We start from the raw sequence: 52,266 nt of genomic DNA on the forward strand, positions 1-52,266 counted from the left end.
CTTCATCGGAATCTCCTCGTTCATCCTGCCGAGAAAATTCTACTTCCGCATCCCCTTAAGATCGGGGGGGATTACCCGCCATAGAGTGGCACCTCTCCGATCTGAATTCTGTGGGCGTCAATTTCGATTGCACAGACTAGGGCGCTGATTTGCTTGATCGTGCGGCGGTCGGGGTTCGCATCACCGTATTGTCCTGTGCCAAACTCCTGTTCACAGCCCCAGCACAGCGGTGGGCGGTCTTGGTGCTGTGGAGACTGCCAGCGCGCAGGTCGTGCCTTTCTGCAGATAGCGCACCTGAAGGGTTCGGGTTTGTCGGGGTAGATAGGTCCGCCGCCGGATAGGCTCTCGTTTCAGAAGCTGGAAGACGCTCTCGGCCGCGGCGTTCTCATGGCAATTGCCGCGTCGGCTCATGCTGGACTCCAGATTGTGCGGGCTGAGGAACCTCTGCCATTCCCGGCGGGAGAACAGGTCGATGACGACACAGAGGTCCGTCCATGTGGCCGCCATCGGTCCGATGCCCATGCCGGACGCGAGCCCTGATGGGGCTTGATGAAGGTGATAGCGGTGAGCCAAACCTGATCGGGGGCGGATGCCTCGAACCGCTGCTCCGGCCTGGTCTCGGCCTGGATGGTTGGCTTGCCACCGGACCGGCCCGGACGACGCTTGTCGCCAACCTGCGCGCAGATGCCAGCAAGGGATGCCAAGCGGGCCACTCGGTTCTCAGAGATGCTCTCGCCCTGATCGCGCAAATCGTCCGTCCGTTTGCGAGAACCGTAGACCTTGCCGCTGTCAGCCCAGGCCTGCCGGATCAACTCGGTTTGCCGTTCATCCTCCTGCGCAGGGTGGCTTCACGGCTCCTTAAGCCATGCATAGAAGCCCGAGAAATGGACCCGCAGCACCCAGCACATGGCCCGAACGCCGAACTCGCCCTGATGCGCGGGGATAAAGACGTACTCCATTGGGACCCTCGCGCGAAGTACACCGTTGCCTTTCTTAGTATATCGCGCTCCTCGGTCACTCTGGCCAGCTCGCGCTTGAGACGCTGGTTCTCATCCTCATGGTCAACGCCCCGATTAGGGACCGGCGCCCCGAACAGCTTCATCCACTTGTAAAGGGCATGCGTCCTGACACCCAACCGGCGGGAAACCTCCCGAACCGGATACCTCCGCACCTTGATCTGATGCACTGCATCGCGCTTGAACGCGTCGCTGTAATTGCTTGTCCCCATGTTGGCCTCCTTGCCTCAAAGTTACGGCATTATGGAGCAAGCTCACCAAGTATGGTTAGGTTGCTATTCCACCTTTATTTCAAGGTCCATCGCAGCAAGGCATTGAAGTAGAAAGGCCGAACTAAAGCCGCCACGGCTTATCTTGTTCGCCACGCCCCCCGAACTCATATCGACACCTATTGCAGACAGGCGGGCCGTAAGCTGGTCTACGGTCACGCCCTTGGACCGCATGGCCTCTCTGACCATTTCTCGCGCCTTGTCTTCATATTCGACATTCACCGGACTTGACTTACGTGCAACCGGTTTGGGCGGCGCAGGCCTCTGCGCTCTATCAATCGTGTTCATGGGTCACCTTTTTTGGAATAACCATATTCAGTGAATATATGTGTTGACGCGGTTCCTGTCTACTGTCATATATGGCTAACCAAATAAGGTTAGTCTCATGTCACAACACTTCCTCCTCTCCCCAGCCGCCAAAACGCTTTCACTTGTGAAGGTAATGCGTATGTCTGAGGATGAAGCCCGCACCGCGTTTCGTCAAATCCGCTGGACAGAAACCGAAGGGGAGCCGATCTGCCCAGAGTGTGGTTGTGTTGATCACTATGACCTCAAAACGCGTCAGGTGTTCAAGTGCAAGGGCTGCGCAAAGCAGTACAGCATCACGTCCGGCACGGTCTTTCATGGCCGCAAGCTGCAAGTGCGGGACATTCTGGCGGCAATCGCGATTTTCATAAATGGCGCGAAAGGCTACAGCGCGTTGCAGTTGTCTCGCGATCTGGGTGTTGACTACAAAACCGCCTTCGTTTTGCTACACAAGGTACGCGAAAGCATAGAGACCGCGCGTAACGCAGGCGCGTTGTCTGGCGATGTTGAGGTCGATGGTGCCTACTTCGGTGGGTATGTGAAGCCCGCCAACGAAAAGAAGGATCGCAAGGACCGCCGCAAGAAGGTCCACCAGTCAGGCAAGCGCCAGAGCGTTATCGTTATGCGTGAGCGTGGCGGTCGCACACTTACCTATGTGACCAGTACCGAAGCCGAAGGCGCGGCTCTGGTGGCCGCTAACGTAGAGCGCGGCTCCACAGTACATGCAGACGAAGCATCGCACTGGGACAAGTTGGCGGGATACTTCCCAATAAAACGCATCAACCACCAAGAGGCGTATTCAAAGGAAGGTGCCTGCACCAACCAAGCGGAAAGCTTCTTTAGCCGCCTGCGTCGTGCCGAAGTTGGCACCCACCACCACATCGCAGGCAAGTACCTGCACGCCTACGCCGCTGAAATGGCATGGCGTGAGGATACCAACCGTCATGCCAACGGCACTCAGTTCACAATGGCCATCGGTGCGGTTACTGCCGCTCCTGTGTCTCGCCAGTGGGCTGGATATTGGCAGCGCCACACTGCGTAAAGGCGAGAGAAAAGCGCAGTGATTGGAGCAAGCGCAACACGCCGCAAGAGACTGGCAAATCACAAGCGTGCAAAGTGCGAGTGGTGAAAATGATGTTTCTGCAGCGTCACGACTTGCCGCATGTGTCTACATAGGGTAGAAACGAAAAAACCCACCGCCAATTATGGGGTGGGTGATTCGGAACCTAGGCTGTGCAGGCCTATGATGGTTCATAGGTTGTGAGGAATAAATGTCAGAATTCGTAGAAAACGTCAAGACGGCTTTAGCTGATTTACGCGCTTGGGCGCAGAAAAATCGCGATGCGGGACGCAGTGAATCCGCTGACAAGGTAGAGTCCCTCGCTGATCTTCTGGAGGGGGTACCGCAGGAGCTGATCAGGCTCTACGGACTCACTTCATCCCTTCCGGCTGAGCTTGGGAACATCCACGATCTGCCGCCAGAATTACAGGCTGAACTGTCGGTAGCCAAGACTGATGAGCTTGAGGACCAGTTGGTAACTGTTATCAAGGCTTACGGCGATCAAGCTTCCCTAGACCAAATCCTGGTCGGGCTTTTCCGAAAATTTCAGGTCACACAAAAGCGCCGGTTTCTGCAAAACAAGCTTTATCGAATGGAAACCATTTGGGGCGTCCCGGGCAAAAAGGGCGTTTATACCTCCACAGAGCCAACAACTCTTGCGGAAGAATTTGGTAAAGTCAGGGAGACCTTTGCAAACCCAAAGGGCGTGAAGCCGCCCCCAGACGACGAAGATTCAGAGATTCCCTTCTAGGGAGTTGAGCGGTTTTGCCGCTTACAATCGATTGCAACAAAGGAGGTTCGAGCAGTGGAACCCATATGACGACCACCCTGATCTAATCAGAACTGGTACTTCTGATTAGGTGAGCAGCCGCCATGAGGGCGTGCAGGGGGCGGAGTTTGCGCTTCGCCTCCATCCCTGAAACTGACCGGATTAGGACAGCATACACATGACAGATGATTCATTTGGGTCATTTAGTCAAGTCTGACGTCCGGTCGCAGCATCTCGAAAGGCAAAAGATGCACGACTGCAAGGTGACGCCCGCTATGGCGTCCGTAATCAAACTGGCACGCTCCCAACGCATCCCGTACTCGTGGATCACCGGGTATTATGTCGGCCTGAATTTTGGCCGCATTGCTGACGTGATGAAGGGGCGCTTACACCCCAAAGTCCCGCCAGCAGCGACACTCCCGCCAGACTTCCCCAAGTCGGTCTGAATACGGCAGAGGGCGGCTCACAGGCCGCCCTCTTTCAGTTCCCACAGCTTACACACCCCATCCATCCCCGCCTCAACGACCAGCCCATCTTTCTTGATGGTATTTATGGAAATCCCGATACGCTTGCGCAGCACGCGCAAGGTATCCGCATCGCCCTCTATCATTTGATCTATGACCCAAGCGTCCGCGATCTGCCGGGCCGACAGAGGGTCAGAGGCTTCCCTAAGCTGTGTTACGATAAATCGCTTCAAGTGGCCCTTGGGCGCTGTGTGGCGAGGTATGAACCCGTCATGGTAAGTAGTCGGTGGTTTGGCGTTTGGATTGAAAAGCGCAACGCAGGCATCAATGTGCTTGATGTTGATGCGCACCCGCTCTGCCTCTGCCGTGATTTTACCAAGCAGCTTCACTAGTTCTTTTCTTTTGGCTTTCAGCCCTGACACAGTGTTCGGACGTTCATATTCTGAGTTTTCCATACGGGCAGTATGGCTAACCATTTATGATTATGCAATAACCATATTTGGTGAGTTTGCTCCATAATGCCGCAAAGTTAAGGCGCAAAGCGTCTACAAATCTAGGGGCACCTACGGGGGCGGCTGATCCAGCTACCTCGCCTGAGAACGCAAATTGCGCAACAGAGTCTCTCATCGTGTGGAGCGCAGGCTAACTTCAAGACGTGGATACTTCAGGTGAATACGTCAGCAGTGAAATTTTCTTCAAAATCCCTCTGGACACTTCGATTCACAGCGCATAGAAGGCCTTCACCCAAGGCGGCAAGCCTTCCCGTGCCCGGGTAGCTCAGGGGTAGAGCAGTGGATTGAAAATCCTCGTGTCGGTGGTTCGATTCCGCCCCCGGGCACCATTTAAATACCTGAAAAATAAGCTACTTTTTATCATGCGATTAGGTCCTCTCGTCAGGGTTTGCCAGTTTCTTCTGCGGGTTTGACACTTTCGCCTTCATGGCGCGTCGTTTGTACTCCTCTTCCCAGACCTGCATCGTCTTCCGGTTCTTGCGGGCCAACGCGGCATTCTTGGAATAATGCAGCCCCATGACCTTCGAGTCCTGAGCCAGCAGATCAGAAATTTCACGTTCGTCCTGCCCTGCCTCCCTAAGCCATGTCGCCATCGTGTGCCGCAACCCTTTCGGAGTTAGGCCTGGCGCGGCCCTTCCATCCTGTTCGAGCTTTGTACGAAGCCGCTGCCAGGCGCTGGCGAAACCATCGTAGGTCCAAGGCGTACCTTTCGAGCTGGCGAGAAGTGTGGGCGCATCATGCGCAGGCACCCTCGCCAGTTCTGATATGAGGACGTTGCTGATCGGGATTGCCGGGCCAGTGCAAGCCGCGCCTGGGTCCCCACCGGATGGACTTTCTCGAACCGGGCGATTTCGTCCAACGTCCAGGAATGGAATCCGTCCGGGTTGCCCTTGAGGTATTCGACCTTTTCCGCCGGGTTGTCTTCGTGCAGATCATAGCGCAGGGCAAAACGGTAAAGCTGGCGCACGGCCTTCACCATTCCGTTGGCGGCCTCGGGACGGTCTGACATTTCGTCCCGGCGAATGCGGACATGCCTAGGCAAAAGAAGCGCGAAAGGTTTGTCCCCGTCGCCCTTGTGCTGGCAAAACCGCTCGAGGATCGCGCGACGGACCTTCTGGGTCCTGGGGTCCAATTCCTTGAACATCGCGCTCTTGTAATACTGGACGCAAAGCCAGCGAATGCTGCGCGGGACAACCTGCCCCGCCCCTTGCTCTTTCTTGGGGGCCTCGAGAGTCCAGGCGGCGGCTTTCTTGTAGTCCGCCAGGAACTCGGGCGATCCGGCCGGGCCGCGTAGCCTGACCTTCCGGCCGTGTCGCCGATAATACAGGCGGACATTGCCGTGTCTGTCGGTGTCCTCCACCACATATTTCAATCTGAATTTCATGGACTCCTCGTTCATCTACTCATCCCAAGGATTGTAGTCCGAGTCGTCACCACCTGGTAAAGCATCAAATAAACGGTCCAGGGACCTAACGTCCCACACGCGCCGCCCATCAATCTTTTTGGGCTTGGGCATACGCCCATCCGCCACCATGGCGTCGAACTTAGAGGCACCCACTCCGATGTAACCGGCCGCTTCGACACGCGACAGACCGCGCCGGGTGGGGAACGGCAGGGCACTTGTGTCATGTTTTGCGGCGGTTTGAAGCATGGGACCTCAGACGCGAAAGGTTGGAGGGATAGCCCGCCCCGGATCAGGCGTTGAAGGGGCGGGCTGCGCCGCTGCGGCGTGGTGCAGTCTTATGGCGTCTTAGCTTTTAGGTGGTCTGGGCATCCTGGATCGCCGCGAAGGAATCCGCGTGGCGGGTGGCAATGTCCCATTCGGAATGGGCCACCAGGCGGACGTTGCCCTTTGCGGCTTCCGTCACATCGTCCACGATCAGGTCGATTCCGCCCCACTGGCCGATCAGAAGATCAGTCCAGGCCCCGAAGATCATAGCCGACAGGTCGGTCCCGGTCCCCTTGGTGAGGTTGGACGGCACATTCCCCGAGAACCGGGCCTTGTAGCCGGCCAGGCGCAGGTCCTCGGCCAGGGCGGCCGCGTCCGGGTCCAGCATCATGGTATCGGTCGCGGAAATGCGCGGCGTGGACATGAGGTGGCCCTTGACTTTGAGGTTGGACAGAAAGCCCAGGGACATGGGATCGACGTTGGCCGACTCCACGGTGCTGACCAGCTCCATGAGCTTGGCCCAGGTGACGAAATCTCCATTCGTTCCCATCGCTACGTCACCGATACCGGCGAGGTTCAGAATGCCGGTGGGCTGGGGACCAACGCCGGTCCCGGCAATCGCTGCCTTGTCCAAGGCAACCGCGATCTGGGCGCGCAGGTCATTGGTGAGGATCTGGTCCACGGCGGGCAGGCTTTGCTTGAGCTGGCGGCGCGAAATCCGCGTATGCGCCGAAAGCTGGTGCATGGTCAGCGTCACCGCGTCGAAACCTGGCGACGATTCCGCCGCTTCGCCGTTTTCCGCGATCCACTCGGCGGAACACCCGGCCGTCTGGCGCGGGATCGACACGTTTTCGACCAGGCCCGGCAGAACCGTTGCGCCCAGCTCCATCACGCTAACTTGGTGTTTCAGAACCTCCACAAAGGCGTCGTGCATTTGCTGGGTGCCGATCAGCGACGGCGCGGTCCCGGTCGTGACCAGGGCGCGCCCGGCCAGGGCGGCGGTGGGAACGTATCTCCCCGACGCGCTACGGCCAAGCTGGCCTTGCAGCTCCTGGGAAACTTCCCGCTCGAAACCGGCCTGGGACCAGTCATTTGTGACCTGGGCGTGGGCGACACGGGACAGCGAATAGGACCGCTCGGCCGCCGGGATTGCAGGCAAGCCCATGCGGCCGCGCGTGACAGGTTGCGGGCTGTTGCTCGAGGACATGCCGTCCAGAATCGACCGCTGGAATGCGTCCACGGACAGACCGTCCGCAATCGCACTTTCCACGTCCTCGGCGGGCATGTTGAAGCTGCGGCCAAGGGCGGAGATTTCGGACGCGCGGCGGCGTTCGGTATTGACGGAGCTGGCCGCCGGGGCGGGCTGGTGCTGCGGCGTGTTGGGGGTGGGAGTCGTCATGTTTGAACCTTTCGGAATGTGAGGAATGGATGCGGAAGAACCGCCCGACAGCGACCGACCGACCCCGACCGTGGGGTCCGCCGGGACCGCGACGAGTGACACCTCGACCGCTTCCCATTTTGTGGCGCGCAGGACGGGATAGCCGTTCTGTTCGCCCGCTGGTTTCAACTCATGGACGGCGTAACCCACCGATACCGACTGCACTTCACCCGCCTTCACGCGGGTTAGCATTGAGTTGCCTTCTTTCGTGTCCGCAAGCCGCACAACCGCGCGGCCCCGGCGTCCCTCGATCCGGGCGGAAACAACCGTCCCGACCATCGAGTCCACGTCGCGCCGGTGATCCTTGAGGACCGGGGCCGATCCGCTGTTGAGCCGTGACAGGTCAACCTCGCCTGGATCATGCCCCAGAACCTCAAAGGCCGGTCCCATAGGGGTATCCCGAAGGACCGGAATTTCGCTCGAGAAGGACAGAAGGACCGTCCGGTCCCCGTCCTCCACTTTCACCTCGGCCGCAACCTGGGGGCCAAAGGCGGGATTGTTCAAATCTGCAAACCGCTGGTGTTTCATGGATCAGGCGTCCTTTTTGAGGGACGCCGCGCCCGCTTCGATATGGGCGGCCAGCTCGGCAATCGCGCCCGGACAGAACCCGAACAACGGCGCGCCCTCTTGTTCGGCGGCGGCCGTAAAATGCCCCAGCCGGGATTCGCTGTCACTGACCACGCCCCGCGCCCCGCGACGGTCAAGGCGGTAAACCACCAGCGCCCCTGGGCCGCGCGTCAGAGCAGCGTCAACCTTGTCCGGCGCGTCCCGCAACAGGTCCAGGGCGGCGTGTTTCTCGAGGCCCGCGCCGTGGATTTCACGCGTCAGCACGGCAAGGCAGGCGGCCACGACATGCGCGCGGCCGAGCTGGGCGGTAGCGATCGGGTTTTCGGTGGCGGTTTTGGCGTTCATGGAAAGGGTTCCTTTGGGGTTCGGGATCGGCGGGGAAGGGAGACGGCGCAGCCGTCAATTCAATTCCAACAAACCTGTGAGGAAGGCTTGGGCGGCTGGTGTTTTGCTCCACCGAATGCCATGTTGCCGTTGGATTTGACTTTGCGGACACCACATGCCGCCAGTGCATTGGCCAAGTTTACCGCGTTGCTGTTTGCATCCCCTTGGTGGTGTGGGCGCGCCGCCGCCTGCCAATCGGAAAGCCAAGCGTGAAAGACGCGCTGAAACTCGAGGCTGGACATGCGCGCAGAAGGATCGCGGATTGTGAATTCGGCCAGAAACGCAGGAACGGGATCGGTTATCGCGGATGATGCGTCACCAGTCGCGGCGTAACCCGCGCCCGGGTGCTGGACGGCCGCAACCGGATCGGCCTCCAAGCCGTCCCGCATTTGCTGGATCAGCTCGGAGAGGTTCACCAGGCAGAGAGGCGCGCATCCACTTTCGTGAAAGTCCAGCCACTCCATGATCTGAAGCGCTGTCAGGTCGCACCCAGGAACGAACGCGATAGCGTCCTGTGCATCTACGAGGGCGGTAACGCGGCGCTTACTCCCGACGTACTAAACATATGAACGTCGGCTTTATCGGAGTTCGGGCCGTCGATCCGGGGCTGTATAAGCAGGCTCCTCGCAAAGGCAAGCGCGCAACCGCACTGTGCAAAGTTCGCGAGCACTGGGTCCTGCGCCTAGGTGGGGAAATCGTAGTCGATCACGATTTTCCATATAGCACGATTGACGTCCTGGAGCGCGTCTATGGCATTTTCGATGCTGGTGATGGCTTGCTCGTCGACCTCTTCGGTCTGGCCGATCTTGAGCTTGTCCTTGCGATCCGCGATCCGCATCAGGATTGTGCGGGCGGTTCCTGCATCCTTGTCGAAGGAATAGATGCAGTGGCTGTAGCGATTGCGCAGCGCCGATTGGCGCATCATGTCGCGCGTCGCTGTGAGGACCCGTTCCCGCAGGGCCGGGTCCACCCGCTCCAGCTTGACCAGACGCTCCACCAGTTCGACCCGCGCACGCGTGGTGTTGAGCGTCAGGAAAATTACCAGCGCGGCCTCTGTATCGGTGCCGCCGAGGCCTGCAATGAGATGGATAAGCAGGCTCTCGGTGTTGGTCCAAGTATAGTTCAGCCGCCCCACCAGCATCAAAAGCTGGGAAAAATGCGGGTCGCCCTCGCCGGGGGTCACGCCAGACTTTGTCCCCGGCCCAGAAATACCCCTGCGGCTTCGGTCCGGTTACGCACTCCGAGTTTCTTGATGATATGATGCATGTGCAGCTTCACCGTATGTTCCGAGAGCTGGAGATCCACCGCGATCAGCTTGTTCTGCTTGCCGCTGGCGACCAATTCCAGAACCTCGCGTTCGCGGGGGGTCAATTGCGTGGTGGTCATGTTTGCGTGACTTTTGCGTTGGGCCGCGACGACGCTGCCTTGCCGTGTGAGAAACACCTGAGGCACGCAACATTGCCCGAGAAACAGCAGCCGGAGCATGTAGGTCCAGCAGTCATATTGCAGGTTCATTGGCAGGATCCCAAAGCGGTCTGGATCATTGTGGGAGGTGATCTGCTCAAGAAAGCGCAGCGCCAGGGTGTCATCGAGATAGGCCAGGGCGATATGATCCGCCGGGCATTGTTTCAGACTCTCCAAGCCTTCGCTGTCGGCATCGCTGAAGGCTTCCTGTTCGATGAGGGCCAGTTTGATCGGCCTCGGCGCGCAGGAGGTCAACGCTTCGACCGTCTCGACCCGGATGATATCAGTTCCTGGAAATTCTAGTTTAATCAACTCTTCGCATTTTGTTGAAACGGTCAAACCGTTTCCGATAATCGCAATACTAACAGTGGTCATTTGGAAGCCCCCAACTCGCACAAAAATCCTGGTCAACCTTTGACCGGCGCCCGGATGACAATCTTCCGGGCGATCACAAATTAAGCTATTCAGGCTATTCCCCTCGCTGAAATATTAACACTTTATTAAGCATTTCAGCAAGTTTGGATGTTGGAATTATTAATTTCTAAAATTGAAATTAATGCTAAGAATTTGTTATTGTTTATAATATCCGGCGTGTGAGTGTTTTTCAGCTTTGACATCTGTTCAACTGTCTGCGTTGCTCCCGCTTGATTGACATCACCCCGTGGTTGTGACAGCGCGGATGTAGGAAGAGGTGTATAGAATCACCTTTCGAATCAGGAAAAGATTTAGTCCCTCTGACCGTACCAGCAGGAATTTGATGAAGAATCAGCCCCTTGCTGGAAACAGGATTGGTTGATCCATCTGCTAGCTGGCTCGGTTCCTGTCCCTGCTTCAGTCTGAGAGTGCGCCCCACAGGGTGCCCGGATCGAACCCCTCATTATTTTTCAGGTCGATCCGGCAAGATGACGAGACCGAGGGTCTCGCCAGAACCATCAAACGCCCGAATTTTAGTCGCTTTATAGATGACACGCGGCAGATCGGGCCTTCAGACAGAAGGAATTTGTATCATGTCAGGTGGAAGAAATCCTCTTAACTTCTTTGCGCAGCTTCAGGGGCAGGGTCAGGACCAGCTCCAGGGGCAAGCCGAAGCTCAGGGTCAGGGACAAGGCCAGGACCAAGGTCAGGGTCAGGGTCAGGAACAATCGCAATCCAGCGAGAACCTGAACATGAATGGCAACGGGAACCTGAACGGGAACCTGAGCATGAACGGCAACGGGAACGCCAACGGCAATTGGAACACCAATAGCGACAGCGACACCAACGCGAACAGCAATGCCAACAGCAACACGGATCGCAACTCCAACAGCAACAGCAATACTGACACCAACACCAATACCTCCAACAGCACGCATACCACCGATACGACGGTGGATGTGAAGGTGGACATCGGGCTTGAGGGCTATATGCCCGACGATGGTGATTTTGCCGATGTCGACATCTCTGGCGGTGCCAGCGTGGGCGATGTGCTGATGGCGCAGGGCGATCTGCACTATGATATCGGCGATGATCTCAACGTTGAGAATGTGCTCAACAATGCGCTCAACGGCGAGGGTAACGACGTGGCAACCATCAATGTGATGGGCAACCACCTCAATGACAATGACACCCTGCACGACCCGGATGTGACCAACTCCGGCGGCACGTTCCAGAACAGCGGGAATGCATCCGGCGGGTCGGCGACCTCCGATGATGGGATCAACTCCGATGGCGGTTCGGGTTCTGCCGGTGGCGGTGCGACCTCGGCCGGTGGCGAAGGTCTTGGCGCGGCCTTTGGTGGCTGGGCTGACGGCGGCGAAACCGATGGCGGCGCTGGTGGCAACAACAGCGGCACGACCACTGCAGGTGACGGCGGCGATGCCGGGTCTCTGGCGGCCAATATCGGTGCAGGTGTCGGCCTTGCGGGCAGCGGCGCTGCTGCGGGGGCTGCTGCTGCGGAAGGCGGGCTTGACCTCGGTCTGCTCGATTTCCTCGAAGGCGGTGATGCGGCCACTGCGATCGCGGCTGCCGGGTCTGCGGCCCAGGCTGGCGGCATTGGTATCGCGGGCGGCGCTTATTCCGGTGCGATGGCTGGCGATGGCGGTCACGCCGGGACCTCTGGCATGGGCGGCTTTGGTGGCAGTGCCTTTAACGGCGGCACATCCGTTGGCCCAGCCAGCGCCTTCTCCACGGGTGGTGCTTCGGGCGACGCCTATGGCGGTGACGGCGGCGAAGGCGGCAGCGGTGGCGTCTGGGGTTCGCACAATGGCGATGACGGTTTCGTCAATGGGGCTTCCTCTGCCTCGGCCGATGCGATCCTCGACACCACGGCGTTCAACCAGTCCATCACCATGGGCGCCAACGTGCTGGGCAACACGGTCGATATGACCACTGTCGGCAACGACCTGACCTCCTCCTACGCACTGATCGGCGAAGACGACGCCTAAACGATCAACACTGCGGTAATCCCACCGCAGAGAAACCTGACATGCGCGGCTCCCGCGCATGTCTCTTATCTCGCCAGATTTGGTGGCAGAGAGTGGTATTGTTCCAATGTTACTCGATAAAACAACAGAAACGATTTCATATTTTATCGGTCTTTTTCAGCTTGTTACGGAAACAGCGCGCGGACGACTGGAGTACGATAGTTTCAAATCCTTTCAGCAGGCGTCAAAGCTTGATCCCCTGCTGTTGCCGGGCTCCCACCGTACGGTCAGCTTTGGCCCGGAGGGGCATGATCCGGCGGTAAGCGACCCGCAATCCTTTGTGCAAAAGGCGGCGATGGCCCCGCTGGTGGCGCCCAATATGCCGCCGCATTTGGCGCAACAGATCCTGCCTCCTGCGGTTGCGGAGCCTGCGCCGCAGGCGGTGGTCTGGGCGGCCGCACAGGACGCGCCACCGGTGCATATTCGGGAGCTGCCGCCACCCGGTGGCACCATGCATGTCACCTGGCAGGAAAACCGGCTGTCAGATTGCGACACGCTGCATCTCGACCCGGAGATCAGCGCCGCCTGGGGGGCGATGCAGGCTGAGGGAATGCTGGCGCTCAAGGCGGCAGTTGCGGGGCTTCAGATCCTGGACCTACAGAATGGCGCCGCATTTCTGGACATGACCGCCGCCGAGACCAAGCTGCTGACACAGGATCTTGCCGAGCGCTTTGACGGAACGGCGGACGCGAGGCCGGGGGCCAGCGTCTATCTGGCGACAGGCACGGCGACGCAGCAGATCACGGTGAACGGGGTCGCGGTGGAGGAAATGCCCGATTGGACCGAGGTGCTGCCGGATGTGCCGCAGCTTTCTGATTGGCAGGTGCAAGGCGTCACCACGCAGGGTATCGCGCATCCCGGCACCTCTCATGCGGGAGGCGCTGTCGTGGGCGTGGCTGACCACGAGGGGGCGTCTCCCGACGAGGCGGGCACCGACGCAGAGGCCGCGGACATCGGGGCGGCGCATGTGCTGATCACCGGCGGCAATCTGGCGATCAATTCCATGGCGGAAGGCACAGGAGGTGTCGACGCGCCGGTGATCGGCGTGGCGGGCGACGTGGTCAGCCTTGATGTCATCAGTCAGATCAACGTGTTGGGTGGGACCGCTGCCGGCACAGCGGGCAGTAGCCTGCTCCAGAACAGCGCCGCCTTTTCGGGGCTGCCTTTGCTGGCGGGGCAGGAGGGCGCGGATCAGACCTCTGGCCCGAGCAGCGCTGGCGCGGGGCCGCTGCCCGGTCTCTTGGCGCTGTCCACCCTAGACGGGGATCTGGTCAACTTCAGCTGGACCCGGCAAATCAACGCCGGTGTCGATGACGACGCGGTGCAGATCACCACCTCCGCGACACAGAGCTGGATCGACCTTGGCGGCAATACGCTTCTGAATGTGGACTCCCTGTTTGGTCAGGCGATGGGCTTCGACCTCATCCTTGTCGGCGGCAATATGATCTCGCAATATATTGTCGAGCAGATCAATGTGCTGATGGACTGGGATAGTATCCTGGAGGGCAGCCCGGATGGGCTGAACGCAGATCTGTTCTCGGCACAGGACATGGTCAGCGGAGCGGGAGAGACCTCTGATAGCACCGCTGGCAATGCGCTGATCAACTCGGCCTCGATCACCCATACGGCGCTTGATCACTTCCACACGCTGACGGCGGAGTTCCAATCGGTGCTTGGCAGCTTTGCGGAGGGCGCCCCCGATGTGTTGCCCCTGATCGGCAGCGGCGCGCTGCAATCGCAGCCCGTGCTCAGCATTCTCTATATCACCGGCGATCTGATTGATGTGCATCTGTTGAGCCAGGTCAACAGCCTGTCCGACAGCGATCTTGTGCTCGGCGCGACGGAAGACGCGCCCGCGACAGAGATCCACAGCGGGCTGAACGCGTTGGTGAACGACGCGCAGATGATCGACATCGGCATGGCCTCGAATGTGTTTGCAGGCGGCGAGGTCTACTCCGACGCCGTGCTCCACCAGGCCAATCTGATCAGCGAGGACGCGCCGCCCTGGGATGTGTTTCTGGCACCCGGCGGGATCGACGGTTTGGCCAGCGAGGCGGTGGCCTTCCTGGCTGACGACATGATGTCACCCGCCAGCAGTGCAGCGGATCTGGCAACCGGGGACAACTCAATAGCACAGGACGGGCCCATCCACGTGGATGTGATGCAAACCATGCTCGCCTGAGAACAACAGGGGACGAACGGGGGGAAACGTGAAAGTATTCAGAAACAGCGGCGCAGCCGAAGCCAAGGTCTGCGCGTCATTGCCCGAAATGCAAGAGTGGCAGGCCAAGGCCATGTCCTCGTTGAGCAAGTCGAGGGAAACCGGGCCACTTCAGCCTGAGGAAGAGACCCCATCCCCGGATGATATTCCGATGCCGCTGAAACTGCGTGCGTCATGGAAGCTCAAGGAAGAGGCCAGGGCCAGGGCGCAGGATGCGGCCGCAAGGCAAGCCTCGGATGAAGGCGCCAACCTTGCCGGTACCAAACACGCCGCAGCGCGCGTGGACCCATCCGCCCCGTCACAGCAGGATACGCCCGAGACACCGCTGTCGCAGGAGCCGCCCAAGACCGAGCTGCCCAAGACTGAGCCGCCCAAGACTGAGGCCCGCAAGACAGAGGAGAGCCGCACATCAGAGGAGGCGCGGATGGACCCGATGGTCAAAGGGCTCGGCACCCCTCCCATCGAGGCGCGCAACACCGCGACCAGCCCCACCACCCGCAGCGGGGGACCGCAACCGCCAAGCGGCGGTGGCACCGGGAACGGCGGAGGCGGCAATGGCAATGGCAATACCCGTTTCCACCGGCGGCTCGGGCCGCAGAATTTCGAAAAAAGCCTGCGCGAGGGGGTGGCCGCGGTCCGTCGCAATATGGGTTTCGTGATGCTGATGACCTGCGCCACCAATATTCTGGTTTTGGCGATCCCGATCTACCTGTTTCAGATTTCCGACCGGGTGCTGACGAGCCGGTCCGTGGATACGCTGATCATGCTGACCATGGTGATCGCCGGCGCGGTGATCCTGCAATCGCTCTTTGACGCTGTGCGCCGCTTCATGTTGATGCGCACCGCAGTCGAGGTGGCCGCCCGCCTTGGCGCGCCGATCCTGAGCGCCGCGGCGCATGCTTCGCTGCATAGCAATGGGCGCGAATATCAGGCGTTGGGGGATCTGCAACAGGTGCGCAGTTTCCTGACCTCCGGCACGTTGATGGCCTTTCTCGACGTGCCCTTTGCGCCCATCTTCTTGCTGGCTATCTTTCTCGTACATCCCCACCTGGGGTTTATCGTCGTGACAACCGCAATTGTTCTGTTGGTGATTGCCCTGGTCAATCAACGGTTTACGGCGAAGCCCTTCGCGCAGGCCAATCAGGCCCAGTCCCGGGCCAACCTGCATCTCGACTCCATGACCCGCAACAGCCAGATCATCAACGCCTTGGCGATGATCCCCGAAGCGGTGACCATCTGGGGGCGGGATACCGCAGCCTCACTCACGGCTCAGGTCTGCGCGCAGGATCGCAATGTTATTTCCGCGACATTTTCGCGCGGCGTGCGGTTGCTGACCCAGGTGGGGATGCTCGGTTGGGGGGCCTATCTGGCCATCGAGGGCGAGATCACCGGCGGTATGGTGATTGCCGCCTCGATCATCGCAGGCCGGGCCCTGGCACCGGTCGAGGGGGCGATCGAGGGCTGGAATGCCTTTTTGCTGTCCCGCGCCGCCTACGGGCGGATCGCGCATCTCCTGACCCGATCCGGGTTTCAGTTCGAGCGGCTGTGGCTGCCGCAGCCCGAAGGCCGGCTGGATGTGGAGCGGCTGCTCTATGTGCCGGGCGGCACCAAGCAGGTTGTGCTCAATGCGCTCAGCTTCTCGCTGGATCCGGGCGACACGCTGGCGGTTATCGGCAATTCCGGTGCGGGGAAAACCACGCTGGGCAAGATGCTGGTGGGGTCGATCATGCCGACTTCGGGCAATGTGCGGCTGGATCTGATGGATCTGCGCAACTGGGATCCGCGCCAGCTGGGCGAGAACATCGGCTATCTGCCGCAGGACGTGCAGCTGTTTCCCGGCTCAATCAAGGACAACATCGCCCGGATGCGCATGGACGCCACCGACGAGCAAATCCACCGCGCCGCGATGCTGGCGGATGTGCACGATATGATCGCCTCGCTGCCGCAGGGCTATGAAACCATGGTTTCCGCCGATGGCTCGCCGTTGTCAGGCGGCCAGAAACAGCGTGTCGCCCTGGCGCGGGCCTTCTTTGGTGATCCGCGCCTCTTGGTGCTGGACGAGCCGAACTCCAACCTCGATGTGGCGGGCGACAAGGCGCTGGCGCGGGCGATCGACCACGCCCGGCGCAACAAAATCACGGTGGTGGTGATCACCCAGAAACCCACTCTGCTAAGCGCGGTGGACAAGATCATGCTGCTGGCCGGTGGTAATGTCGCAATGATCGGTGCACGCGATACCATATTGAAACAACTTGCAAATCATCAGCAAGGCCAGGCGCCGGGAGCCACTGGCGGCCCGACACCCAACGGGGGGACGCTGACATGACCGACGGTGTGAATATCCAGGACTGGCATCACGCGGTGCCGCGCTCGATCCGCAAACAGGCGATCTTTGGTATTTCGCTGATGATCATCGCCTTTGGCGGCTTCGGAGCCTGGGCGTTTCGCGCGCCCCTGGCCGCAGCGGTGATCTCGCAAGGCTCGTTTGTGGCCACCGGGCGCAACAAGATCGTGCAGCATCTGGAGGGCGGTATCATCGCCAAGATCCTGATTTCCGAAGGCGATCACGTCGAGGAGGGCGACGAGCTGCTGCTGTTGAATCACACGGCAGCGCAGGCCGATCTGCGAGAGCTGGAGCTGCGTCGCGCCCGCCTGGAGGCCGCCGAGGCGCGGGTGCGGGCCGAGTTCAACGCCGACAATGAGGTCCACTTCCTGCCAAGCCTGATACGGATGGCGCAGGAAAATGATGAAGTGGCCGACCTTCTTACGGATCAGCGATTGACCTTTGCCTCGGCGCGTCACTTGCAGGAGAGCGAGCTGGCGATCCTGATCAACGGCAAGGAGTCGCTTGAGATCCGCAGCGGCGGCTATGAGGCGCAGCTGGAGGCCTATCTGGAGCGGGCCGTCAGCCTCGACGAGGAGCTGGCCGACAAGCAAAAGCTGCTGGAGGATGGCCTGATCCGGCGGCCCGAGTATAACTCGGTGCACCGGGCGGTGTTGGAAACCAAAGGCCATGTCGCCCGGATCAAAGCGGAAATAGCCGAGATTGAGCGTGCCCGGCAGAAGTTCGAGCTGGAAATTGACAAGCTGCGTTCGGATCAGCGCCAGGACGCGCTGGACGAGTTGCAGGCGATCCAGGCCGAGCTTGACTCGATCCGGGAGCAATCCCGCAAGGCGCAGGACGTGTTGTCCCGCTCCAGCGTCGTGGCTCCGGTCAGCGGCACCGTGGTGCGGCTCCATTATCACAGCGCCGGTGGCGTGATCGAGAGCGGCAAACCCATCGCAGAGATCCTGCCCGCCGATGCGCCCCTGCTGGTCGAAACACTGGTGCCGCGCACCGATATCGACAGTATTTCCGTGGGTCAGGACACGATTATCCGGCTCTCGGCGCTCAACCAGCGGACCACCCCGGTGTTGATCGGACAGGTGCGCTATGTCTCGGCGGATGCGATCACCGACACGTCAAATGGCGTCCCGCGCGAGGTCTATGTGGCCCATATCGCGCTATCACCAGAAGAGTACCACCGCGCCACCGATTTTGTACCGGTGCCGGGCATGCCTGCCGAGGTGATGATCCAAACCCAGGAACGGACGTTCTTTCAATATCTGATCAAACCGGTGCGCGACAGCATGTCCCGGGCCTTCCGCGAGCAATAAAAAAAGGGGGGGAGGGGGCGCAACCCCTCTCCCCCCGGTGATCGCGGACCCGGGCGGCGGCGTCACTGGCGCAATGGCAGACCCATCCTGGAATACATCGCGCTATAGATCGGCGCGACGCTATTGCCGAGGGTCAAATTGTCGGTGGTGAAGGGAAACCACGGTCCGGTCTGGTTGCCGGTGGTCGACCACATTTCGCCACCTGGATCCATGCGAAAGCGGGTGCAGGTCTTTACCGCCTTTTGTTCGACGCCAAAATCCTGACGCCAGACCCAGTCGGCCTCGTAGCACATGCGCCCGCTGCTGGTGGCATACCACTTGCCATAGCCAAGGCTTTGCTCGGCGGTATTGACGGAATAGAACACGCCATCGGGCGCCCAGAATGCATAGGAGCCGCCGCCCCAATCGGCGCTATGGCCGGCAAACACTCTGTAGACAAATTCGGGCGAGAGCGGCTGAGACCCGCCCGTTACCAACATGCCTGCGCGGGCCTTGGTGACCATTGCGGACGGGTTGGCAATGCCGACAATCGCCACAAGCGAGACAGCCATAATCTGACTTGAAATACTCATTAACATTCCTCCAAACCTGCGCCTGTATAGGTGAGTGTTGGAACGCACTATTGATGGCTGCGCGGCGGCACCCCCATGCCATTGCCGCGGCAGAACCTGCTCCGTTCTGCATCAATTTTCCCTGGGCCCGCCCATGGGACATCCGGCCGGAAAAAGGGCCAGTTTGTCAGCCTGTGCTGTCTAGAAAGACTGCCATAAATACACAATCAAGGCAACTCTAACAGTTTGAAAACACTGTAATTGCCTCGATTAATATCGGGGTGATCAACGTAGGGCCGACAGCCGTGGTCCGCGTTCGGACAGCGCCTTGAGATAGGCCGCACCGATTGGCGTGGGGGTCAGGCGATCATCGACCAGATTGATCTGCGGCACCCGGCCCTGCCAGCTGTAGGGATTGGCGGCAAACCAGGCGTAGCGCTCCACGAAGGGCAGGCGGTCCAGCATGCGAATGGCGTCTTTCGCAAAGCGTGCATTGGCCGCATAGCGGGCCTGCTGCGGTCGGCGCCAGTCGATATAGGCGAATTCGGTGACCCAGATCGGACGGCGGTAGGTCTGATGGCCCTCGGTCAGCCAGCGGCGAAAGGCGTCGATGTCGCCATCGCTGGAGTAATAATGCACCGCCATAAAATCCACCCGCAGGCCGCGCGCCTCGGCCTGTGTCATGAAACGATGCTGCCAGGATTTTGGCCCCAGCGTTTGCGCCTGGGTGGTGGCCGGACTGCCAAGCCGCAACCCGCGCGCCTCCAGCCTGGGCCAGAGTTTTATGGCGCGTTCAACACTAAGGGCGGATTGATGGCTGCCGCTCTGGCCGTCCGGTTCGTTGAACCCCAGCAAGGCCCGCGCCCGACCGTCCATATTGATCGGGTCATTCACATTTTCTGCGCCATGGATCATCGGCACAAATTCAACGGCCCGTTTTTGCCGGGTCGGAGTCCAGAGCTGATCCATGCGCCAGTTATAGTACCAACCGAGCCCGGGCTGTGACTCTATCCAGCCGAGCATGGAATAATCCGCGTTTTCCCAGGCCCCGACGCCAGCGTGCTGCGCATGCAGCGGCCGGCTGCTTAGGAGGAGGGCGAGACCAAGACAGAGCAGCCAAAGCCCTTGGGTCAGGAGTTCCTTCCCCCAAGCCACAGACGCCACCCGGCATTCATCGACACTGCGCAAATTTCTCACGTCCCGTTCCGACGGCAACCGATCTGGGCTCAGTTGGCGTGACAGCGCGAGCGCTGTCCAAAACCAGCCGCCGAGCAAACATAGCTGCCGGATCCGATGCGGCGGGCGCTGCGGATGGTCTGGTTGGTCTTGACTGTCGGTTTGCGCAGCAGGTTCAGATCGCCCTTGGGCAGGCGAATTTGTTGCTGTGATCGGGTGGGTTGATCCCCAGATCCGGCCTGCGCCGGAACCGGCGCGGTTGCGACAAAAAGGGAAAGGAGAAGAGCCGCCAGCGGCAAAAAGGTCGCCGTCAGGCGCGGTCCGGCGAAGAACCTCGCGATAATCGTCATGTCACTGCCTCTTGCGCCCCGTTTGGGGGCTGTTTTACTGCGTTCAAGGATCGAGCCCTGCGCGGAAGCTAACAAAACAGGCAAGCCTCGACAAAACCATTGTCGAGGCGACCGCCTAATATCGGATTAATTGAATTTTCGAGCCAACCGGGCCCCGCCCGCCGTTGCCCCGCGCGCCTGGTCATACGTTCGCTAAAGATCTGAAACAAAACGACCCGCGAGGAGGCGGGCCGCTACAGGTTCAGGCGGGCGAGGGGATCTGCGGATTCTTGCCGATACCCCTCGGAAATAGGCCGGAATCAGTCCTGCAACAGGGCTTGGCGCGGCTCCAGCGTGTTCTGCGGGAACTGCCAATCCGGCAGACCAAAGCCGTCAGGCCAGGGGTAGACCTCTTTTTGGTTGAAGTAGACAACCGCCTGCAAGGCCTCATAGGCGTCGAGGTTCTGACGCACCGCCGCGTTCCAGCTGGCGACATAATCGGCATCGCCGATATAGCCGAGCTCCGCCACCACGATGGGCAGGCCAAACGCCCGCACGCGGTCATAGCGCGGCTCAAAGATATCCAGAAACCCCTGCGCCTCGCCCAGGATCTGTTCTTCCCAGGCTTGCAGGCCAAAGACGGATATGCCGATCACATCCACATAATCCTCGCCCGGGAAGTAATCGGCCAGCGTCTCATAGCCGAGCGGAGACCACATATAGTCGATGTCGTCGGCGACCGTGCGGCAGGTCTCTACCACCCTGCGATAGGCGGCGATATAGGTTTCGGGCTGCCAGTCGGCCCAGATGAACTGCCCGGAGGCATCCTCCATTTCCTGCGCCCAGCGGATGGTGACTGGCGAGGAAAACTCCGAGAGAATGGAGCAGATTTCGCGTATGTTGGCATCATATTCTCCGCCAAAGATCCCCTCGATCAGCGCCGCCGGGGTGTTGCGCTGATCGCGGCTCCAGGTCCAGGGTTCGATGGTCACAAGGATCGACCGGCCCCGTTCCAGCGCATAGTCATCTGCGGCGGTCAGCGAAGGCAGGTAGACATCCTCCCAGGGGAGGAAAAGATGTTCGATCTGCACATCCGGGTCATCGGTGAAGCCGCCATTGGGATCATAGACGCCAAAGGGCATGGTGCCGGGCGGGGCCGCCTGCACCGCCGGGGATGCCAGCACGAACAAGGGCATAACGGCCATTGCCAGCAAGCAAAGGCGCCGGGAAATACTGTGCAATAGCAGTGTCATATCAGTCCTCCAGAGGTCTCGATGATTGTTGTTCGTTCCAATGCGGATCAAACAACAGAATGGTTTTTCCGGCGCCGCCCATGCCCGCGCCCGCAACGGCATATTGCTCTTTGAAGAGGGCATAGGGGTCCAGGCCGAGCGACAGGGCATAGCTGCTCTCAAGGCCGCGATGGCCGATGGCGAACAGCAGGATACAGGCAAGAAGGCCGGGTAGCGCCAGCTTGCCCGCATCGCTCAGGGTGAGGCTGGCCGCCGCGGGCGCAGTGTGACGATAGTGATCGACCACCGTGACTGCGACGACGATAGCATAAAGCAGCCCGTTTATCGCGCAGAGAATGTAAAAACCCTGGGCATTTTGCAGGTCATCGACCAGCAGGACAGGCAGCAGGCAGCCAAGCGCAAGCGCGCCATAGACCGCAAGGATCCGTCCCGGCAGGCTGGCCTTGGCGGCTTCGCCCTTGGGGGTGATACGGAAGTCCACAAACCCGCCCGCCAGCCTGTCGCGCACGGCCATCAGGCAGCCCCAGAGCACCCAGGGCCATTGCAGCACCAGAAACAGCGCCTTTTCCCAGGCTATCACGCGCGCCTCCGCCGGGCGCATATAGCCGTCGGATCTGATCATATAAATCAAGGCGGTCAGCGCGATCCCCTGCGGCAGAAGATGCCCGATAAAGGCGGGGAAGGTGACATTGGCATAGCGGATGTCAAACAGCAGCGCCGCAATCGGCATCAGGTAAAAGAGCAGCATAAAACCCGCGATGAGCGGATAGAGCATCTGGCAAAACAGGAACAGGAATTTCAGCCTGAGCGGCAATCGGGCCAGATAGGCGGGCGTATATTGCAGCAAGAGCGTCACCAGGCTGCGCGACCATTGAAACTCCTGGGTGCAGAGGTCGGCGATATTGGCAGGCCCGTCGCCATAGGCAATGGCGTTGAAGGCGTGCACCCCGCGCCAGCCGCCCGCATTCATCAAGAGCGTGGTGGAGTGATCCTCGGCCAGTTCCGGGCCAAGCCCGCCCACCGAACGCAGGGCGCGGGTGCGCACCGCGTAATGGGAGCCGATGCACATTGGCGTCAGCGTCGCCGCGTATCCCGCCTGAAAAACACCGTGAAACACCGCTTCGGTATAGAGGCGGCTGCGCGCGGCCCAGCTTTGCCCGGCATTTCTGGCGCAGATGCTGGGGGCGCTGACATAGCCGACCTTCGGGTCGGCAAAGCCACGCATGATCTCTTGCAGATAGTCGGGCCCGGGCACGTGATCGGCGTCGAGCTGGGACACCACGTCATAGTGATCATAGCCAAAATGGTCGTAGAAAAACGCCAGGTTGCCCTCCTTGCAGCGGGTGCGGCGGGGCCAGCTCTTGCGGTGGTACTCGGGCTGGTTCTGGCGGGTGGAGATCTGTACCCCATGGGCGGCGCACCATTTGCGGGTCGCCTCATCCGGGGCCTCATCGGCGAGCCATGTGTCATGCGGGTAGCTCTGGCGCAGCATCGCCTGCAAGGTCGGGATTAGCACCGACAGGGGTTCGGATGGCGTCTTGGTCACGATCATGGCCACCCGCATGTGCTGCGGGTCCGGCGGCGCGGCGGCGGGAATGCGGGCGCGCGGGAAGATCACCATAAAGAAGGCCTGCAAGAACAGCAGCCATGCCAGCGCGAGGCTCGCAACCCAATATTGCGCACCGGCCTCCGCATGTGCGGGCCGCAGCCACCAGGCCCAGAAATAGACCACGCTGAGCAGCCACAGGAGGCTCAAGGCCCGGTTGCGCCAGCGTTGGGCGGGCGACCAGAGCGGACGCAGCGTATCGCCGGGCACTGGCATATGGGGCTCAGGCCGCGGCATGTTCGATGACCTTCAGTCCGAATGTGGGCGCGGCATGGCGTAGGATTGTCTTGAGTTCGGAATGGCGCGGTTGAAACCCAAGCAAGCGCTGGGCCCGGCTGGTATCGGCCACCAGCATCGGCGGATCGCCAGCACGTCGCGCGGCGGGGCTCCAGGCCGGGGTGCGGCCTGTCACCTCGGGAATGGCGCTTAGGATCTCCAGGATCGAATAGCCGATCCCGGTGCCGAGGTTCACGGTCAGATTCTCATGCCCCGCCATCAGCCATTGCACCGCCTGCACATGCGCCTCGGCCAGATCGCTGACATGGATATAGTCGCGCACGCAGGTGCCATCCGGCGTGTCATAATCGGTGCCAAAAACCCGCAAGGGGTTGCCGCGCCCGGTGGCCGCCAGTAGTGCCAGCGGGATCAGATGGGTCTCGGGGCGGTGGCGTTCGCTCAGCTCGCCCTCCGGGTCGGCGCCACAGGCGTTGAAATAGCGCAGCATCGCAAAACGCAGGCCAGTGGCCCGGGCGATGTCCTGGATCATTTGCTCGCAGATCAGTTTGGTGCGGCCATAGGGGTTGATCGGCTGTTGCGGCGTTGTCTCCCGGATCGGCTGGAGCGCCGGAATGCCATAGGTTGCACAGCTGGAGGAAAAGACGATCCGGTGAACCCCGGCGAGCCTCATCGCGGTCAGCAGCGACAGGGTGCCGGCGACGTTGTTGTCATAGTAAAAGCCGGGTTTTTGCACCGACTCGCCGACATAGGCGGCGGCGGCAAAATGCATCACCATCTCCACCTGGTGCCGCTTCAGGATCGCGGCGACAGCGGCGCGGTTGCGAATGTCTGCGGTCTCCAGCGGTCCCCATTTGACCGCATCGCGGTGGCCGGTGGTCAGATTGTCCAGGGTCACCGGCAGATATCCCGCCGCCGCCAGCGCTTTGCAGGCATGGCTGCCGATAAAGCCGGCGCCGCCGGTGACAAGGACGACGGGTCTCATACCACCACCTTCGCGTCTTGGGGCGCATTGCGGCGCAGTTCGGAGGCGAAATAGGAAATCGTTTGCCGCAGCCCATCGGCCAGTTTGACCTTGGGGCGCCAGCCGAGTTCGCGCATGGCAACCGAAATATCGGGGCGCCGTTGTTGCGGATCATCCTGCGGCAGCGGCCGGTAGCATAGAGGAGACCGCGAGCCGGTCAGCGCCAGCACCTGCGTGGCGAGCTCAGCAATGGTGAATTCGCCGGGGTTGCCGATATTGACCGGCGCGGCCAGGTCCTTCTTGCAGTGCATCAGCGCCAGTAACCCCTCGACCAGATCGTCGCGATAGCAGAACGAGCGGGTTTGCGCTCCGCGTCCGTAAATGGTGATCGGCACTCCTTTGAGCGCCTGGGTGACGAAATTCGACACCACTCGCCCGTCCAGCGGATCCATGCCCGGACCATAGGTGTTGAAGATACGTGCGATGCGGATATCGACCCCGCGCGCGAGGTGGTAATCGTGGAACAGCGTTTCCGCCGCGCGTTTGCCCTCGTCATAGCAAGAGCGTGGACCAACGGTATTGACGTTGCCCAGGTAGCTTTCGCATTGCGGGCTGACGCTGGGATCGCCGTAGACCTCCGAAGTCGAGGCCTGAAGGATCCGGGCCTTATGCTGGCCGGCGAGATCCAGCAGGTTGATGGCCCCGGTGACGCAGGTCAGCATGGTGTGGATCGGATCAATCTGATAGCGCGGCGGCGAGGCCGGGCAGGCCATATTGTAGATCAGCGACACCGGCCCGGGCAGGGTGATCGGCAGGACCACGTCATGGCGAAAAAAGCGGAATTGCGGCAGATCCAGAAGATGAGAAATATTGGACAGCCGCCCGGTGGACAGATTGTCCAGGCAATAAACGCAATAACCCTTTTCAATATAACGCTCGCAAATCCGAGCCCCGAGAAACCCTGCGCCACCGGCGACCAGGACGGTATTGCGGCGATGATAAACAGGCGTGTCTTTTTGTCCTAAGTGACGACCTTCTGACACAGATAGAAATTGATTCACGACGGTAGCTCCCCACAGCTAGGGCGCGGTGCGTCATGCGCTACTCGTTCGTCTGCCGCAGACAGGAATGCTTCTGCGACAGACCGCATGGCGGGGGATAAAGGCCCCTTTTTACTCGTTAATTGCCCATTCGTTACATAGCGGGAAGGTGGCAAACCTGAACGCCGCTCCCCGGATACACAGCTTCCCAGTCCGGCAAAGTTTAAGTCAAGTTATTGTCACTTTTTCCCGAAATTTTGCGACCGGCAGGAGAATGGACAAAGCCCGCCGCAGCCATGGCTTGTTTTTTCGAGGGTAAAAGGGGAAGAAATGGCGGGAAGGGTTAAAAGCGGTGTGCGAATCGCTAAGATATATATCCCTAATCCTTGGAGCTACATATATCAGTTTAGCCCCCTGAATTAAAGCCGGTTTATATCCGAAAGCGCCGCGCGTTTTTTTCGGGCGGAGGGAAACAACGGCGTCAGCGCCAAAAGGCAGCCCAATAGCAGCATATGCCGTCGCGTCTGCGTTTTCAGCACAGGATCATGCCTATTGCGAAGCAACACCGCAGAAGCTTTGGCCAAAGCGAGCCTAGAGTGAAGCCCAGCCGGGGCGGCAAGGGTGGGGCAGAGGGACTGCTGGCACTGTGCCTCGGGGCGCGGGGATCGGCGGCAACGTCTGCCCGCGCGCGCAACCTTTTGCATCGGCCAAGCAGGCTTGGGGGTAATTATGACCAACTTCAGCAATTCTCTGATCGAACTGGATCGCGCCCATCTGGTGCATCCTGTCGCCTCCTGGCGCGGGCATGAACAGGCCGGGGTGCGCTGTCTGCGGTCGGCGCGCGGGGCCACGGTTACCGATGCCGAAGGGCGCGAGCTGCTCGATGGTTTTGCCGGGCTCTGGTGCGTCAATGCGGGCTACGGGCACGAGAGCGTGGTTGAGGCAGCGGCGCAGCAAATGCGCGATCTGCCCTATGCGACCGGCTATTTCGGACTGGGCAGCGAGGCGCCGATCCGTCTCGCGGCGGCACTGGCCGAGCGCGCGCCGGGCGATCTGGATCATGTTTACTTCACCCTTGGTGGCTCGGACGCGGTGGATTCCTCGGTGCGGTTCGTGCGCTATTTCCACCACGCCAAGGGCCAGCCGCAACGTGATCAATTTATCTCGCTGGAGCAGGGCTATCACGGCTCGTCCAGCGTTGGCGCGGGTTTGACCGCGCTGCCGCTCTTTCATCACGGATTTGGCCTGCCGTTTGACTGGCAGCATAAAATCCCGTCGCCCTATCCCTATCGCAACCCCAAGGGCGAGGATGCAGAGACCATCATCGCCGCCTCCTGCAAAGCGCTGCGCGACAAGGTGCAGGAGATCGGCGCGGATCGGGTGGCAGCCTTCTATGTCGAGCCGATCCAAGGGTCCGGTGGCGTCATCGTGCCGCCCAAGGGTTGGCTGAAAGCGATGCGCGAGTTGTGCCGGGAGCTTGATATCCTGTTCATTGCCGATGAGGTGATCACCGGTTTTGGCCGCACCGGGCCGCTCTTTGCCTGCGCGGACGAGGGCGTGGTGCCGGATCTGATGACCGTCGCCAAGGGGCTGACCTCGGGCTATGCGCCGATGGGGGCGGTGTTCCTGTCGGATCACGTCTATCAGGTCATCGCCGAGGGCGCCGGGGCGGCGGCGGTGGGGCATGGGTTTACCTATTCGGGCCATCCGGTCAGCGCCGCCGTGGGGCTGGAGGTGCTGCGCCTCTATGAGGAGGGCGGATTGCTGGAAAATGGCCGCGCCATGGGCGAACGGTTGATGAATGGGCTTCGCGGGCTCGCCGACCATCCGCTGGTGGGCGAAGTGCGCGGGCGCGGCATGCTCGCGGCGCTGGAATTGGTCACCGACAAGTCAAAAAAGACTCCCTTGCCTGCGGCGGCGGATTTCGGGCATCGCGGATTTGACCGGGCTTGGGAAAACGGTCTTGTGGTGCGTGCCTTCAACCATGGTGTCATCGGCTTTGCGCCGCCGCTCTGCTGCACGGACGAAGAGATCGACAGCATCGTTGCGCGCACCCGCCGCGTTCTGGATCTGACATTGGATGACGCGGACATCCGGGCGGCAATGAAGGGGGCCTGACCTCTCCGCGCCGCGATCTTGCGTTTTCATACAAAGAAGTAAGGTTCGGACAAGCTCCGTGATCCCTTGCGTTCCCATATTCCCTGCAACGGACTGCTGCATCGGGATGCGGCGATACACCGAGGATCTGTTGCGATGTCGAACATGGGTGAAACAAACGTACTTGTGCTACAGGGCGGCGGGGCGCTTGGGGCCTATCAGGCGGGCGCGTATACCGCGCTTGCCGAGGCGGGGCTGGACGCCAATTGGGTGGCGGGGATTTCGATCGGCGCGATCAATGCCGCGCTGATCTGTGGCAATCCGCCCGAGGATCGGCGCGCCGCCTTGACCGGCTTTTGGGAGCGGGTGACCGCACGGCTTGCAACCGCACCGATCACGGTGCCGTTCTGGCGTTCGCTCTATGGCGAGGCAGCGGCGGCGAATGTGCTGGCCACTGGTGTGCCGGGGTTTTTCACCCCGCGCTGGCCGGCCAGCTTTTTGCCCTTTGTCCCGCATCCGGCGATCAGCGTCTATGACACATCTCCCCTGCGCAAGACGCTTCTCGACTTTGTCGATTTTGACTATCTGAACACAAAGGGTCCCCGGCTGAGTATCGGTGCGGTTGATGTCGAAACCGCCAATTTCGCCTATTTCGACAGTGCCGCCATGGAGATCACGCCAGACCATATCATGGCCAGCGGCGCCCTGCCGCCGGGGTTTGCCCCGGTCGAGATCGACGGGCGGTTCTACTGGGACGGCGGGCTGGTCTCCAACACGCCCTTGCAATTCGTGATGGACAACCTCGGCGCAGAGCCAACGCTGATTTTCCAGATTGATCTCTTCAGCGCTCGTGGAAACGCGCCAGAGAGCCTGGCGGATGTTGGCCAGCGCGAAAAGGACATTCGCTTTTCCAGCCGAACCCGGCTGACCACCGACCGCTACCGCGACTTGCATCGCTTGCGTGCATCGGCAAATCGGCTGGCCGCCAAGCTGCCGGACGCGCTGAAACAGGATCCAGACCTTCTGGCCCTTCAGGCCGCCGGTCCGGCCTGTCCGATCACCCTGGTGGAGCTCATTCACCGCAAACAGAGCTTTGAGGGCGGCACCAAGGATTATGAATTCTCGCGGCTGTCCATGACCCAGCATTGGGCAGAGGGGCGCGAGGACGTGGCGCGCACGCTGAACCACGAGGCATGGCAGGGCCGCACCATCGGCCAGGAGGGCTTGCAGGTCTTTGACCTCAGCGCCACCGACACCAGCGCCAGCACCAGAACATCCACGACATCCGGCTGAGCCGCCGCAGGGCCATGTCCCGCGCAAGCGAAGGGCCGCGACCCCAGCCACAACCAAAGGAGCAAGACAATGAATGAACTTATCGTAATCGGATATGACACCCCGAAACAGGCCGAAGCCGCGCGAACAGAGCTGTTCGGCATGGCAAAGGAATATCTCGTGGATGTGGCGGACGCCGTTGTTGCCACCGCCGACGAGGAGGGCAAAATCAAGCTCGACCAGATGGTCAACCTCTGGTCGGTCGGGGCCGCAAGCGGTGCCATGTGGGGGGTGCTGGCGGGGCTGCTGTTCTTCAACCCGTTCCTGGGGGCTGCCGTCGGTGCCGGTGCTGGCGCCTTGTCGGGCGCATTGAGCGATTACGGCATCAATGACAATTTCATGAAAGACGTGTCCAACGTGCTCCAGCCCGGACAGGCGGCGCTTTTCATGATGGTGCGCACCGAGGCGACAGACCGCGTGATCAAGCGGCTTGGCATCAAGGGGGGCCACATCATCCGCACAAATCTCGATCGCAGCAAGGAAGAGCACTTGCGCCGGACCTTCAACGAAATGCATGCCGGAATTGATGGCGGGCAGGCAACGCAGGCGCCAGCCTGAAGTGGTAAGCCAGAACCGGATCGACCGGTTCTGGCCCGCGTGCTGATTTGACGGTGGAATGATAGATGAAAAAATTTAAGCTGATCGGCGTTGCAGTCGCCGCGGTACTTGCCGGGTGTGGCATGCTCTGGTGGTATCAACACGGGCTGATTTATCCCAAGACGGATGACGCCTATCTGCAAGCCAATATCCTCTCGGTCGCACCGCAGGTCTCTGGCCGCGTCACCGAGGTTCCGGTGTCGGAAAACAGCTATGTGAAAGCCGGAGATCTGCTCTTCAAGATCGACAGCGCCCAGCTGGAAGCCGCGGTCGAAACCGCGCAGGCCAACTACGAGCTGGCACAGCAAAACGCCGGCTCCTCCCGTGCTGCCGTTTCTGCGGCGCAGGCGCGGGTGACCGCCGCACAGGCGGCACGCCAGGAAGCCCAGACCGATTATGACCGCAAGAAAATGCTGTTTGACAGCGGCGATGTGGCGCAGGCCGCGCTGGATCAGTCCAGCACCGCGCTGGACCAGGCGGTCAGCGCCCTGAATGAGGCCGAATCGCAATTGGAGGCCGCGCAGAACCAAGCAGGGCAAGCCGGTGACAGCAATGCGACCGTGCGGGCCGCGCAGGGGCAGCTGAGACAGGCGCAGATCGCACTGGATCACGCCAAGGTCATCGCCCCGGTGGATGGCTGGGTGAGCAATATCTCCCTGCGCCCCGGTCAGGTGGTTGACAGCGGACAACCCCTGTTTTCCATCGTCGAAGACGGGCGCTGGTGGGTGGACGGCAATTTCAAGGAAACCGACCTTTCGCGCATCGCCCCCGGACAGCCGGTTTCGATCACCGTTGACATGTATCCCGGCACCGTGCTGACGGGGCAGGTTGACAGTATCGGCGCGGGATCCGGCGCGGCCTTTTCGCTGTTGCCGCCCGAGAATGCCACCGGCAACTGGGTCAAGGTCACCCAGCGTTTCCCGGTCCGTATTGATCTCAAGGACATCCCCAAGGACGCGGCATTGCAGCTGCGGGTCGGCGCCAGCGTCACCGCCACGGTGGATACCTCTCAGGCGGATACCAAGTAGATGACCGCCGCCGAGCTTGCCCCGTCCGCCCCAAAAGCGCGCTGGCCGATCATCCTGGCCGTGGTTCTGACCGCGGTGCTGGAGGTGCTGGACAGTACGATTGTGAACGTGGCCCTGCCGCATATGAAGGCCGCATTCGGCATCACCAACGAGCAGACGATCTGGATCCTGACCAGCTATATCGTGGCCTCCGTCGTGGTGATGCCGCTGACCGGGTTCTTTGTGCGCATGTTTGGGCGCAGACGGCTGATCACCACGGCGATCCTGGGCTTCATGCTGTTTTCCGCCCTCTGCGGGTTGTCGCAAAGCGTCGAGATGATCGTGTTTTGCCGCCTGGGTCAGGGGCTGTTCGGCGCCTTCCTGATCCCCCTGTCGCAGTCCATTCTGTTTGACAGCTTCCCGCGTGAAAAACGTGGCCAGGCGATGGCGCTGTTTGGTCTTGGTGTCGTGGTCGCCCCGGTTCTGGGGCCCACCCTCGGCGCGATCCTGACCGAGACGTTTTCTTGGCGCGCGGTCTTCTATGTAAACCTGCCGATCGCCGGTTTTGCGCTGCTGATGATCTCGGGCGAGCTGAAAAAGGAAGACAGCAAGAAGGTTTATATTGATTGGGTCGGGCTGGGACTCATGGTGTTTATGATCGGAGCCTTGCAGCTGATGCTGGATCAGGGCCAGTCGCACGACTGGTTTGCCTCGCCGCTCATTCAGATCAGCGGTTTTATTGCCGTGGTTTCGGGCCTGTTCTTTGTGGTCCGGGGCTGGGGGCTGAAGCGCAACATCGTCGATTTCAGCCTGCTGACCGATCGCAGCTTTGCCGGGGCGAATGTCGCGATGATGGGCTTTGGGGTGGCGATGTTCGGCACATTGGCGGTGCTGCCGTTGTTTGTGCAGGGCTTGCTTGGCTATCCGGTGCTGGAGGCGGGCTATCTGTTCATGCCGCGCGGCATCGCGGCGGGGTTTTCCATGGTGGTCACCGGCGCGGTGCTGGTCAACCGGGTCGATCCGCGCCTGTTGGTGGCCATTGGCCTTGGTCTGACTGGCTATGGCAACCTGATGCTGGCGTCGCTGAACCTCAATGCCGGTTTCTGGGATCTGGCGCTGCCGGGTGTCGTTGCCGGGTTTGGCATGGGGCTGTTCTTCGTGCCGATGTCCACGCTGGCGTTTCAGAACATCGGGCCGGACAAACAGGACGAGGCCTCGGGCATCTATGGCGTGACCCGTTCGCTGGGCTCCTCGATCGGGATTGCCATCATCGGCTGGCAGGTGGCGGCACGCACCCAGTTTCACTGGGCCACGCTGAGCGCCAGCCTGACGGCCTACAACCCGGCGGTTCACGCCTATCTGGCACCGCTGGGCCTGACGGCGCAGTCGGCTCCCGGCGCGGCGCAGCTCTCCGCGCAGGTGGCGGCGCAGGCCAGCATGCTGGCCTTTCAGGATGCCTTTTGGCTGACCGGCTGGGCGGCCTTTGCGATGTTGCCGGTGGTCTTGATCTTGCAGCGCCCCAAAACAGGCAGCAAGGCCGCGCCTGTCCACTGACAGAGGCGGCCTTGTTCCAGAGCGGGTCTTGTGTGCTCAGGGTTTGGGAAAGCGGATGCACACCCGCAGCCCCGGCGCGTTGTCCGCAAGGCGGATCCGCGCGCCATGGCGGTCGGCCACGCTTTTGACCAGGGTCAGGCCCAGACCATTGCCCGGGGTGCTGCGCGCCGCTTCGGCACGGTAGAACGCATCGAAAATCCGCGCCCGGTCTGCTTCGGGAATACCGGGGCCGGTGTCGCTGATCTCCAGCACCGGCCCGCTGGCCGCGTCATCCACCCGGATCTCTATCCGGTTGCCAGAGGCACCGTGGTTGACCGCATTCTGCAACAGATTGGCCAGCATCTGGGCCAGCATGCCCGCGTCGCCGCGCACCGGCACTTGGCGGTGATCCGGCAGGGACAGGGTCAGCGACTGGTCGCTTTCCTCGGCCACCACCTGATAGGTCTCGGCCAGATCCTCTGCGAGGGTGGCAAGATCCACGTCATCGCGCAGCTTTGCCTCATGGCCGGCATCAATGCGGGAAATCCGCAGGATCGCCTCGAAGATCGCATTGAGGTTGGAAAGCTCCGCCAGAACATCCTCCAGGGCCTCCTGCGGCAGCTCGCCCTTTTCCGTTGCATCCAGGGCACGTTCGACACCCAGCGTGGCACGACCGAGCGGGCGCTTCAGGTCATGCGCGATGGAGGCGGCATTTGTCTTGGTTTCCGCCATCAGGCGCGATAGCCGATCCAGCTGCGCATTCATCGAGCGCGCCACCCGGTCCACCTGATCGTTTGACCGGGAGGTGGGCAGACGGACCGCCATTGCCCCGGCGGCAAAACGTTGCAGCGCGTCGCCCATTTGCTCCAGCTTGGATTGAATGCCCTTGCTGGTCAGATACCCGAGCGCCACAAAAGACAGTGACAAGAACGCGCCGATGACCATCAGAGTGCGAACAAAGATCGCTTCGATCCTGCGCAGCGGGGCCAGATCCTCGCCGACGACAAAGGTATAGGAGCCGATCTTGACCGAGGTCAGGTAGTATTCTCTTGGGTGCGTGGGATCGGTGGCATTGGCAATGGATCTGACATGCCAGCCCTGCGGCGGCAGCTGGATCGCGAATGTACCGCCAAGCGATTCGCCTGAGCTGCTGTAAATACTGAGCAGCCGGCTTGTGGGACCAACCCAGTCCGAGATGGTCTTGGCCGTCGCAGCGATGGCCTGATCGCCGCCTTCGGCGTGGATCTTCCTGAAGCTTTCGATCACCGGCGCGCCGCGATCCTGCGCATGTTCAAACTGCGCCCGTTGCAGGAAACGGTAGCCCAGGATGCCGGTCAGCATGAACACGATCAACAGTGTCAGCGTGGCATAGACGGTGACCCGAAATGCCCCGCCGGACAGGATGTTACCGCGGTCCATGCATCGAATACCCGGTGTTGCGAATGGTGTGGATCAGCTGCGTGTCAAAGGGTTTGTCCACCTTGGAGCGCAGGCGGCTGATATGGGTTTCGATCACGCTGGTGTTGGGATCAAAGTTGAAATTCCAGACTTTTTCCAGCAGCATCGTGCGTGTCACCACCCGCCCGGCATTGCGCATCAGGATCTCCAGCAGGGCGAATTCCTTTGTTTGCAGCTCGATGTTCTGGTCTTGCCGATGCGCGGTGCGGGCCAGCAAATTCAGCGTCAGATCATGCACCACCAGCTCGGTCTGGGCGACGTGATCGGTGCGGCGTCGTGTCAGCGACAGCACACGCGCCATCAGTTCGGAAAAGTGGAACGGCTTGGCCAGGTAGTCATCGGCCCCCGATTGCAGCCCCTCGACCCGGCTTTCCACATCGCCAAGCGCGGTCAGCATCAGCACGGGCATGTTCTTGCCCGCCGCGCGCAGCGCCTTGAGCGCGGAGAGACCATCCATCCCAGGCATCATCCGGTCCATCACGGCAACATCGCAGTCGTTATACATGCAATAGCTCAACGCATCACGGCCATCGCTGACGTGATCCACGCTATGCCCGTTTTCCTCAAACCCGGAGATCACGAATTTCGCGACCTCCAGATCATCTTCTGCCAGCAAAATCTTCATGGCGCCCCTTTGTGCCGTCGCATCAAAATGCGGTCGGCCAACGTTTTTCTTGGGTCTGATCTTCGGCAAGATCGCCTGAAGAGACAAGACACCCCGCGGTTTCTGACAAAAAAGTAAGCTTCGCACAAAGCTGGCGTCGCCCGTGTTGCTTATCCCGTATTGACGAACACATGCCAACCGGCACGAACAAAGGACATTCACGATGACACCCGACATCCCCGACCGCCGCGCGCTGCCCGTTGCGAAAATCGGCAAAAGCCTCAGAACGGTGGGCATCATCTTCGCCACTCTCGGCGTCCTGGCCATGCTGGTGCCCGCAGTCGCAACGCTGCTGGTGGAACAGCTGGTGGCCTGGCTGCTGGTGCTCTGGGGGGGGGCTGGCCTGTTTTATGCCAGATCTTTCAAAGATTTCTCGGAATGGAGGATCGTTGCCATCGGTTTCGGCGTGATCGCGGCTGTTGGGCTCGGCTTCTTGTTTTTCCCAAGTCTGGGCGCCGCCTTCATGACCGCCATCCTGGTTGCGGTCTTTATGCTTGAGGGGGTGCTGTCGGTGTTGCTGGGCCTCAGGATGAGCGGCCAGATCGCCAATTGGCAGTGGATTGTGGCAAGCGGGGCCTGTTCCTTTGTGCTGGGGGTTGTTGTTCTGATGCAATGGCCCGAGACCGCCAAATGGCTGCTGGGCTTTCTGGCCGGGCTGAACTTCCTCTCGACTGGTGTTTCCCTGATATTGGTGTCACGAGCCATGCAGCGCAGAAGCGCGCAATAATACCACATCCATGACCCTGTCCCGGCGCCCTGCCTCAGCAAAGAGTAGCCCTATGATTTCCGATATCTCTCCTTCTGAGAAGGTCACCCTTGCGAGCCGGCTTGTACGTGTGCTGGAACATCCCGCCGTCAGCGTCGCGGTGCCGCTGGTGATCGTGACGATCACCTTCTTTGTGCTGCACACGCTCTCGGTCAAAGTCAGCTGGAGCGCGGTTCGGGGCGATGTCGCCGCCAGCAGCCTCGGCACAATCGCGCTGGCGCTGACGGCAACGGCGGTCAGCTTTCTGGCGCTGTCCTGCTACGATCTGCTTTCGGTGCGCAGCCTTGCCAAAGACCAGGTTCCCCCGCATGTGGCAGCCTTTGCCGGCGGCGCTGGCACCGCGATTTCCAATCTGCTTGGGTTTTCCTATCTGACCGGCACAGCCGTGCGCTATCGCATCTATACGTCGCTGGGGGTCGAGCCGGTGCGTGTGGCCGGGATCATGGCGACCTCCTGGAGCGCTTTCTGGCTGGGGTTGAGCGTCATTCTGGGCGTCTTGCTGGTGGCGCATCCCAAGGGTTTGGCCGCCGTGCTGCCGGTGGACGGTGCGCTAGAGGTGGCCCTCGGCGCTTTGATCCTGCTGTGCCTTTCTGGCCTGTGTATCTGGCTTGCGCGCGGTGCGCGCAGCGTGACCCTGGCGGGCGTCAGGACACCCTTGCCGAGCGGCCAGCTGGCGCTGTCCCTGATGGCGGTTGCCGTGCTCGACCTTCTGGGCGCGGCGATGACGCTCTATGTGCTCGCGCCGCCGGACCTCACCCAGAATTTCGTCTATTTCTTCGTCATCTTTGTCAGCGCCATCGTGTTGGGCATCCTGAGCCACTCTCCCGGCGGGCTCGGCGTCTTTGAGGCGACACTGATCGCGGGTCTGGGGGCGGGGGGGCGCTCTGACATGCTGGCGGCGCTGCTGCTTTATCGCGTGATCTATTCGGTGCTGCCCTTCGTGGTCGCGGTTGTTGCCCTGGCTGTGGCATGGCTGATCACGCAGCGCAGCGCCATCGCCCGCACCAGTGGGCTGCTCTATCGCCTGATCCGCCCGCTGGTGCCGGTGGCGGCGGCCGGTGTGGCACTGCTGGCGGGGTCTATCCTGCTGATTTCGGGCAACCTTCCCGGCAACGCGGAGCGGTTCGATCTTTTGCGCGACATCATCCCGCTGTCCTTTATCGAGGCCTCGCATCTGGCGGGCAGCGTCGCCGGGCTCTTGCTGATCGTGGTGGCGCGGGGGCTATATCGCAAGCTCTACCGTGCCTGGGTGATCGCCATGGGGCTGATGGTGGTGGGGCTCACCGCCTCGCTCATCAAGGGGCTGGACTGGGAAGAGGCGCTGGGCATGCTGTTTACCCTGGTCCTGCTCGGCAGTTTTCGCTCCGCCTTTTATCGGGTGGAGGCCACATCGGTGTTTCGGCTCAATACCGCCTGGATCGTCAGCGTTCTTGCCCTGATGGCGGCGATCTTCTGGATCGGGCTGTTTGCCTATAGCCATGTGGAATATCGCGATGCCCTCTGGTGGAAATTCGCCATGCATGCCGATGCCTCGCGGTTCCTGCGCGCCAGTCTGGTGGTGGCGCTGATCCTTCTGGGCATTACGCTGAATTCGATCCTCTACCGCAAAACCCCGCGCCGGGCGGCAAGGGAGATCCCCGAGGTGGTCCGCCAATTGATCGCCGAAAGTGGCGAGAGCGAAGCGCAGATTGACCTGCTGGGCGACAAGGATTTCCTGATCTCACCGGACAATCGCGCCTATCTTGCCTATTGCGACACCGGCGGATCGCTGATCGCAAAGGGCGAGCCGGTGGGCGACGAGACCGCAGGCAAGGCCCTGATTTGGCAGCTGCGCGAAAAAGCCGACAAGGCCGGCAAGCGCTGCGCCTTCTATGCGGTGTCGCCGAAATATCTGGCGAGCTTTCTCGACCTTGGCCTGTCGATCCTCAAGATCGGCGAGGTCGCGCGGGTCAAGCTGGACGGCTTTACCATGGATGGGCCGAACAAGAAAAAACTGCGGGCCGCCCGCAGCCGCGCAACCCGCGATGGCTATGATCTGGTCATTGTGCCCAAGGCGGAACTTGCGCAGGTGATCGACCAGCTGCGCGACGTCTCTGATCGCTGGATGGAGAGCAAACAAGGCGAGGAAAAGGGCTTCTCCCTTGGCAATTTCAACGAGGAATACCTGTCGAACTTCGACCATGCGGTGCTGCGGCATCGCGAAACCGGCCAGATCGCGGCCTTTGCCAATCTGCTTCAGGGCGCAAACCGGCATGAAATCTCGGTCGATCTGATGCGCTATGACCCCACGGGGCCCAAGATCGCCATGGATGCGCTTTTTGTAGAGCTCATGGTCTGGGCGGCGGATCAGGGGTTTCACTGGTTCTGCCTCGGCGCAGCGCCGTTCTCGGGTATTGAGAACCGCCAGCTGTCGTCCCTGTGGAACCGGATCGGCGGCTTCATCTATGACTATGGCGACCATTTCTATCACTTCGAGGGGTTGCGATCCTTCAAGGAAAAATTCGATCCGGTCTGGACGCCGAATTACCTGGCCAGCCCCAGGGGCTTGGCGGCGCCGCGCATCCTATACGAGGTCAACCTGCTGGTTTCGGGCGGCTTCAAGGGGTTGATCCGCACAAAGGATCACCATGATTGAATCGATAGACCCGCCTGCTGCTTTCGGGCGGGCTGCGATCAGCAGAAACATTTGTTTTGAATTCACGGTCATGGCAGAGAACACCCAGATCATAGTCTGGCGCTCTGGCGTTGCCGCCGGGGGGAGCCACCCCTGCATTCTAACCTGTCCCGTCGGAAAGGAGAGACAGCCATGAAATATGGATGGCTCTGGCTGTTGGCCTTATTTGTTACCGCAGCAGCGGTGTTTAGCCCGGGGGCGAGTTTCGCCTGGCCCGAAAGTTCCTCGTTCTTTACGCCGCAGGGGCCGATCGCCCAGGCGGAGAAGGACCATTTCCTGCAAACCGCGGCGATCACGATGATCGCGGTGTTGCCGGTCTTGCTGCTGGTGCCGCTGATCCTGTGGCGCTACCGCTATGGCAATCGCAAGGCAAGCTATCGCCCGAAATGGGAATTCTCCGGCCCGCTTGATCTGTTGATGTGGGGCGTGCCGATTGCGATCGTGGCCATCCTGTCGGTCGAGCTCTGGCAAGAGACGGTCAGCCTTGATCCCTACCGCCCGCTGCCCTCCGAGAAGGCTCCGCTGGAGATTCAGGTGGTCGGCCTGGACTGGAAATGGCTGTTTATCTACCCGGAACAAGGCATTGCGAGCGTGGGCGAGATGGGCTTTCCGGCGGATCGCCCGGTCAAGCTCTCGCTGACCAGCGACACCGTCATGCAGTCCTTCATGATCGGCGCCCTTGCGGGGCAGATCTACGTGATGCCGGGCATGCAGACCCAGCTGCAACTGATGGCCGATGCGCCGGGCCTGTTTGAAGGCGAAAACACCCAGTTCAACGGCGCAGGCTTTCCGATGCAGCGTTTCCGCGCGGTGGCACAAACCGATGAGGGTTTTGCCAACTGGGTGGCCGAGGTAAAGGCACAGGGCGTGCCGCTTGATCCGCAAACCTACGGAAAACTGGCGGTCAGTTCGACACCGGCCGAGGTGCATCGTACGCTGGCCTCGCCGCAGATGCCGGCAGATGCGGTCTGGTTCAGCCCGGTCGCGCCCGATCTGTTTGAACGCGTGCTGCGCCGCTATCATCAGGGCAGCGCGCTGGAACCCGGCGGCCAACCCGGCAGTTTCCTGCACGATCCCGATACTCTTTCTCAATCCCTGCCGGAGACCACGCAATGAGCGGCACCTCTTCCCTTCATTGGCTGATCGGTCGGCTTGACCTGTCCAGCCTGCCCATCCTGCCCGCCCTCGCGAACCCGACCCCCAGTGAAATCGTCGCGGCGGTGGCGGCGCTGATGGTGATCCTCGGCGGGCTTGGGGTCGCAGTGTTGATCACCTGGCGCGGCTGGTGGACATCGCTCTGGCGCGATTGGCTGACCAGCACGGATCACAAGCGCATCGGCATCATGTATATCGTGCTGGCGCTGGTGATGATGGTCCGGGGCGTGCTGGAGGGCGTGGTGATGCGCGCTCAGCAAGCCGCCGGACTGGACGGCGGTTTCCTGAGCGACGGTCACTTCGCGGAGCTTTTCAGCACCCATGGCACGATCATGATTTTCTTCGTGGCCATGCCCTTTATTGCGGGGCTCATCAACTATGTGATGCCCTTGCAGATCGGCGCGCGGGATGTGTCCTTTCCGATGCTCAACCAGGTCAGCCTGGCGCTGACCGCCATCGGTGCGGCGCTGGTGATGATCAGCCTTGTGCTGGGCAAGTTCTCCACCGGCGGCTGGCCCGCTTACCCGCCCTATACCGGCATTGCCTTCAACCCCGGCGAGGGGCCGGACTACTGGATCTGGTCGGTGGCGATTGCGGGCTTGGGATCGACCCTCTCGGGGCTTAACTTCGTGGTGACGATCTTCAAGGAACGCGCCCCGGGCATGAAGCTTTTTGACATGCCGCTGTTCACCTGGACGGTGCTTTGTACGGCGATCATCATGGTCTTTGCGATGCCGCCGCTGACCGTCGCAACCCTGACCTTGGCGCTGGATCGCTATCTGGATTTCCACTTTTACACCAATGACCTGGGCGGGAACATGATGAACTATGTCAACCTGTTCTGGCTCTTTGGTCACCCGGAGGTCTATCTGCTGATCCTGCCCGCATTCGGCATCTTCTCCGAGGTCATCTCGACCTTTTCCGGCAAATGTCTCTATGGCTATAAATCGCTGGTCTACGCGACGATGGTGATTTCGGTGCTGAGCTTCACGGTCTGGCTGCACCATTTCTTCACCATGGGGCAGAGCGCCCATGTCAACGCGGCCTTCGGCGTGGCCTCGATGTTCATTGCGGTGCCGACGGGGGTGAAGGTCTATGACTGGATGGCCACCATGTTCCGCGGGCGCATCCGGCTGACGGTGCCGATGATCTATGCCACGGGATTCCTGACCCTCTTTGTGATCGGCGGTTTGACGGGCGTCATGCTGGCCAATCCCACAATCAGCTATCAGGTCCACAACACATTGTTTCTGGTGGCGCATTTCCACAATGTGATCATCCCCGGCGTGCTGTTTGGGCTCTTGGCTGGCTATCACTATTGGTTCCCCAAAGCCTTTGGCTTCCGTCTCAACGAACGCTGGGGCGCGATCTCGGCGCTGTTCTGGATCACGGGCTTCGCCTTCACCTTCTTTCCGCTCTATGTGCTTGGCCTTATGGGCATGCCGCGTCGCTCGGCGAGCTACGTTGACCCCTCCTTTGAACCCCTGACCTGGGTGGCGATGTTTGGCGCGGCGCTCATCTTCTGTGCGCTGGCGACGCTGCTGATCCAGCTGCGGGTCAGCATTCGCGACCGGGCGCAGACCCAGGTGCCGCTGGGCGATCCCTGGGACGGGCGCACGCTGGAATGGTCGATCCCGTCACCGCCGCCGGAATACAACTTTGCCATCGTGCCGCGGGTTGTGGGCCGCGATGCCTTTGCCGAGGCAAAAGAGCGGGGGCAGGGCTATCCCAAACCCGCCGGCTATGAGGATATCGAGATGCCCCGCAACACGATGCTTGGCATGGTGGTGCTGATTGGCGGCACCGCGCTGGGGCTGGCGCTGGTCTGGTACATCTGGTGGCTGGCGGTGCTGTCGCTGGTGGTCATGATCGGCGCCTTCATCGCCAAGAGCTTTGTGCCTGAACCCCATCGCATCATTCCCGCGACCGAGGTTGCAGCCGCGCATGAGGCTTGGCTTGCCGCGATCGCCAAGGCCAGCCCCGTGACACGCGCCCAAGAGACAAGCGCAGAAAACCGTGGCCTGGCCGCGCTGGAAATGCCGGAGGGGGCAGCATGAGCAAACACGACACCATCCATCCCGGCCTGAACCTTGGCGAACACCACGGGGCGGCGCATGACAAGGCAGAGATCGGCGCCTTCGGGTTCTGGATCTTCCTGATGAGCGATCTGATAATCTTCGGGCTGATGTTTGCCCTCTATGTCACCATGCAGAACCCGATGGGGCAGGCGGGGGGGCCGGGCCCGAAGGAACTCTTCGACCTCACAAGCGCCCTGATCCAGACGATGCTCTTGCTGGTCAGCAGCCTGAGCTTTGGTCTGGCCTCGCTGGCGTTGCGCCACCATCGCAGCCGCGCAGAGCTGACCTTCTGGCTGGCTTTGACCCTGTTGCTCGGCCTTGCCTTTCTCAGCTTCGAGGCGCGCGATTTTGCGGCGATGTTCGCGGCAGATGCGGGCCCCTCGCGCAGCGGTTTTCTCTCGGCTTTTTTCGGATTGGTGCCGCTTCATGGGCTGCACGTGGCCAGCGGCTGCCTGTGGTTGCTGATCATGCTGATTCAGATCCGCACCCTTGGGTTGTCGGATCTGGTGAAATCCCGCCTGCTCAAGCTCGGGCTGTTCTGGCATTTTCTCGATATCGTCTGGATCGGGATTTTCTCGATCGTCTACCTGGGAGGCCTCGCATGACGCCCTATAGCTCAGATCACCGGGCCGAGGTCCGGCACTATCTTGTCGGTTTCGCGCTGGCGCTGACCTTGACGGCGCTGCCCTTTGGGCTGGTTGCCTGGGGGGGAGTGGCGCGCATCTGGGTGCTGGCCATTGTCGCGGGCTGCGCGATCATCCAGACCGTCGTGCACCTGCGCTATTTCCTGCATCTGGATCTGTCGCGGCAGAAACGAGAGGACGTGCTGCTGATCCTGTTCTCGACGCTGATCCTGTCGATCATGGCGGGTGGGACGATCTGGATCGTCTTCAATCTGGCCGGGCGGATGTAGGCTGGGACCATCTGAAGCCGAGGTTCACATCCGCCTTGCACATAAAACGAATGGCCCGCCGATTGGCGGGCCATTTTGTTTCACAGACTGGTTGATTTACAGGCTGGCGTCGAGCGCGGCAACGATGGCGTCGCCCATTTCCGAGGTGGTGACCGGTGTCACGCCCTCTTCGCCCAGAAGGTCAGCGGTGCGGACACCATCGGCCAGCACTTTTTCAACCGCCTGTTCCAGACGGTCGGCTTCGGCACCCAGATCAAAGCTGTAGCGCAGCGCCATGGCAAAGCTCAGGATACAGGCGATCGGGTTTGCCTTGCCCTGACCGGCGATGTCCGGTGCGGAGCCATGTACGGGCTCATAGAGCGCCTTCGGACGGCCGTTTTCCATCGGCGCACCGAGCGAGGCGGAAGGCAGCATGCCCAGCGAGCCGGTCAGCATGGCGGCGGCGTCGGACAGCAGGTCGCCAAACAGGTTGTCGGTGACGATGACGTCGAACTGCTTGGGCCAGCGGCAAAGCTGCATCGCGCCTGCGTCAGCATACATGTGGGAGAGTTCCACCTCGGGGTAATCCTGGCCCACCTCGGTGACAACTTCGCGCCACAGGATGCCACTCTCCATCACGTTGGCTTTTTCCATCGAGCAGAGCTTCTTGCCACGACGCATCGCCAGCTCAAACGCCGAGCGCGCAACACGGTCGATCTCGCTCTCGGTGTAGCGCTGGGTGTTGATGCCGACGCGTTCGTTGCCTTCCTCGATGATGCCACGCGGCTCGCCGAAGTAGATGCCGGAGGTCAGCTCGCGCACGATCATGATGTCGAGGCCGGCGACCACGTCTTTTTTCAGCGAGGAGAAATCCGCAAGCGCGTCAAAGCACTGGGCCGGGCGCAGGTTGGAAAACAGATCCATTTCCTTGCGCAGGCGCAGAAGGCCGCGTTCCGGTTTGACCGAGAAATCGAGCGTGTCATATTTCGGACCACCGACCGCGCCGAGCAAGACGGCGTCGACCTCTTGCGCCTTGGCCATCGTGTCATCATGCAGCGGGGTGCCATGGGCGTCATAGGCGGCGCCACCGACCAGATCTTCGCTGACATCAAACTGCTGGTCGCGCTTGCTGCCGAACCAGGAAATGACCTTTTTGACTTCGGCCATCACTTCGGGGCCGATGCCGTCACCAGGCAAGATCAGAATCGATGGGTTGGACATCACAAAACTCCTTTGACGTGTTGGCAAAGGGGGTAGCGGGCTGCTGTCGTGGGGTCAATAATCGCTGGGCATTTATAGCGGTGTTCCCGCCTTTCAGCGTTGAATATCGACCCAAACGACGCCGTGGCGGCTGCCCGCGCCGTGTTGGATACCCGAAGCCACGACAGTGAGGTCCGCCGAGGGCAGCACATAATCCACGCGCATCGGGCCGGTGCTGTCCCAGAGAACCGTATCGCTCGCACCGTTTGCGTCCCTTGGGGCAGGATCCTGAAGGCGCGCATCCCCGAGCAAACGGGTGATCGCATCCTTGTGGCCTTCGCCGCGCAGGGGATCACTATTGGCATCGCCAAGCAGCACAAAAGGCGGCTGCGGCGCCGGGCCGAGCGCGCCATCCAGCAGATGCAGCCAGAGCAGGATCTCGTCGGCATTGCGGCGGCCATTGCGGTCCTCGGGGCCGTCAAAGACCGGCGGCGCGGCGTGAAAGCTAAGCACCCAGAGGTCAGAACCATCGGCCAGGCGTGCAGGAACCGCCCAGTGGTTGGTCGAGGAGAGGCGCAGTTCGGCGGCGATATCAGCGTTGGGAAAGGGCCGCCTGTCGGGCTGTTGCGGCATGCGGTGATCCGGCAGAACCCGCCACTTCAGCGCTGTCAGATCCATGGCGCGGCTGCTGTCCAGCGGCAGTTTTGACAGCAGCGCAATGCCGCCCTGACCGGTGAAGCGGCCCCAGCCCCAGGCGTCTTCGGGTTCGTTCAGCCGCCCGTCGCCGTCGAGATCCAGACCGGAGGCGACACCGGCATTGGGTTTCAGCGCAAAACGATAGGGGTAGGCATGTCCCGCCTCGCTGAGCTGCGCCTGCAAGGCCATCAGCGCGGCTTGGTCATAGTCCCAATCCAGCCCTTGCAGGGCCAGAATATCCGCCTCGGTCGCAAGGATCATGTCCAGCACGGCGCGGATCTGATCCTGCCCCCGCGTGATGTCGCGCAGCAAGAGCCCCGGGCCCTTGCGGCTCAGTTCGGTGTTGAAGGTGGCCAGGCGCAGGGTTTCGGCATGGAGGGCAAAGGGCACGGTCAGACACAGCAGCAAGAGGGCCGCGCGCCAGCTCATACCGTTTGCAGGTCCTGATCGTGGTCAAAGGCGCGGCGTTTCTGCTCGATCAGGTCGGCGACGCGCAGGCGCGCCATGCCACGGGTGATCATGCTGGCGGGCACCATGGCCCATCCGGTCACACACCAGATCAGCAGCTGCGGATTGCCCAGCAGCGCCGGATCAAAGGTGCTGGCGGTCATCTGCACCAGCGCGGGCAGCAAAAACGGCAGCAGCACACCGGCCACGATATGCATCTTTGCATCCCGTTGCAGCCGGGTGACCACATCGCCGCCGGTGGTCGGGTCAAACAGCGGCAGGTTTACCCAGACATTGAAGGCCCCATTGCCAAGCGGCCAATTCCGCAACCGGATCACAAAGGCGAAATAGGCAATGGAAATCAGCGAGATGAGATAGGCAAGCCCCGCCGCCGCACGCACCAGATCGACGGTGTATTGCGGCACATAGGTGGGCATCATCAAGCGGGTCAGCTGCACCGGGGAATAGGCGAAATCCAATGTCTCGCCGATGAGAAACGCCAGCTTGTGGACCAGCGCCGTAAGCCCCGTGGGCTGAAATCCATGGCTCGCCAGCAGGCTGATCAGCACCATGCAGAGCGAGGCAAAGAAAAAACGGCTGCGGTTCAGCGGCGGCGCGTCCCGGAACTCAAGAAAGCTGGGAAAATGGGCGTAATATTCCGCAAAGATCAAGGCCCCCGCCAGCAGCGCGGTAAAGACGACGATCTCCGGGGATTGTGTCGCGGAGACCGGCAACAACAAGGATGGCAGCACCACGAGCAGCGCCACCAATAGCCCGCGAATTGCCGCGCTTGTCATGCGTGCAAGCACTTTCCGTTCCCTTCATGCTCGGGCCTTCCTGGTTTTTGTGGAATGGCCCGCTATGAAACGCTCTGAACATTGCCAGACCGCTCTGCCTCATTTTTGCCCCAATCCTGCACGTCGCGGCGCGGTTTCTCAAGTATCGGGTTAAGGAAATGTCTCAAATTTGAATGAGTGGCAGCCAAGTGGTGCCGGTCTGCATCAATCTTCGCCCAGAAAATCATTGGTTTAGGGGCTGTCGTGCCGAACGATACGCGCCCGCCGGGTCGTGCCAACGATTGCGGCAAAAATGTGCCGGAGTTGGGCGTTTGGCACAAAACAAAAGGGCCGCCCGGTTTGGGCGGCCCTCATGGCTGTCAAAGATATGTCGGCTCAGACCCAGGGGCGGGCCTGCGCGGCTTTGTCTTCAAACGCCTTGATCGCATCGGCTTTTTCAAGCGTCAGGCCGATATCATCGAGCCCGTTTTGCAGGCAATGCTTGCGGAAGGGGTCGACGTCGAACTTGATCACTTCGCCATCGGAGGTGGTGATCTCCTGCGCGTCCAGATCGACCGTCACGCGGGCGTTTTCGCCCTTTTCCGAATCGGACATCAGCAGATCGACCTGCTCTTGCGGCAGTACGATGGGCAGCATGCCATTCTTGAAGCAGTTGTTGAAGAAGATATCGGCAAAGGAGGTGGAGATCACAACCTTGATGCCGAAATCCGCCAGCGCCCAGGGGGCGTGTTCGCGCGAAGAACCGCAGCCGAAGTTGTCGCCCGCCACGAGAATCGAGGTCTCGCGATATTTCGGCTGGTTCAGCACGAAATCGGGGTTCTCGTTGCCCTGACGGTCATAGCGCATCTCGTCAAAGGCATGCACGCCAAGGCCGGAGCGTTTGATGGTCTTCAGGAACTGCTTGGGGATGATCATATCGGTGTCGATGTTGACCAGCGGCATCGGCGCCGCAATCCCGGTGAAGGTTTCGAACTTTTTCATGGCTTTGCTTCCTTACAGCTCGCGAACGTCGGTCAGCTTGCCGGTGACGGCAGCGGCGGCGGCCATGGCAGGGGACACAAGGTGGGTGCGGCCCTTATAGCCCTGACGGCCTTCGAAGTTGCGGTTGGAGGTGGAGGCGCAGCGCTCGCCTTCAGACAGCTGATCCGGGTTCATCGCCAGACACATGGAACATCCCGCCAGACGCCATTCAAAACCGGCCTCCTTGAAGATATCTGCGAGGCCCTCTTCTTCGGCCTGCGCACGGACGAGGCCGGAACCGGGAACCACCATGGCACGCATGCCGTCCTTGATCTTCTTGCCCTTCACGATGTCCGCGGCAGCGCGCAGATCTTCGATACGGCCGTTGGTGCAGGAGCCGATGAACACGGTGTCGATCTCGATATCCGTCAGCTTCATGCCGGGGGTGAGGCCCATGTAATCAAGCGAGCGACGCACCGCTTCGACCTTGCCGCCTTCGAAATCCTCGGGGGAGGGGACGGTCGCCGTGATCGGCAGAGCATCCTCGGGCGAGGTGCCCCAGGTCACGGTCGGCGCGATGTCTTCGGCGCGGATGGTCACGACCTTGTCCCAATGGGCGTCGTCGTCGGAATAGAGGGTCTTCCACCAGGTCAGCGCAGCTTCCCACTGGGCGCCCTTCGGCGCGTGGGGGCGGCCCTTGACGTAGTCAAAGGTGGTCTCGTCCGGTGCAATCAGGCCGGCGCGGGCGCCGCCCTCGATCGCCATGTTGCAGATGGTCATGCGACCTTCCATCGACAGCTCGCGGATCGCATCACCACAATATTCGATGACATAGCCGGTGCCGCCACCGGTGCCTGTCTCGCCGATGATGGTCAGAACGATGTCCTTGGCGGTGACACCCGGGCGCAGCTTGCCGGTGATCTCCACCTTCATGTTCTTGGATTTCTTCTGGATCAGCGTCTGGGTGGCCAGCACGTGTTCCACCTCGGAGGTGCCGATGCCATGCGCGAGCGAGCCAAAGGCGCCATGGGTGGCGGTGTGGCTGTCGCCGCAGACCACGGTCATGCCGGGCAGGGTCCAGCCCTGTTCCGGGCCGACGATATGCACGATACCCTGACGCACGTCGCTCACCGGATAATAATGCACGCCGAATTCACGGGCGTTGGTATCCAGCGCGGCCACCTGAATGCGGCTGTCTTCTGGCATCTGGTCGGGGTTGTCGCGACCGGCGGTGGTGGGGACGTTGTGATCCGGCACCGCGATGGTCTTTTCGGGCGAATGCACCTTGCGGCCCGCCATGCGCAGCCCTTCGAACGCCTGCGGGCTGGTTACTTCGTGCACCAGGTGGCGGTCGATATAAAGCAGGCAGGTGCCGTCTTCGGCTTCATGCGCGAGATGCGCATCCCAGATCTTGTCGTAGAGTGTTTTGGGGGACATGTGGTCCTCTCCCGTATGTTCGGTAAATATGCTGGCGTAAGTGGTCTGGCACCGCAGGCCCTATAGGCGTGCGAGAACCGTGCGGGCGGCACCGAAGAACCGTTCGCGCAGCCGCGCGCGGTCCTGAAGAGCAATCGTCTGAGCCAATACGTGAGTCATGCCCTGTGGAATATAGCGGCATCAGGCGACAATCAAGGTTCGTCGCACAGGACACCGCCCGGATCTCGATGGTTGCGGCTTGCCTCGGCAGGGGCATGGCGGCAGACTGGCAAAAACAGGAGGCATGATGGAGCCGGATAAGCTGTCCGAGGCCGTGGGCGACACGGTGCAGGATCTGACAGGGCTGGTACAGCACTACTGGGGGCTGGTGATGACACCGGGCTGGCGCCAGTATCAGGTGGTGATCGTGCTGGGCCTGATCCTGCTGGCGGTGGTGCTGCGGCGCCTGACTCGCCCCCGTTGGGAGGCCTGGGCGCGCACGCGGGAGGGCTGGCCGAAATGGCGGCTGCGGATCCTGGTGCAGCTCTTGCGGCGCCTGCCGCTGATCTATTTCACGGTGATGTCCTGGGGCGTCTATGTGGTGATGCGAGAGGTCACCTGGCCCTCGCGCAGCTATCTGATCGGCGCGGCGGCCAAGCTGGCGGCGGCCTGGCTGGCGATCGCCTTCCTGGCGCGGCTGATTTCCAATCCAAGCCTGCGCAAGCTCGCGACCTGGTTTCTCTGGATCTATGCCACATTGGCGGTGTTCAACCGGGTTGACGATGTGGCGGATGTCCTCGATTCGGTGGCGCTGGACTTTGGCGCGCTGCATCTGTCGCTGCTGGTGGTGCTCAAGGCGGTGGTGCTGGCGACGGCGCTTCTGACCCTGGCGCGGATGGGCTCCGGCCTGGCAGAGCGGGGTCTGCGGCGCAACGAGGATCTGTCGCCCTCGATGCAGGTTCTGGCTGGCAAGGCGGTGCAGGTGGCGCTCTATGGGGTTGCCTTTGTGCTGGTGATCCGCTCCGTCGGCTTTGATCTTACCGGGCTTGCGGTGCTCTCGGGCGCGATCGGTGTCGGCATCGGGTTTGGCTTGCAAAAGGTGGTCTCCAACCTGGTGTCGGGCATCATCATCCTGATGGACCGCTCGATCAAACCGGGCGATGTGATCTCGCTGGGCGAGACCTTCGGCTGGATCAATGCGCTGGGCGCGCGCTACGTGTCGGTGGTGACGCGGGACGGCAAGGAATACCTGATCCCGAACGAGGATCTGATTACCTCGCAGGTGGTGAACTGGTCCCATTCCAACCGCTATGTGCGGCTCGATATCAATTTCGGCACCAGCTACGACGATGATCCGCATCTGGTGCGGCAAGTGGCCGTGGACGCGACCATGGGCGTCGCCCGGGTGCTGAACAGGGCCGACATGAAACCGGTCTGCCATGTGGTGGGCTTTGGCGACAGCAGCGTCGATTACGTGCTGCGCTTCTGGATCAGCGACCCCACGGGCGGGTTGACCAATATCCGGGGGCAGGTGTTTCTGGCGCTTTGGGATGCGTTCAAGGCAGAAGGCATTTCGATCCCCTTCCCGCAGCGCGAACTGCGTTTGTTGAACGACAAGCTGACGGTTTCGTCGGACGGGCCCTCTGCCGACGAGGCTGCGACAACGGGGTCACGCGGCACTGCGGCGAAGCTCGATTGAACTGGCGCCCTGCATTTGCTATATTTAAGGGGACCCCAGCGCCGGGGGTCCGTCGGCGCGCAGCAAGGAGGACAATGTCCTGGCACCCCAACCTCAGGCGGCCGTTGCCGCCCCGTCCGGAGCAGCCGTAATGGCCGCGTCCGTACAACCGTACACCAGCGAAGAGTTGCTGGCGCGCATCCTGACTTCTCTCGATGATGACAAGGCCGAAGATGTCACGCAGATCGACCTGCGCGGCAAGACGTCGATTGGCGACTACATGGTTGTGGCCTCGGGCCGTTCAACCCGTCAGGTCGCCGCCATGGCCGAGAAGCTGATCGAGAAGCTCAAGCATGAGTTCGGCATCATCAGCAAGGTCGAGGGCAAGGATGCAGGTGACTGGGTTCTGATTGATACCGGCGATGTGATCGTGCATCTCTTCCGCCCCGAAGTGCGCGAGTTCTACCAGATCGAAAAGATGTGGCTGCCAGCCGGAACCGCCGCCAGCTAAGACGATCAATGCCAAGCCCCGTGGGTCGGGCCCTGCCTGACCCGGATTGGCCCTCTTGCCTTTGCGCCTGTGTCGGGGTTTCCCCGCTGGGCGCGTCTCCTCATCCTCAGCGATATCAGGAACGACGTTATGCGCGTGCATATCTGTGCGGTCGGGCGTTTGCGCGCCGGGCCGGAGAAAACGCTGATTGACGATTACCTCCAGCGGTTTGACCGCACCGGCCGGGCGCTGGGCCTCGGGCCTGCAAAGGTGCTGGAGGTCGAGGACAAGAAAAATGCCGGCATGGGGGCCGAGGCAGAGCTGCTGCGCAAGGCGCTGCCGAAGGGCGCGCTGATCTGTACCTTGGATGAGCGCGGCAAGGTGATCTCCTCGCCGGATTTCGCCGACAAGATGGCCGGTTGGCGCGATGCGGGACGTCAGGATCTGGCGCTGATCATTGGCGGCGCAGACGGCATTGATCCCAGCCTGCGCGCCGAGGCGGATTTTTCCCTGTCCTTTGGCAAAATGGTCTGGCCGCATATGCTGGTGCGCCTGATGCTGGCAGAGCAGATCTACCGCGCCGCAACCATCCTCTCGGGCAGCCCCTATCACCGGGTCTGAGCTGCGGCCCGGTCTGGCCTCGCCGGCGCTGCTCCGATAAATCTATGGCTTTTCCGCCGCTTGTGGCGCCGCATCCGGTTGCATCAGAATGCGACGGGAGCGGGAGGCAAATTCGCGGCGATAGAGCACCCCCAGGGTGATGATCGTGGCCAGGATCAGCACTTCGGCACCGGCCAGCCAGGCAAGGCCCGCCAGCGAAAAATAGGTGGACCGCAGCCCCCGGTTAAAGCTGCGCGCGGCGGTGATGTTGATTTCTGCCGCCTGCCGGGCACGCGGATAGGCGCGGGAATCGCTGACGTCGTTCGGGACCGCTGCCATCAGAACCGAGCAATAGCCAAACAGCCGATGCGACCAGACAAAGGCGAGAAAGGCATTGGTCAGGAAAATCAGCACCAGCAGGATCTTGATCTCCCAGACAAATTGCGGCGTTTTCTCCAGCGCCAGATCCTGCGCCACCCCGGCCAGCTGATCGGTATTGCCCACCAGCGCCACCCCGGCCCCCAGCGCCAGCATGGTGGCGGAGGCAAAAAACGCGGTGGCCTGCCGCAGGGAGGAGATCACCTGCGAATCGAACATGCGCGGCACCCGGGTGACCATCTCGATCATCCAGTCGCGCCGGAAATTCCCCATCAGCGAGGAGACCGAGGGGCGTTTCGGGTTTGGATTTTCAATGCGCCACCCGATCCAGAGCCAGCCCAGCACGAAACAGGCCAGGGCTATGAAATCCCAGGTGGAAAACAGGTTGAGACGCTCTATCCATATCATGGGGGGACCCTAGCCGAGACAGTTCGCCCTTGCCAGTATGTAAAAATTGGTAATATTACTTTACCAAAGAGGAGAGCCCCATGGAGATGCCATCCCCAAATGCCGCCATACTGAGCCGGAAGGCGGAGCTGATCGCGCAATTGTCCCGGGTGCTGCCGGCGGATGCCATCATCTCGGATGTGGTCGAAACCCGGGCCTATGAATGCGACGCGCTGACGGCCTATAAATGCCCGCCGATGTTGGCGGTTCTGCCGCGCAGCACGCAGGAGGTCTCCGAGGTTTTGCGCCTCTGTCATGCCATGGGCGTGCCGGTGGTGCCGCGCGGGGCAGGGACCTCGCTGGCGGGGGGGGCCTTGCCCACCGCGGATTGCGTGATCCTCGGCGTGGCGCGGATGAACGAGGTGCTGGAAACCGATTACGACAACCGCTTTATCCGGGTGCAGACCGGGCGCACCAACCTGTCGGTCTCTGGCGCGGTGGCGGAGGCGGATTTCTTCTATGCGCCGGATCCCTCGTCGCAGCTGGCCTGTGCGATTGCGGGCAATATTGCGATGAACTCCGGCGGGGCGCATTGCCTGAAATACGGGGTGACCACCAATAACCTGCTGGGCGTCACCATGGTGATGATGGATGGCACCGCGGTCGAGCTCGGCGGCGCGCATCTGGATGCGGGCGGGCTGGATTTGCTGGGCGTGATCTGCGGCAGCGAGGGCCAGCTTGCGGTGGTGACCGAGGCAACCCTGCGGATCCTGCGCAAACCGGAGGGCGCGCGCCCGGTGTTGATCGGCTTTGACAGCAACGAGGTTGCCGGCGCCTGCGTGTCCGATATCATCAAGGCGGGGGTGTTGCCGGTGGCGATCGAATTTATGGACCGCCCCTGTATCGAGGCCTGCGAAGCCTTCGCCAAGGCGGGCTATCCGATGTGCGAGGCGCTCCTGATCATCGAGGTCGAGGGATCTGACGCCGAAATCGCCCATCAACTCGGTTTGATCACCGAGATCGCGCGCCGTCACGACCCGGTGGAGCTGCGCGAGGCCGGGGATGCGGAGGAGGCCGCCCGGATCTGGCTGGGACGCAAATCCGCCTTTGGCGCCATGGGGCAGATCAACGACTATATGTGCCTGGATGGCACGATCCCGGTGTCTGCGTTGCCTTTGGTGCTGCGCCGGATCGGCGAGATGAGCAAGGATTTCGGCCTGGGCGTCGCCAATGTGTTTCACGCAGGAGACGGCAATATGCATCCGCTGATCCTGTTTGATGCCAATAAGCCCGGTGATCTTGAGCGATGCGAGGAATTTGGCGCCGAGGTGCTGAAGCTCTGCGTTGAGGTGGGCGGCTGTCTCACGGGCGAACACGGCGTCGGGGTCGAGAAACGCGATCTGATGCTGCATCAATATGGGGCAGCGGATATCGAAGCGCAGCTCTGGGTCAAAGATGTGTTTGATCCCAAATGGTTGCTCAATCCGGCCAAGGTCTTTCCCCTGGCGACCACCGAGAGCCGCCGCAGCGTTGCGCTGGCGGCAGAGTGACAG

The 52,266-nt window shown here is 61.2% G+C and carries 45 protein-coding genes, 1 tRNA gene and 1 pseudogene; 22 read left to right on the forward strand and 25 right to left on the reverse strand.

Annotated features, from left to right (window positions below):
* Window positions 1-407: 407 nt before the first annotated feature.
* The 3 genes and pseudogenes from HCZ87_RS21265 to HCZ87_RS04795 all read right to left on the reverse strand — a co-directional run.
* Window positions 408-821: pseudogene (locus HCZ87_RS21265) on the reverse strand (IS3 family transposase); the annotation flags it as partial.
* Window positions 809-1,228 (reverse strand): transposase, encoded by a 420-nt coding sequence (locus HCZ87_RS21270; protein WP_167642631.1) that lies wholly within the window; start codon window positions 1,226-1,228, stop codon window positions 809-811. The pseudogene HCZ87_RS21265 and the gene HCZ87_RS21270, both read right to left, overlap by 13 nt.
* A gap of 63 nt (window positions 1,229-1,291) precedes the next feature.
* A complete protein-coding gene (locus HCZ87_RS04795; RefSeq protein ID WP_167642632.1) occupies window positions 1,292-1,573 on the reverse strand; it encodes a DUF6471 domain-containing protein in 282 nt (93 codons plus the stop codon).
* Between the two features lie 97 nt (window positions 1,574-1,670).
* On the opposite strand from HCZ87_RS04795, the gene HCZ87_RS04800 reads away from it, so the two are divergent.
* Complete coding sequence (locus HCZ87_RS04800; RefSeq protein ID WP_167642633.1) at window positions 1,671-2,633, forward strand: IS1595 family transposase; 963 nt, start codon at window positions 1,671-1,673, stop codon at window positions 2,631-2,633.
* 229 nt (window positions 2,634-2,862) lie between these two features.
* Window positions 2,863-3,402, forward strand: coding sequence for a hypothetical protein (locus HCZ87_RS04805; RefSeq protein ID WP_167642634.1), 540 nt, complete (start codon window positions 2,863-2,865; stop codon window positions 3,400-3,402).
* 481 nt (window positions 3,403-3,883) lie between these two features.
* Here HCZ87_RS04805 and HCZ87_RS04810 read toward each other — a convergent pair whose 3' ends face one another.
* Window positions 3,884-4,273 (reverse strand): hypothetical protein, encoded by a 390-nt coding sequence (locus HCZ87_RS04810; RefSeq protein WP_167642635.1) that lies wholly within the window; start codon window positions 4,271-4,273, stop codon window positions 3,884-3,886.
* 377 nt (window positions 4,274-4,650) lie between these two features.
* Between HCZ87_RS04810 and HCZ87_RS04815 the strand changes: the two genes are divergently transcribed.
* Window positions 4,651-4,725, forward strand: a tRNA-Phe gene (locus HCZ87_RS04815).
* Window positions 4,726-4,764: 39 nt separating this feature from the next.
* On the opposite strand, the gene HCZ87_RS04820 is transcribed toward HCZ87_RS04815, so the two are convergent.
* The 6 genes from HCZ87_RS04820 to HCZ87_RS20955 form a co-directional block, all read right to left on the reverse strand.
* Window positions 4,765-5,145: a tyrosine-type recombinase/integrase gene (locus HCZ87_RS04820; RefSeq protein WP_167642636.1), complete on the reverse strand. Its 381-nt coding sequence runs from the start codon at window positions 5,143-5,145 to the stop codon at window positions 4,765-4,767.
* A gap of 1,008 nt (window positions 5,146-6,153) precedes the next feature.
* Complete coding sequence (locus HCZ87_RS04835) at window positions 6,154-8,031, reverse strand: phage major capsid protein (protein ID WP_167642638.1); 1,878 nt, start codon at window positions 8,029-8,031, stop codon at window positions 6,154-6,156.
* A gap of 3 nt (window positions 8,032-8,034) precedes the next feature.
* Window positions 8,035-8,415, reverse strand: a complete 381-nt coding sequence (locus HCZ87_RS04840; protein WP_167642639.1) for a hypothetical protein — start codon at window positions 8,413-8,415, stop codon at window positions 8,035-8,037.
* Window positions 8,416-8,474: 59 nt separating this feature from the next.
* Window positions 8,475-8,918 carry a hypothetical protein gene (locus HCZ87_RS04845; RefSeq protein WP_167642640.1) on the reverse strand — a complete coding sequence of 148 codons (444 nt, stop codon included), beginning with the start codon at window positions 8,916-8,918 and terminating at the stop codon, window positions 8,475-8,477.
* A 218-nt stretch (window positions 8,919-9,136) separates the two neighbouring features.
* A complete protein-coding gene (locus HCZ87_RS04850; protein WP_368484084.1) occupies window positions 9,137-9,637 on the reverse strand; it encodes a hypothetical protein in 501 nt (166 codons plus the stop codon).
* A complete protein-coding gene (locus HCZ87_RS20955) occupies window positions 9,634-10,329 on the reverse strand; it encodes a LuxR C-terminal-related transcriptional regulator (RefSeq protein WP_167642641.1) in 696 nt (231 codons plus the stop codon). Before HCZ87_RS20955 ends, HCZ87_RS04850 begins: the two co-directional genes overlap by 4 nt.
* A gap of 596 nt (window positions 10,330-10,925) precedes the next feature.
* On the opposite strand from HCZ87_RS20955, the gene HCZ87_RS04860 reads away from it, so the two are divergent.
* The 4 genes from HCZ87_RS04860 (at window position 10,926) to HCZ87_RS04875 (ending at window position 18,258) form a co-directional block, all read left to right on the forward strand.
* Window positions 10,926-12,341 carry a hypothetical protein gene (locus HCZ87_RS04860; protein ID WP_167642642.1) on the forward strand — a complete coding sequence of 472 codons (1,416 nt, stop codon included), beginning with the start codon at window positions 10,926-10,928 and terminating at the stop codon, window positions 12,339-12,341.
* 244 nt (window positions 12,342-12,585) lie between these two features.
* Window positions 12,586-14,562: a hypothetical protein gene (locus HCZ87_RS04865; protein ID WP_167642643.1), complete on the forward strand. Its 1,977-nt coding sequence runs from the start codon at window positions 12,586-12,588 to the stop codon at window positions 14,560-14,562.
* Between the two features lie 463 nt (window positions 14,563-15,025).
* Entirely contained in the window at window positions 15,026-16,927 is a 1,902-nt protein-coding gene (locus HCZ87_RS04870; RefSeq protein ID WP_254868525.1) for a type I secretion system permease/ATPase, read from the forward strand.
* A complete protein-coding gene (locus HCZ87_RS04875) occupies window positions 16,924-18,258 on the forward strand; it encodes an HlyD family type I secretion periplasmic adaptor subunit (RefSeq protein WP_167642644.1) in 1,335 nt (444 codons plus the stop codon). The genes HCZ87_RS04870 and HCZ87_RS04875 overlap by 4 nt, the downstream gene beginning before the upstream one ends.
* A gap of 62 nt (window positions 18,259-18,320) precedes the next feature.
* Here the strand turns inward: HCZ87_RS04875 and HCZ87_RS04880 are convergent, their stop codons facing one another.
* The 7 genes from HCZ87_RS04880 to HCZ87_RS04910 all read right to left on the reverse strand — a co-directional run bounded on the left by HCZ87_RS04880 (window position 18,321) and on the right by HCZ87_RS04910 (window position 25,432).
* On the reverse strand, window positions 18,321-18,830 hold the full coding sequence (locus tag HCZ87_RS04880) for a DUF995 domain-containing protein (protein ID WP_167642645.1): 510 nt from the start codon (window positions 18,828-18,830) through the stop codon (window positions 18,321-18,323).
* A gap of 264 nt (window positions 18,831-19,094) precedes the next feature.
* Complete coding sequence (locus HCZ87_RS04885) at window positions 19,095-20,006, reverse strand: glycosyl hydrolase (RefSeq protein ID WP_368484085.1); 912 nt, start codon at window positions 20,004-20,006, stop codon at window positions 19,095-19,097.
* Window positions 20,007-20,035: 29 nt separating this feature from the next.
* Window positions 20,036-20,335, reverse strand: coding sequence for a hypothetical protein (locus tag HCZ87_RS04890; RefSeq protein ID WP_167642646.1), 300 nt, complete (start codon window positions 20,333-20,335; stop codon window positions 20,036-20,038).
* A gap of 299 nt (window positions 20,336-20,634) precedes the next feature.
* Window positions 20,635-21,567 carry a glycoside hydrolase family 26 protein gene (locus HCZ87_RS04895; protein ID WP_167642647.1) on the reverse strand — a complete coding sequence of 311 codons (933 nt, stop codon included), beginning with the start codon at window positions 21,565-21,567 and terminating at the stop codon, window positions 20,635-20,637.
* Between the two features lies 1 nt (window position 21,568).
* The gene (locus tag HCZ87_RS04900) at window positions 21,569-23,410 is read right to left on the reverse strand and encodes a glycosyltransferase family 2 protein (protein ID WP_175582158.1); all 1,842 of its coding nucleotides are present in this window, start codon (window positions 23,408-23,410) and stop codon (window positions 21,569-21,571) included.
* A complete protein-coding gene (gene galE / locus HCZ87_RS04905) occupies window positions 23,397-24,392 on the reverse strand; it encodes a UDP-glucose 4-epimerase GalE (RefSeq protein WP_167642648.1) in 996 nt (331 codons plus the stop codon). Before galE ends, HCZ87_RS04900 begins: the two co-directional genes overlap by 14 nt.
* A complete protein-coding gene (locus tag HCZ87_RS04910) occupies window positions 24,389-25,432 on the reverse strand; it encodes a UDP-glucuronic acid decarboxylase family protein (protein ID WP_368484086.1) in 1,044 nt (347 codons plus the stop codon). Before HCZ87_RS04910 ends, galE begins: the two co-directional genes overlap by 4 nt.
* A 708-nt stretch (window positions 25,433-26,140) precedes the next feature.
* Here HCZ87_RS04910 and HCZ87_RS04915 point away from each other — a divergent pair.
* The 5 genes from HCZ87_RS04915 to HCZ87_RS04935 all read left to right on the forward strand — a co-directional run bounded on the left by HCZ87_RS04915 (window position 26,141) and on the right by HCZ87_RS04935 (window position 31,998).
* The gene (locus tag HCZ87_RS04915; protein ID WP_167642649.1) at window positions 26,141-27,529 is read left to right on the forward strand and encodes an aspartate aminotransferase family protein; all 1,389 of its coding nucleotides are present in this window, start codon (window positions 26,141-26,143) and stop codon (window positions 27,527-27,529) included.
* 135 nt (window positions 27,530-27,664) lie between these two features.
* On the forward strand, window positions 27,665-28,801 hold the full coding sequence (locus tag HCZ87_RS04920) for a patatin-like phospholipase family protein (protein WP_254868523.1): 1,137 nt from the start codon (window positions 27,665-27,667) through the stop codon (window positions 28,799-28,801).
* Window positions 28,802-28,870: 69 nt separating this feature from the next.
* Window positions 28,871-29,398 carry a DUF1269 domain-containing protein gene (locus HCZ87_RS04925; protein ID WP_167642650.1) on the forward strand — a complete coding sequence of 176 codons (528 nt, stop codon included), beginning with the start codon at window positions 28,871-28,873 and terminating at the stop codon, window positions 29,396-29,398.
* A 65-nt stretch (window positions 29,399-29,463) separates the two neighbouring features.
* Window positions 29,464-30,465 (forward strand): HlyD family secretion protein, encoded by a 1,002-nt coding sequence (locus HCZ87_RS04930; RefSeq protein ID WP_167642651.1) that lies wholly within the window; start codon window positions 29,464-29,466, stop codon window positions 30,463-30,465.
* On the forward strand, window positions 30,466-31,998 hold the full coding sequence (locus tag HCZ87_RS04935) for a DHA2 family efflux MFS transporter permease subunit (protein WP_167642652.1): 1,533 nt from the start codon (window positions 30,466-30,468) through the stop codon (window positions 31,996-31,998).
* 36 nt (window positions 31,999-32,034) lie between these two features.
* Here HCZ87_RS04935 and HCZ87_RS04940 read toward each other — a convergent pair whose 3' ends face one another.
* Both HCZ87_RS04940 and HCZ87_RS04945 read right to left on the reverse strand, forming a co-directional pair.
* Window positions 32,035-33,396: a HAMP domain-containing sensor histidine kinase gene (locus HCZ87_RS04940; protein ID WP_167642653.1), complete on the reverse strand. Its 1,362-nt coding sequence runs from the start codon at window positions 33,394-33,396 to the stop codon at window positions 32,035-32,037.
* Window positions 33,383-34,060 (reverse strand): response regulator transcription factor, encoded by a 678-nt coding sequence (locus HCZ87_RS04945; RefSeq protein WP_167642654.1) that lies wholly within the window; start codon window positions 34,058-34,060, stop codon window positions 33,383-33,385. Before HCZ87_RS04945 ends, HCZ87_RS04940 begins: the two co-directional genes overlap by 14 nt.
* A 202-nt stretch (window positions 34,061-34,262) precedes the next feature.
* Between HCZ87_RS04945 and HCZ87_RS04950 the strand changes: the two genes are divergently transcribed.
* From HCZ87_RS04950 to cyoD, 6 genes are all read left to right on the forward strand, one after another.
* Window positions 34,263-34,826 (forward strand): HdeD family acid-resistance protein, encoded by a 564-nt coding sequence (locus tag HCZ87_RS04950; RefSeq protein WP_167642655.1) that lies wholly within the window; start codon window positions 34,263-34,265, stop codon window positions 34,824-34,826.
* Between the two features lie 52 nt (window positions 34,827-34,878).
* Entirely contained in the window at window positions 34,879-37,500 is a 2,622-nt protein-coding gene (gene mprF, locus HCZ87_RS04955; RefSeq protein ID WP_167642656.1) for a bifunctional lysylphosphatidylglycerol flippase/synthetase MprF, read from the forward strand.
* Window positions 37,501-37,671: 171 nt separating this feature from the next.
* A complete protein-coding gene (locus HCZ87_RS04960; protein WP_167642657.1) occupies window positions 37,672-38,655 on the forward strand; it encodes a cytochrome ubiquinol oxidase subunit II in 984 nt (327 codons plus the stop codon).
* On the forward strand, window positions 38,652-40,751 hold the full coding sequence (locus tag HCZ87_RS04965; RefSeq protein WP_167642658.1) for a cbb3-type cytochrome c oxidase subunit I: 2,100 nt from the start codon (window positions 38,652-38,654) through the stop codon (window positions 40,749-40,751). Before HCZ87_RS04960 ends, HCZ87_RS04965 begins: the two co-directional genes overlap by 4 nt.
* The gene (locus tag HCZ87_RS04970) at window positions 40,748-41,377 is read left to right on the forward strand and encodes a cytochrome c oxidase subunit 3 (protein WP_167642659.1); all 630 of its coding nucleotides are present in this window, start codon (window positions 40,748-40,750) and stop codon (window positions 41,375-41,377) included. The genes HCZ87_RS04965 and HCZ87_RS04970 overlap by 4 nt, the downstream gene beginning before the upstream one ends.
* Window positions 41,374-41,685, forward strand: a complete 312-nt coding sequence (gene cyoD / locus HCZ87_RS04975; protein WP_167642660.1) for a cytochrome o ubiquinol oxidase subunit IV — start codon at window positions 41,374-41,376, stop codon at window positions 41,683-41,685. Before HCZ87_RS04970 ends, cyoD begins: the two co-directional genes overlap by 4 nt.
* 96 nt (window positions 41,686-41,781) lie before the next feature.
* Here the strand turns inward: cyoD and leuB are convergent, their stop codons facing one another.
* The 5 genes from leuB to leuC all read right to left on the reverse strand — a co-directional run bounded on the left by leuB (window position 41,782) and on the right by leuC (window position 47,201).
* The gene (gene leuB, locus HCZ87_RS04980) at window positions 41,782-42,885 is read right to left on the reverse strand and encodes a 3-isopropylmalate dehydrogenase (protein ID WP_167642661.1); all 1,104 of its coding nucleotides are present in this window, start codon (window positions 42,883-42,885) and stop codon (window positions 41,782-41,784) included.
* Window positions 42,886-42,978: 93 nt separating this feature from the next.
* Window positions 42,979-43,989, reverse strand: a complete 1,011-nt coding sequence (locus tag HCZ87_RS04985; protein WP_167642662.1) for an endonuclease/exonuclease/phosphatase family protein — start codon at window positions 43,987-43,989, stop codon at window positions 42,979-42,981.
* Window positions 43,986-44,816, reverse strand: a complete 831-nt coding sequence (locus HCZ87_RS04990) for a hypothetical protein (RefSeq protein ID WP_167642663.1) — start codon at window positions 44,814-44,816, stop codon at window positions 43,986-43,988. Before HCZ87_RS04990 ends, HCZ87_RS04985 begins: the two co-directional genes overlap by 4 nt.
* 363 nt (window positions 44,817-45,179) lie before the next feature.
* Window positions 45,180-45,785, reverse strand: a complete 606-nt coding sequence (gene leuD / locus HCZ87_RS04995; protein WP_167642664.1) for a 3-isopropylmalate dehydratase small subunit — start codon at window positions 45,783-45,785, stop codon at window positions 45,180-45,182.
* Between the two features lie 12 nt (window positions 45,786-45,797).
* On the reverse strand, window positions 45,798-47,201 hold the full coding sequence (leuC, locus tag HCZ87_RS05000; protein WP_167642665.1) for a 3-isopropylmalate dehydratase large subunit: 1,404 nt from the start codon (window positions 47,199-47,201) through the stop codon (window positions 45,798-45,800).
* A gap of 286 nt (window positions 47,202-47,487) precedes the next feature.
* On the opposite strand from leuC, the gene HCZ87_RS05010 reads away from it, so the two are divergent.
* From HCZ87_RS05010 to rlmH, 3 genes are all read left to right on the forward strand, one after another.
* Window positions 47,488-48,879, forward strand: a complete 1,392-nt coding sequence (locus HCZ87_RS05010) for a mechanosensitive ion channel family protein (RefSeq protein WP_167642676.1) — start codon at window positions 47,488-47,490, stop codon at window positions 48,877-48,879.
* A gap of 130 nt (window positions 48,880-49,009) precedes the next feature.
* The gene (gene rsfS / locus HCZ87_RS05015; protein WP_167642666.1) at window positions 49,010-49,369 is read left to right on the forward strand and encodes a ribosome silencing factor; all 360 of its coding nucleotides are present in this window, start codon (window positions 49,010-49,012) and stop codon (window positions 49,367-49,369) included.
* Window positions 49,370-49,498: 129 nt separating this feature from the next.
* Window positions 49,499-49,969, forward strand: coding sequence for a 23S rRNA (pseudouridine(1915)-N(3))-methyltransferase RlmH (gene rlmH / locus HCZ87_RS05020; RefSeq protein WP_167642667.1), 471 nt, complete (start codon window positions 49,499-49,501; stop codon window positions 49,967-49,969).
* Between the two features lie 42 nt (window positions 49,970-50,011).
* Here the strand turns inward: rlmH and HCZ87_RS05025 are convergent, their stop codons facing one another.
* Entirely contained in the window at window positions 50,012-50,734 is a 723-nt protein-coding gene (locus HCZ87_RS05025; RefSeq protein ID WP_167642668.1) for a DUF599 domain-containing protein, read from the reverse strand.
* Window positions 50,735-50,814: 80 nt separating this feature from the next.
* Here HCZ87_RS05025 and HCZ87_RS05030 point away from each other — a divergent pair, with 80 nt between their 5' ends.
* Complete coding sequence (locus HCZ87_RS05030; RefSeq protein ID WP_167642669.1) at window positions 50,815-52,263, forward strand: FAD-linked oxidase C-terminal domain-containing protein; 1,449 nt, start codon at window positions 50,815-50,817, stop codon at window positions 52,261-52,263.
* Window positions 52,264-52,266: the final 3 nt, after the last annotated feature.

Origin of the sequence: Phaeobacter sp. HF9A, from assembly GCF_011806385.1 — a bacterium.
Taxonomy (GTDB): domain Bacteria; phylum Pseudomonadota; class Alphaproteobacteria; order Rhodobacterales; family Rhodobacteraceae; genus Epibacterium.

Bases quoted from the DNA above. Each gene is read 5' to 3' on its own strand.
- HCZ87_RS21270 (WP_167642631.1), bottom strand. From the start codon at position 1,228: ATGGGGACAAGCAATTACAGCGACGCGTTCAAGCGCGATGCAGTGCAT.
- HCZ87_RS04795 (WP_167642632.1), bottom strand. From the start codon at position 1,573: ATGAACACGATTGATAGAGCGCAGAGGCCTGCGCCGCCCAAACCGGTT.
- HCZ87_RS04800 (WP_167642633.1), top strand. From the start codon at position 1,671: ATGTCACAACACTTCCTCCTCTCCCCAGCCGCCAAAACGCTTTCACTT.
- HCZ87_RS04805 (WP_167642634.1), top strand. From the start codon at position 2,863: ATGTCAGAATTCGTAGAAAACGTCAAGACGGCTTTAGCTGATTTACGC.
- HCZ87_RS04835 (WP_167642638.1), bottom strand. From the start codon at position 8,031: ATGAAACACCAGCGGTTTGCAGATTTGAACAATCCCGCCTTTGGCCCC.
- HCZ87_RS04840 (WP_167642639.1), bottom strand. From the start codon at position 8,415: ATGAACGCCAAAACCGCCACCGAAAACCCGATCGCTACCGCCCAGCTC.
- HCZ87_RS04845 (WP_167642640.1), bottom strand. From the start codon at position 8,918: ATGGAGTGGCTGGACTTTCACGAAAGTGGATGCGCGCCTCTCTGCCTG.
- HCZ87_RS04860 (WP_167642642.1), top strand. From the start codon at position 10,926: ATGTCAGGTGGAAGAAATCCTCTTAACTTCTTTGCGCAGCTTCAGGGG.
- HCZ87_RS04870 (WP_254868525.1), top strand. From the start codon at position 15,026: ATGGACCCGATGGTCAAAGGGCTCGGCACCCCTCCCATCGAGGCGCGC.
- HCZ87_RS04875 (WP_167642644.1), top strand. From the start codon at position 16,924: ATGACCGACGGTGTGAATATCCAGGACTGGCATCACGCGGTGCCGCGC.
- HCZ87_RS04880 (WP_167642645.1), bottom strand. From the start codon at position 18,830: ATGAGTATTTCAAGTCAGATTATGGCTGTCTCGCTTGTGGCGATTGTC.
- HCZ87_RS04890 (WP_167642646.1), bottom strand. From the start codon at position 20,335: ATGACGATTATCGCGAGGTTCTTCGCCGGACCGCGCCTGACGGCGACC.
- HCZ87_RS04895 (WP_167642647.1), bottom strand. From the start codon at position 21,567: ATGACACTGCTATTGCACAGTATTTCCCGGCGCCTTTGCTTGCTGGCA.
- HCZ87_RS04900 (WP_175582158.1), bottom strand. From the start codon at position 23,410: ATGCCGCGGCCTGAGCCCCATATGCCAGTGCCCGGCGATACGCTGCGT.
- galE (WP_167642648.1), bottom strand. From the start codon at position 24,392: ATGAGACCCGTCGTCCTTGTCACCGGCGGCGCCGGCTTTATCGGCAGC.
- HCZ87_RS04915 (WP_167642649.1), top strand. From the start codon at position 26,141: ATGACCAACTTCAGCAATTCTCTGATCGAACTGGATCGCGCCCATCTG.
- HCZ87_RS04920 (WP_254868523.1), top strand. From the start codon at position 27,665: ATGTCGAACATGGGTGAAACAAACGTACTTGTGCTACAGGGCGGCGGG.
- HCZ87_RS04925 (WP_167642650.1), top strand. From the start codon at position 28,871: ATGAATGAACTTATCGTAATCGGATATGACACCCCGAAACAGGCCGAA.
- HCZ87_RS04930 (WP_167642651.1), top strand. From the start codon at position 29,464: ATGAAAAAATTTAAGCTGATCGGCGTTGCAGTCGCCGCGGTACTTGCC.
- HCZ87_RS04935 (WP_167642652.1), top strand. From the start codon at position 30,466: ATGACCGCCGCCGAGCTTGCCCCGTCCGCCCCAAAAGCGCGCTGGCCG.
- HCZ87_RS04940 (WP_167642653.1), bottom strand. From the start codon at position 33,396: ATGGACCGCGGTAACATCCTGTCCGGCGGGGCATTTCGGGTCACCGTC.
- HCZ87_RS04945 (WP_167642654.1), bottom strand. From the start codon at position 34,060: ATGAAGATTTTGCTGGCAGAAGATGATCTGGAGGTCGCGAAATTCGTG.
- HCZ87_RS04950 (WP_167642655.1), top strand. From the start codon at position 34,263: ATGACACCCGACATCCCCGACCGCCGCGCGCTGCCCGTTGCGAAAATC.
- mprF (WP_167642656.1), top strand. From the start codon at position 34,879: ATGATTTCCGATATCTCTCCTTCTGAGAAGGTCACCCTTGCGAGCCGG.
- HCZ87_RS04960 (WP_167642657.1), top strand. From the start codon at position 37,672: ATGAAATATGGATGGCTCTGGCTGTTGGCCTTATTTGTTACCGCAGCA.
- HCZ87_RS04965 (WP_167642658.1), top strand. From the start codon at position 38,652: ATGAGCGGCACCTCTTCCCTTCATTGGCTGATCGGTCGGCTTGACCTG.
- HCZ87_RS04970 (WP_167642659.1), top strand. From the start codon at position 40,748: ATGAGCAAACACGACACCATCCATCCCGGCCTGAACCTTGGCGAACAC.
- cyoD (WP_167642660.1), top strand. From the start codon at position 41,374: ATGACGCCCTATAGCTCAGATCACCGGGCCGAGGTCCGGCACTATCTT.
- leuB (WP_167642661.1), bottom strand. From the start codon at position 42,885: ATGTCCAACCCATCGATTCTGATCTTGCCTGGTGACGGCATCGGCCCC.
- HCZ87_RS04985 (WP_167642662.1), bottom strand. From the start codon at position 43,989: ATGAGCTGGCGCGCGGCCCTCTTGCTGCTGTGTCTGACCGTGCCCTTT.
- leuD (WP_167642664.1), bottom strand. From the start codon at position 45,785: ATGAAAAAGTTCGAAACCTTCACCGGGATTGCGGCGCCGATGCCGCTG.
- leuC (WP_167642665.1), bottom strand. From the start codon at position 47,201: ATGTCCCCCAAAACACTCTACGACAAGATCTGGGATGCGCATCTCGCG.
- HCZ87_RS05010 (WP_167642676.1), top strand. From the start codon at position 47,488: ATGGAGCCGGATAAGCTGTCCGAGGCCGTGGGCGACACGGTGCAGGAT.
- rsfS (WP_167642666.1), top strand. From the start codon at position 49,010: ATGGCCGCGTCCGTACAACCGTACACCAGCGAAGAGTTGCTGGCGCGC.
- rlmH (WP_167642667.1), top strand. From the start codon at position 49,499: ATGCGCGTGCATATCTGTGCGGTCGGGCGTTTGCGCGCCGGGCCGGAG.
- HCZ87_RS05025 (WP_167642668.1), bottom strand. From the start codon at position 50,734: ATGATATGGATAGAGCGTCTCAACCTGTTTTCCACCTGGGATTTCATA.
- HCZ87_RS05030 (WP_167642669.1), top strand. From the start codon at position 50,815: ATGGAGATGCCATCCCCAAATGCCGCCATACTGAGCCGGAAGGCGGAG.